The sequence below is a fragment of the Salipiger sp. D13 genome, from assembly GCF_003703915.1.
Lineage (GTDB): Bacteria > Pseudomonadota > Alphaproteobacteria > Rhodobacterales > Rhodobacteraceae > Salipiger > Salipiger profundus.
The window spans coordinates 168,907-217,568 of the sequence record NZ_ML112594.1; the positions used below are offsets into that span (position 1 = coordinate 168,907).

The window sequence follows — 48,662 nt, forward strand, 5'->3', positions numbered from 1 at the left end:
GGCATAGAGGACGGTGGCCCCTGCCGTGGCAAGACAGGCGGCCTGCCGGTCGGGGCGCATCCCCTCGACGCAGTGCAGGTCGGCGCCGAGATGCGCGGCCTCGACGATGCCGTAGAGTGCCAGCGAGTGGGCGGGCGCGCCGAGGATGGCGTAGACGTCCCCTTGCCCAAGGCCGAGGGCCGCGCGGTTGACCTCGAAGCTGGCGATCCACGAGCCATGGCTGCGGCGGATGGTCTTGGCCGCGCCGGTGGTGCCGGAGGAGCGGCTGCGGAACCACCCCGGCGCGCCGCCGGGCACGCGGCCGATGCCCTCGGGGCCGACGGTGAATTCTGCCTCCGCACGGATGGCGACGCGCAGCGCGTGCAGGTCGCGGGCCGTGGCGCCGTCCTGCGCCGGGTCGTCAAGCGGCCGTCCGCGCAGCAGCAGCCGGGTCGTGTCGGACCATTGGAAACAGGCAGCGGGCGGGGCCATCGGGATCACCTACGCGGCAGGGCGATGCCGCGACCGCGCGCGGCGGGCATCGAGGAATGCCGAGGCGGGTAGCATGAAGACGCCCGCAGTGCCATCCGGACAGGCGTTCCAAGCCCTGCAAACGTCAGGAGAGCGCGGGCGGTCGCCGGGGCGGCCAGTCGGTCGCGCGGTGATAGGCGTCGCCCATGGCGAGGATCGCGGCATCGCTGCCGGTCGGGCCGAACAGCTGCATCCCCATCGGCAGGCCTGCGTCGGAGAACCCGGCGGGCAGGCCGAGGCAGGGAAGGCCGGCAAGGCTCACCGGCACGACGACCTCCATCCAGCGATGATAGGTGTCCATCTCGCGGCTGCCGATGCGGGTGGGGTGGCGCCAGTCGACCGGGAAGGGCCAGACCTGTGCCGAGGGCAGCGCCAGCGCGTCGAAGCGCTCGAAGAGCTGGGCGGCCTCGCGATACCACAGCGACCGGATGCGGCTGGCCTCGTAGAAGGCCGCGGCGCTCAGCGCCTGGCCCTGGTCGATCTCCCACAGCGATTCCGGCTTGGTGAGCGCGCGCTTTTCGGGGTCCGAGGCCAGCGCCTGCTTGGAACCTGCGTTGAGCCCGGCGCGCAGGGTCGTCCAGGACGACCACAGGTCTTCGGCGGGAAAGGGCGGGTCGAGCGGCTCGACGATGGCGCCCAGATCCTCGAACACCGCCAGTGCCGCTTCGCAGGTCTCGCGGATGCCCGGCTCGAGCGGGTAGGCGCCGCCCCAGTCCGCGAGCCAGCCGATGCGCTTGCCCGAGAGGGTCTCGCAGCCGATGTCCGAAAGATCAGGGGGAGGGCGGCCGAAGGGCGCCTCGGGGTTCGGCCCCGCGAGCACCGAGAGCAGCAGGGCGAGGTCGCGCGGGCTGCGCGCCATCGGGCCCTCGGTCGAGAGCGTCGACAGGAAGGTGTCGCCGCCCGAGTCCTGCGGCACCAGCCCCCAGCTCGGCCGGAAGCCGTAGACGTTGCAGAAGGCCGCCGGGTTGCGCAGCGAACCCATCATGTCCGAGCCGTCGGCAAGCGGCAGCATCCGCGCGGCGAGCGCGGCGGCCGCCCCGCCCGACGAGCCCCCGGCGCTGCACGCGGGGTCGTAGGGGTTGCGGGTGGGGCCGAACACCGGGTTGAACGTGTGCGAGCCGTGGCCCCATTCCGGCGTGTTGGTCTTGCCGATGACGATGGCGCCCGCCGCCTTCAGCCGCGCGGCGACGAGGTCGTCTGCCTCGGGGATGTTGTCGGCGAAGACCGGCGAGCCGAAGGTGGTGCGCAGGCCCTTCGTCGCCACGAGATCCTTGATCGCGACAGGAAGCCCGTGCAGCGGCCCGGCCAGCGCCCTGTTGTCCCGGTCCCGTGCCTCGGCCAGCAGCTCGGCGCGCGGGCGCAGGCTGACGATGGCGTTGATCCCGGGGTTGAGCCGGTCGATGCGGTCGAGCACCGCCTCCATCAGCGCCCGGGACGACAGCTTGCCGTCCCGCATCGCCTCGACGATCTGCGTGGCGCCGAGCTGCGTCGGGTCGGCGATCTCTGTTCCGCTCATGCGCGCGGTCTCCTTCGGCGGTCTTTGCGGGCAGACCCTAGCCCCGCGATCACTCCGCCGCCAGCTGCGAGCCCTCGGTGATGAGCGGGGTGTAGTGATGCGGCAGTCGCATGGTGATGAGATCCTTCCGCCGCGTGACGTTGGTCGGGTAGGGCCCGCCGAGGTTGGTCAGGTCGATGTCGAGCGTCGCCAGTCCCGGCGTGTCGAGGATGGCGCTTTCGTCGCGCGGGAAGGCAAAGGTGTCTGCACCGAAGATGCCGCTGTGACCGGGGGTGTCCTTGCAGGCGTTGGCAAAGGCGAGATGCAGGTTGTTCTCGCCGCTGCGGGTGCGGAAGGCGTGCCAGTGGTAGGGATCGGCGCCCTTGGGGATGGGGTAGTTGTGAGGGATCGCGGTGCCCTCGTGAGCGCCGGTGAAGCCTTCGGGCAGATCGGCGGGGCAGGCGATGATGTCACAGCCCTCGAGCGCGAGGATGCGGCCCGCCTCGGGCAGCAGCGCATCGGTGCCGGTCAGCAGGCCGACGCGGCCGAAGGGCAGGTCGAACCAGGCCCAGGCGTTGCCGGCGGTGGCCCACGCCCGGTCGGCAAGGGACAGGTGGATCTTGCGGTAGCTCCCGACGCGGCCCTCGGGACCGGAGAGAACCACCGTGTTGTAGGCCTGCGCCCCGTCGCTCTCGGCGAAGCCCGCGACCATGTGCAGTCGGTGGCGCATGGCGATACGGGTGAATGCGGAGATCGTCTCTCCGGTGATCGGCTCGGGCGTCCTGGTCAGGCAGAGCTCGGGCAGCACCAGCAGCGCGGCGCCCTTCGCGGCGGCCTCGGCGGCGTAGGCCTCGACCGTCGCAAGGTTCTCGGAGGCATCGTCCGACGGCGCGAACTGCGCCACCGCCAGCGTCGAGGCGGTGCCTTCGGGCAGCGGCTGGTAGCCGTAGAGCCTGTGGTAGTCGAGCGGGTTCCAGGTGAAGCTGTTGGTCATCAGCGTCTTGTAGAGCTCGGGCCGGCGCATCTCGAAGACCGGCTCGCCCAGCACCTCGCGGGTGCGGGCGCGGGCCGGGTCGATCATGCCGGTGACGATGGCATCGCCGCCGTCGACGCTGGCCTCGACCGTGCCGTCCGGTCCGATGATGCAGCTGCCGCCCGAGAACTGCACCGTGCGTTCGAGCCCCCAGCGGTTCGATTCCACCACGTAGCAGCCGTTCTCGAAGGCGCGGGTGATCCAGTAGGGCGCGGGAGTCCGCTCGGCCAGCCAGTTGGAGATGTGGCAGATCACGTCGGCGCCCTCGAGCGTCTCGAGCCGCACCGTCTCGAAGAAATGCAGATCCATGCAGATGACGATGGCGATGCGCCCGAGTTCGGTGTCGAAGACCGCGTGGGCGATGTCGCCCGATGCGGCCCACTTGGGCTCGGCGATGTAGGGGTGCGACTTGCGGTGCTTGCCGACGATGCCGTCGGGGCCGATCAGCGCGGCGGAGTTGTAGTAGAGCCCTGTCGCCTCGTCGACCTCGGGCATGCCCACGACGATGTAGCAACCGTGCTGCGCCGCGATCTCGTGGAACCGCGCCGTGGTGGGGCCGGGGATCGGCTCGACCTGACCGGAGACCTCGGCACGGTCGTACCAGCAGTAGCCCGTGGTGCCCATCTCGGGGGTCACGATCAGCTTCGCGCCGTCCGCGGCGGCCTCCTCGCACATGCGCAGAAGGGTCGCGATGTTGCGGTCCTTCTCGAACATCGTGGGTTCGAACTGGATCGTGGCGGTCTTGAAGGGCGCGGGGGTGGTCATGCGAATCTCCTGTCCTGGGGCGGAACGACGTCCCGGGGATGCAATGGCTTTCCATATTATTGAAATATCAAATATCGACAATCAAGAGGATTTGCGGATGTCCTGGGCGACGCCACGGTGCCAACCAGAAATGACACGTGGATCGCCAGTATACGACTGTATATTGGCACTTCTCGCACAATCAGTGAGCAACATCCCCGTCATTTCGCCCAAGGTTTACGCGTTTTCATGTATCAAGAATGAATTTCTCAGAATGTATATTTGCATTTTCAAGCATTATGGCGAGCTTCGAGAAGGTCCAAACACCAACAGGGAACCGACATGACCAAGCTCAGCAGACGGAAGTTTCTTCACACGACCAGCATGGCGGGCCTCGCCACGCTGGCCTCCCCGCTCGTGGCGCGCGCGCAATCCGACACCATCAAGATCGGCGGCCTGCACGACCTCTCCGGCGCGCTCGATTCCACCGGCGTTCCGATGAACCAGGTGTTCCAGCTTGCGATCAAGGAGATCAACGAGGCCGGCGGCCTTCTCGGCAAGCAGGTCGAGCCGGTGATCTACGACCCGCAGTCGAACATGTCGCTCTATTCCCAGTACGCGACCCAGCTGGCGCTGCGCGACCAGGTCGACGTGGTCATGGGCGGCATCACCTCCGCCTCGCGCGAGACGATCCGCCCGATCTTCCACCGCTACGACACCTTCTACTTCTACAACACCCAGTACGAAGGCGGCGTCTGCGACCGCAACGAGATCACGCTCGGCACGACGCCCGCGCAGACCGTGGCCCGCCTGATCCCCTACGGCATGAACCTCTACGGCAAGAAGGTCTACACGATCGCGGCCGACTACAACTACGGCCACATCACCGCGGCCTGGGTGAAGCGCTACGTCGAGGAAAACGGCGGCGAAGTCATCGAGACCGAGTTCTTCCCGCTCGACGTGTCGCAGTTCGGCTCGACGATCTCGAAGATCCAGGGCGCGGCTCCGGACTTCGTCCTGTCGGCGCTCGTGGGCACCTCGCACCTCGGCTTCTACCGCCAGTGGGCGGCGGCCGGCATGAAGTCGGAGATCCCGGTCCTGTCGACCGTCTTCGGCGCCGGCGGCACCGAGCAGGTCATCATGACCCCCGAGGAAGGCAACGGCATCATCTCGTCCTTCGGCTACTTCGAGGCCATCGACAACCCGACCAACAAGGCGTTCCTCGAGAAGGTCGAGGCGGAATACCCGGACAAGGACTGGGTGATGTCCGAGATCTCGGAGGTCACCTACGAGGGCGTGAAGATGTGGGCCGACGCGGTCGCCGAAGCAGGCACCACCGAGCGCGACGCGCTGCTCGAAGTGCTGACCTCGGGCAAAACCTACGACATGCCCGCCGGCAAGGTGAAGATCGATCCCAAGACCCAGCACGCCATCCGCGACGTCTACATCGCCGAGCTGCAGGACCAGGTCTTCGAGATCAAGGAAAGCTATCCCGACAGCCCGCCGACCGACACGCAGATGGTCTGCGACCTGATCGAGAACCCGGATTCGAACGAGCACTTCGAGATCAGCCTCTGATCTGAAACGCAGGAGACGAGCATGGACTATACACTCGTAATCGCGCTGGAGATGGTGCGGGCCGTGGCCTGGCTGGTGCTGCTGGCCTCGGGCCTCGCCATCATCTTCGGCATGATGAAGATCATCAACTTCGCCCATGGGGAATTCCTCATGCTGGGCGGCTACACGGTGGTGATCTCGACAGGCAACGGCGTCAACGAGTGGTTCGCCATGCTCGTCCTCGCCCCCATCGTGGTGGGGATATTCGGGGTGATCGTGGAGCGGCTGGTGATCCAGCGGCTCTACGGACGGATCCTCGACAGCCTCCTGGCGACATGGGGGCTGTCGATGCTGATGATCGGCGGCGTGACGATGATCTTCGGCAACTCGGTCACCGGGGTCGCCACGCCGCTCGGCGGCATGAGCATCGGCGACTACCAGGTGCCGCGCTACAACTTCGTGCTGATCTTCGCAGCGATCTTCCTGCTGCTGGCGATCTGGGCGGTGCTGAAATTCACCAAGGCCGGGCTCATCGCCCGCGCCACGATGCAGAACCCCGACATGTCCGAGGCGCTCGGCATCCCGACGCGCTGGGTCTACATGGCGACCTTCGGCATCGGCTCGGCGGTCACCGGCTTCGCCGGCGCGCTGCTGGCCCCGATGACCGGTGTGGTGCCGACCATGGGCGTGAACTTCATCGCGCAGAGCTTCATCACGGTCATCACCGGCGGGGCCTCGGTCATCACCGGCACGCTCAGCGCCGCCGGGCTGCTCGGCTCGATCAGCCAGGGCATGACCTTCCTCACCGGTCCGGTCTACGGCGACGCCGCGCTGCTGCTGGCAGCCCTCGTGCTGCTGCGCCTGCTGCCGCAGGGCATCACCGGCCGCATCTTCAAGAAATCTCTCTGAGGGACTGGGACACATGGAAAAACCCGTTACCCGAGATCCCGGCTTCTACGTCATGGTGGCGATCGGCCTGGCCGTGATGTTCGCGGCGCCCGTGATGCTGGATCTCTTCACCATCATGCAGATCACCCAGTACGTGGTGCTCTCGGTCTTTGCCCTGTCGCTGGGGTATATCTGGGGCTTCGGCGGCATCCTGAGCTTCGGCCAGGCCGCGTTCTTCGGGCTCGGCGCCTATACCTTCGCGGTGGCCTCGATCAACATGGGGTCGACCACGATCCCCATGGTGCTCGCCTTCGTCATCCCGACGATCTTCGGCGCGGCGCTCGGCTACTTCATGTTCTACGGTCGGCTCTCCGATGTCTATCTCGGCGTGGTGACGCTGGTGGTGGCGCTGATCTTCTGGAAGCTCATCAACCACACCGCCGGGCCCGAGTATTCCATCGGCGAGGCGCGCCTCGGCGGCTTCAACGGCATCCCGTCGATCCCGACGCTGCACGTGCCCGGTGACCCCGGCGCGTGGCTCGACCCGGGCCAGATGTTCCAGGTCTTCATGGCCTTCCTCATCATCATCTACATCGCGCTGCGCTTCCTGATCGCCTCGGACTTCGGCCGCGTCTCGATCGGCATCCGCGAGAACGAGACCCGCGCCAGCCTGCTCGGCTACGACGTGCGCAAGCAGAAGGTGGTCGTCTTCGCCATCGGTGGCGGCATCGCCGGCATCGCGGGCGCCATGTGGGCCACCTACCAGGCCTTCATCGACCCCAACTCGGTCTCGATGGAGATGTCCGCGAAAGCCCTCGTCTGGGTCATGGCCGGCGGCGTCGGTACCCTCGTTGGCCCGATCATCGGCTGCATCCTGCTGCAATGGCTGACGCTGCAACTGGGCACGGTCGACGTGGTGAACTCGATCGCCGTGCTGGGCGCGATCATGATGATCCTCGTGCTGGCGCTGCCCAAGGGCATCGTGCCGACGGCGCGGTCGCTGATGCTCGGCGGCTACGTGCTGTGGAAGCGCAACCACGGGCAGGGGCAGGCGATGCCCGGAAAGGCGGTGAAGGAATGAGCGAGCACATTCTCACGACCAGCGGCCTCACCATGCGCTTCGGCGGTGTGACGGCGGTCGACAACGTGGACTTCAACCTCAAGGACGGGGAGCTGCGTTGCCTGCTGGGCCCGAACGGGGCGGGGAAGTCGACCTTCTTCAAATGCCTCACCGGCCAGCTGACGCCCACCGAAGGCACCGTGACCTTTGCCGGTCAGGACATCACCGGCGCGCATACGCACCAGATCGTCAACCTCGGCGTCGGCATCAAGACGCAGGTGCCCAATGTCTTCGACGGCATCACCGCCTATGAGAACGTGCGCCTGAGCGCCCGTCGCAAGCACCTCAAGCCGATGGCGAAGGAGCTTACGATGCACACGCTCGAGCGCTGCGGCATCACCCATCTGGCCAAGCGCGAGGTCGGGCTGCTGTCGCACGGCCAGCGTCAGCTCGTGGAGCTGGCGATGGTGCTGGCGGGCGAGCCGAAGCTCATCCTGCTCGACGAGCCCGCCGCCGGCATGACCGGCGACGAGCGCGACCGGCTGGCGCAGCTGGTGCTTGAATCGGCGCGCTCGGCGGCGGTGGTGGTGGTCGAGCACGACATGGCCTTCATCCGCCAGATCGCCAAGTTCGTCACCGTCTTCAACCGGGGCGCCATCTTCCGCGAGGCGATGATCGACGACATCATGCAGGACCGCGAAGTCCAGGAAATCTATCTGGGGAAACAGGCCAATGCTGCTTGACGTAAAGGGCCTCTCGGCCGCCTACGGGCTCGTTCCGGCGCTGCACCGCGTCGATTTCCATGCCATGCCGGGCGAAGTGGTGGGTATCCTCGGCCACAACGGCATGGGCAAGACCACCCTGATGCGCTCGATCATGGGCTACGTGAAGGTGACGGGGGGCGAGATCAACTTCGACGGCAAGTCGATCCTCGGCACCCCGGTCAACGCGCGGGCCAAGATGGGCATCGGTCTCGTGCCGCAGGGCCGGCAGATCTTCCCCAACCTCAGCGTGGAAGAGAACCTGCACGTGGCGATCCCGGGCAACAAGACCGAGGTCGCCCGCACCACCGACGAGATGCTCGAGCTTTTCCCGCGCCTCAAGCGGCTGCTCGACCGGCGCGGCGGCGCGCTCTCGGGCGGCGAACAGCAGCTTCTGGCGCTCGCACGCTGCCTTGCGCGGCACCCGCGGCTGATGCTGCTCGACGAGCCGACCGAGGGCATCCAGCCGTCGATCATCGACGAGATCTCGGAGACGCTGGCAAGCCTCACGAAGAAGATCGACATCACCATCGTGCTGGTCGAGCAGAACCTCGACTTCATCACCGGCCTGTCGGACCGGGTCTACGCCATCTCGAACGGCGTGCTCGACCGCGAGATCCCGAAGGCGGAGCTGACCGATGCGGGTGCCGTGAGCGCCTTCATGGGCTTCACCGCCTGACCTCTTCGGGCGTCCCCGTGGGGACGTCCTTTCCATAGCGACAAAAGGACTGAACGGATGTCTGTGACACTTCCGAACGAGGAACAATTGGCCGACGTGGCCGACCGGCTTGGCTTCAATCTTTCGCCCGAGGACGTGAAGAGCTTCCAGGGGCTGATGCAGGGCTACGTCGACGCCTACAACGCCGTCGACCTGATGATCGACCCCATCCCCGAGATCACCTATCCGCGCACCGTTGGCGTCCGGCCGCCGGTGGAAGAGAACGAGCTCAACGCGTGGTATGTCAAATCCACCGTCGAGGGCGCCCCCGAGGGCAAGCTCAAGGGCAAGACCGTGGTGCTCAAGGACAACGTCATGCTCGGCGGCGTGCCGATGATGAACGGCTCTTCCACGCTCGAGGGCTACGTGCCCAACGTCGACGCCACCATCGTGACGCGGATGCTCGACGCGGGTGCCACCATTGTCGGCAAGGCGCATTGCGAGTGCTTCTGCATGTCGGGCGGCTCGCACACCTCGGCGCAGGGGCCGGTCTGCAACCCGCACGATCCGACCCGGTCGGCCGGCGGCTCGTCCTCGGGCTCGGCGGCGCTGGTGTCGAAGGGCGAGGTCGACATGGCCATCGGCGGCGACCAGGGCGGCTCGATCCGGATGCCCTCGGCCTTCTGCGGCACCGTCGGCATGAAGCCCACGCATGGCCTCGTGCCCTACACCGGCATCGTGCCCATCGAGATCACAATCGACCACGCCGGCCCGATCACCTCGACCGTCGCCGACAATGCACTGCTTCTCGAGGTGCTCGCGGGCTCCGACGGCTACGACAGCCGCCAGATCGACATCTCGGTCTCCGAGTATACCGAGGGCCTCGACAAGCCGGTGAAGGGCATGAAGGTCGCGATCCTCAAGGAAGGCTTCGGCCACGCGACCAGCCAGCCCGAGTCCGACGAGAAGGTCCGCGAGGCGGCGAAGAAGCTGGAAGCGCTCGGCGTCACGGTCGAGGAAGTCTCGATCCCGATGCACCTGCTTGCCCCGGCGATCTGGGCACCGATCGGCCTGCAGGGTCTGACCCAGACCATGATGCTGGGCGATGGCTACGGCACCTCGCGCCCCGATCTGTATGTCACCAGCTTCATGGACTTCCACCGCGGCTGGCGCGAGCGCGCCGACGAGCTGTCGGAGACGCTGAAGCTCGCGATGCTCTTCGCGCAGTATTGCGACGACGAATACGGCAAGCGCTTCTTCGGCAAGGCGTTCAACCTCACGAAGCCGCTCAAGGCCGCCTATGACGCGGTGCTGGCCGATTACGACGCGATCCTGATGCCGACCGTGCCGATGACCGCCACCCCGCTGCCCGGCCCCGACGCCAGCCGCGAGGAAATCGTCGAGCGCGCCTTCGAGATGCTCAACAACACCTCGGCCTTCGACATCACCCATCATCCCGCGCTTTCGGTGCCCTGCGGCAAGGTCGACGGCCTGCCGGTCGGCATGATGCTCGTGGGCAAGATGTGGGACGAAAAGACCCTCTACACGCTGGGCGACGCCTTCGAGAAATCGGGCGACTGGACCAGCTGGTAACGCTCCCTCCCCGGAGACCTTCCCGTCCCCTGATGACCCGGGGGCGGGCTTTTCCCCTTCGCAAGGACGGACAGATGAAAGACCAGATCCCGGACGGGCCGCTGATGCTCGAAGCGGTGCTGGGGCGCGCGGCCGACGCCGAATGGCACGACCGGCTGCATGCGCTGGAACACGAGGGCGCGCTCGAGACCGTCTCGATCCCCGAGGCCGACGCCGCGCGCAAGCGGATGCGGGTGACGACCGACCGCGGTCGCGATTGCGCCATCGCGCTGCCGCGAGAGCAGGGACTGTCGGACGGCGCGGTGCTGTTCCACGACGGACGGCTCGCCATCATCGCCCGCATCGACGGCGCGGCCCGGATGCGCCTGAAGCCCGCCACCGTCGACGATGCCCTGCGGCTCGGTCACTGGTGCGGCAACCTGCACTGGAAGGTGGTGTTCGGCGCGGGCGTGATGGACGTGGTGCTCGACGGCCCGCGCGACCGCTACGAGGCGCGGCTCACGGACCTGCGCGGCCTTGCCGATTTCGAGATCATGGACGCGGAATGACGCTTTCGACCATCCGCGCGATGCAGCTTGCCGACAGCGCCTTCCCCTCGGGCGTCTTCGCCTATTCCTGGGGGCTGGAAAGCGCACTGGCCGAGGGCCAGGTCTGCAAGCGCTCGCTCGCCGCATGGGTGGCGATGGAGCTGCGCACGCGCTGGTTCCGCTTCGACCGGGTGGCGCTGGCGCGGGGCTTCGACCTGTCCGGAGACGCGCTCACCGCGTGGTTCGAGACCGTCGACACGCTGATGCCGGTGGAACGCCTGCGCCGCGACAGTGCCGAGGCCGGCGACGCACTCTTCGCCTCGGCCCGCGCGCTGCGGGTGACGATGGACCCCGGCGCGCTCGACGCGCAGGCGCGGGGCATCGGCCACTTCGCGGTGGCGCATGGCGTCTTCCTCCGCGCCTGCGGGCTGAACCTGACGGAGGCGCTGGAAACCTCGGCGCTCGGCATGGCGCGGGGCGCCTTCTCGGCGGCGGTCCGGCTGGGCCAATCTGGCGCGATCACCACCCAGCGGGAACTTCTCGACCTCGCGCCGCTCATCGCGGACCTCGCGACGGAGCCCGCCCCCGACGATCTGCCCTCGGGCTTCATGCCGCTGTCGGACGTGGCGCTGATGCGTCCGCGCGACGGGCGGCTCTTCATCAACTAGAAAGGCGCGCAGATGCACCTGACACCCACCGAAATGGAGCGGCTGACGATCTTCACCGCCGCGGAACTCGCCCGCCGCTACGTGGCGCAGGGCATCCGGCTCGCACACCCCGAGGCGGTGGCGCTGCTCGCCGACGAGCTGCTGACCTTTGCCCGCCACGGCCACACGCACAGCGAAATCGTCTCGCATGCCTCGACGCTGCTCACGCATGAGCAGGTCGAGCCCGGCGTGGCGCATATGCTCAAGACCTTCTCGGTCGAGGTATCGATGGCCGAGGGCACCAAGCTCATCACCGTGTTCGACCCCATCGCCCCCGCGCCGGGCGATCCGATCCCCGGCGAGGTCATCCCCGCGAGCGGAGAGATCGAGATCAACGCGGGTCGCGAGGCGCGCACGGTCACCGTGCTCAACACCGGCGACCGCACCATCCAGGTCCGCTCCCACGCGCATTTCTTCGAGGTGAACCCGGCGCTGCAATTCGACCGCGAAGCCGCCTTCGGGATGCGCCTCGACCGGCCCTCGGGCGGGGGTGAACGCTTCGATCCCGGGATCGAGAAAGAGGTCGTGCTGGTGCCCTACGGCGGCAAGCGGGTGGTGCACGGGTTCGCCGGGCTGACCGAGGGTCCGGTGGAAAGCGGCCTCGAGACGGCGCTGGAGCGCGCAAGGCAGAAGGGATACGTCAAATGAAACTTGCACGAGATGCCTATGCCCGGCTCTACGGTCCGACCACGGGCGACATGGTCCGCCTTGGCGATACCTCGCTGATCGCCGAGATCGAGCACGACCACACCCACCCGGGCGACGAGCTGACCGCCGGCGCCGGCAAGATCATGCGCGACGGCGAGGGGTTCTGCACCACCGGCACGGCGGCGAACGGCGCGCTCGACATGGTCATCATGAACGCGATCATCATCGACGCGGAGCTCGGCATCGTGAAGGGCGATATCGGCATCCGCGACGGGCGCATCGTCGGTGTGGGCAAGGCGGGCAACCCCGACATCATGGAAGGCGTGACGCCCGGCATGACGACTGGCCCCAACACCACCACCGTGCATGGCGACAACCATTTCGTCACCGCCGGGGCCATCGAGGCGCACGCCCACTTCCTGTCGCCGCAGCAGTGCCACCATGCGCTGGCCGGCGGCTGCACCACGATGATCGGCATGTCGCCGGGCCCGAACTTCGACGTGTCGTGCTCGGGGCCGAACGTGCTGGGCAAGCTGATCCAGGCTGCCGATGAATACCCGATCAACTTCGGTTTCCTCGGTCGGGGAAACTCCAACCCCGAGGCGGTGGCGGAAAGCGTCAGCGGCGGCGCCCTCGGCGTGAAGATCCACGAGGATTTCGGTGCTTCCCCGGCGGTGCTCGACGGCACGCTGACAGCTGCCGACGACGCGGATTTCTCGGTGCACCTGCACACCGACACGATCAACGAGTTCGGCTTCTACGAAACCACGATGGACGCCATCGCGGGCCGTTCGATCCACATGTATCACACCGAGGGGGCAGGGGGCGGCCACGCGCCCGACATCCTCGTGGTGAACGGCTACCCCAACGTGCTGCCGTCATCGACGAACCCCACCAACCCCTACACGCTGCCCGCGCTCGAAGAGGGCGTGCCGATGACCATGCTCGCCCACATGATGAGCTTCGACCTGCTCGAGGACGTCGCCTTTGCCGAGGCGCGCATCCGCCCGCAGTCGATGGCGGCGGAGGATCTGCTGCACGACAGCGGTGCGATCTCGATCTTCGCCACCGACACGCAGGGCATGGGGCGGCTCGCCGAGAACCTTGCGAAATGCTGGCAGCTGGCCTCGGTGATGAAGGACCGGGTGGGGCGTCTGCCCGAGGAGACGACGGCGCAGGCGGACAACGAGCGCATCCTGCGCTACATCGCGAAATACACCATCAACCCGGCGATCGCGGCGGGCATCGACCACGAGGTCGGCTCCATCGCGCCCGGCAAGATGGCGGACATCGTGCTCTGGCCCTTTGCCTTCTTCGGCGCCAAGCCCCGCACGGTCATCAAGTCCGGCACCATCGTCTGGGCCACCATGGGCGACGGCAACGCCAGCTTCCCCGGCGCCGAGCCGATGATTCACCGCCCGATGTGGGGCTCGCTGGGCACGGCCAAGCACAAGCTCGGCGTGACCTTCGTGTCGAAGCTGGCCATCGAGGCCGGCACCGAGGCCAAGCTGGGCGTGCAGAAGCCGTTCGTGCAGATCAAGAATGTGCGCAAGCTCGGCAAGTCCGACATGATCCGAAACACCGCGCTGCCGAAGATCACCGTCGATCCGCAGACCTTCGAGGTCGAGGCGGACGGCGTGCCTCTCGTGGCCGAACCGGCCCGCAGCGTTCCCCTGGCAAGAAGGTATTTCCTGAGATGACAGCCGCACGTGTCGGCATCGGAGGCCCCGTGGGCTCCGGCAAGACCGCCCTGATCGAGGCCATGCTGGCCGAACTGAAAGAAGCGGGCATAGAGACCGCCGTGATCACCAACGATCTCGTCACCGACGAGGACGCCGAGCGCCTGCGCAAGGGCGGCAAGCTCGACCCCGACCGGGTGCGCGCGGTGCAGGCAGGGGCCTGCCCGCACACGGTGATCCGCGAGGACCCGACGCTCAACATGGCCGCCGCCGACCGGCTCGAGGCAGATTACCCCGGCCTCGATCTCATCCTGCTGGAGTCGGGCGGCGACAACCTCGCCTCGACGTTCTCGCCGGATCTCGTGGATTACTGGATGTTCGTGATCGACGTGGCGGGCGGCGACGACATCCCGCGCAAGAAGGGGCCGGGCATCCTGCAAGCCAACCTGCTGGTCATCAACAAGGCCGATCTCGCGCCGCATGTGGGCGTCGATTTTCCGAAGATGCTGACCGAGGCGACCGAGGTCCGCGGTGGTGGCGCGGTGCTGCCCACGGTCTGCCGCAAGGGCGAGGGCGTGGCCGAGGTGGTCGGGCACCTGCGCCGCGAGGTGCTCTTCAAGTGAAGGATTTCGGCGCAGCGCCGCCGCAGGTCGCGCTCACCTGCGGGCTGGCACCGGACGGCGGCACGGCGATCCTCGACCGCCACGTCGAATGGCCCTGGTCGCTGCCGCGCGGATACCGGCGCGAGGGCTTGCAGGGGCCGCTCACCATCCTGCCGCAATGCGCCGGCGCGGCGCTGCTTCCAGGCGATCACTGGCGGCACGAGGTGCGCGTTCAGGCCGGTGCCTCGGTCGACATGGTGAGCGCGGGCGCGCTGATGATCCACGCCGACGCGCGGCGCGGACGGGCCTGCCGTTCCGACTGGAGCTTTTTCGCCGAGGACGGTTCAATCGTGCGCCATCTCGCCGATCCGAACGTGCTGATGACCGGGGCGAAAATGCACCAGCGCATCGGTGTGACACTGGCCCCCGGAGCGCGGGCGGTCCTCTTCGACGGATTCTGTCGCCGGGAGCCGGAAGCCGGGGCAAGGGGCGGCTTCTGGGATTCCGACCTCGTCATCGAGGACACCGAAGGCCGCACGATCCTGCGCGAACGGCAGCATGTGACCGAGGCGGATCTGATCGGATTTGCGGCCCTGCGTGGGGGTGTGGCGGCCTTCGGCACCGTGACCTTCATCGGCGCGCGCCCCTTCGACGAAGGCCCGCTGGAGCTGCCCGACTGCTACGCCGCCGCCGGGGCTGCGCGCGGCGACGCGGGACAGATCGTCCGCATCGCCGCACGGACCGGAGGCGCGCTCGACCGCGCCTTCCGGCAGATCCGTTCGCTTACATGAACCGCGTGAGGTCCGGCCGCTTCGTATGAAGGTCGGTCACCCGCTGGAACGCCGCGCCGAGCTTGAAGAGCTTGTCCTCGGTCAGCGCGTGACCCATCAGCTGGAAGCCGATCGGCCCGCCACGGCTGTCGAAGCCGCCGGGCAGCGTCAGCGACGGATAGCCGGTGAAATCGGCCGGTGCGGTGAACTTCAGCATGTCGCCGAGGTTCTCGCCCTTGCCCGCCGACGGCGCGGCGTAGGGATTATCCAGCTCCGCCATCGGCGCGCCGGTGATCGGGAACAGCACCGCGTCGAGCCCGTGCATCGCCCGCGCCACGCTGCCGTTGTAGACCAGCCGCCATTGCATCGCCGCGCCGACGTCTTTCGCGGACAGGCTCAGGCCGTAGTCCAGCAGCTCGGTCAGATGCGGCGCGTAGCCGTCGCGCTGCTCGGGGAAGCGGCCCTCGTGGGCAAGCGCGACCTCGATGGCGCAGAGCACCGTCCACTGGTCGACCGCGTCCGAGGGCCAGGGGAAGGAGACCGGCACGATCTCGGCGCCGAGGCTCTCGTAGACCGCGATGGCTTCCTCGATGACGGCGGCGGTTTCGGGCGCGCTCTCGTCGATCACCGCGGCGCGGTCGACGCCGATGCGCATTCCCCGGACCGGGCCGGCGCAGGCAGCGAGGTAGTCAGGCACCGGCGCCAGAAGCGCGGTCGGGTCGTTGGCGTCGGCCCCCGCGATGGCGGTCATGATCGCGGCGCAGTCCTCGGCGGTGCGGGCCATCGGGCCGACGTGGTCGAGGCTGTCGGCCAGTGCGAACACGCCATGACGGCTGACCCGGCCCCAGGTGCCTTTCATCCCGGTGATGCCGCAGGCTCCCGAAGGGAAGCGGATCGAGCCGCCGGTGTCCGAGCCGGTCGAGCCGAAGGCCATGCCGGCAGCGACCGATACCCCCGAGCCCGAGGACGAGGAGCCCGGCCACAGCTTGGGGTTCCACGGGTTCTTCGGCACCGCCATCTTGTCGTTGTGACCGGAATAGGCACCCTCGGTCATGCCGAGCTTGCCGATCGTGATGCAGCCCGCCTGTTCGAGCCGCTCGGTCACCGTGGCGTTGCGCCCGGTCTGGTTGTCCTTGAGCAGGGCCAGCCCCGCCGAGGTCGGCGCGAAATCGGTTTCGCACAGGTCCTTGAGCGCGAAGGGAATGCCATGCAGCGGGCCCCGATCGAGGCCGGCGGCGCGTTCCTTCGTGGCGATCTCGGCCTTTTCGAGCGCGCGGTCGCGCGTGAGGGCGATGAAGGCGGTGAGCTTGTCCTCGACCGCGTCGATACGCGACAGGACAGCCTCGGTCACCTCGAGCGGCGTCGCCTGGCCGCTGGCGATCAGCGCGCTGGTCTCGGTGAGGGAAAGGTCCGGGATATCGCGCGAGGACAGGTTGGCCACCTTGCTGTGGGCGTTCATGGGGGGTCTCCTAGGTCTTGTCGGAAAGATGTCTCCTGCAAATACTAGAAAACGATAATATCCGAGAATCCACAATATAATCCCGACGATCCTGCTCCGGCGCATTCTTGGCAGTCGCGGCCGGAATCCTGCGTAGAGAATAGGCACTCGCTGCGTGGCGGCGGATGTGAAGTTCCACAGTCTTTGTGGAGAGGTCCAACACGCGTTACCGATTCCGTATGAAAATCGGTTTGATCCTCTCTCACGACGGGCTTGCTGGTATCTGGACCCTCGGAGCCCAGGGCGCGGCGCTGCTCGCCGCGGCCGAGCTGAACGCTGCCGGGGGTGTCCTCGGGCAGGAAATCGAACTCGTGCAGATCGACTCGGGCGACACGCAGGCGAGCGCCTACAAGGCCGCGCAGAAGCTTGCCCTGACCGAGAACGTCGACGCGGTGATCGGCCTGCAGTCGAGCGACCTGCGCCCCGCGGTGCGGCGCGGTCTCGGCGGGCTCGCGCCCTACATCTACACCCCGCATTACGAGGGTGGCTTCTGCGGCCCGGGCACTGCGCAGCTCGGCATCACCGACAGCGAGGTGCTGAATCCGAGCCTCGAGTGGATGGCGACCAACCGCCATGCCAAGCGCTTCTTCTTCGTCGGCAACGACTACATCTGGCCGCGCGTCGCGCATGGCACCACCGAGGAGGCGGTGCAGCACGCGGGCGGACAGTTCGTGGGCGAGATGCTGCTGCCGTTCGGCCAGCGCGACTACGGCGAGGTGCTGGACCGCATCCGCAAGGCGCAGCCCGACGTGGTGGTGATCGCCATGCTGGGTGAGGACTCGGTCTGCTTCAACCGCGCCTTCGCCGACGACGGGCTGAGCGGCCGGATCACGCGACTGAACCTCGCCTTCGACGAGACCCAGCTCATGGCGCTGGCGGATGGCGGCACCGAGAACCTCTTTGCCGCGCAGGCCTATTTCGACACCAGCCGGGGCCACGGGCGCGATGCGCTCGCCGAGAAATACGACGCGTGCTTCTCAGGGCAGCGGCCGACGATGACGGCGAATTCGGTGCAATGCTACGACGCGATCTACCTCGTGGCGGCGCTGGCGCGGCAGGTCGGCCGGGTCGACGGTTGCCGCATGGCGCATTTCCTGCGGCCTCGGCTGCAGCGTGACCACGCCTACCGGCTGATCGGGCGCAGCGACAAGGACGCGAGCGTGCGTCTGGCCGAGGCCGACGGGGTGGAATTCAGGGTGCAGCGCGCTTTCGCCTGATCCCGGTCGGTCCGCGCGGTCGGGGACGTATTGCAACAGTCCGGCAGGCAATTGTCTGCCGGTAATTATTCTCATTTTCAAATATTGTGGATTTACTCAACCACCGATACTATATCTTCATTCGATTTCAGGTTGTTCGAGGAAACCCCATGGCCGATCCCAAGTTCACCGAGCAGCTCGGATATCTCATTGCCCGCGCCAACCGCCTCATCGAGGAAGACCTGACCAAGCGTCTCCAGTCGAACGGCATCGCGGTCGAGCAGTATCGTGTCCTGAAATCGCTCGAGGAAGAGGGGCCGCTGCCCATGGGCCGGCTGGCCGAGAAGGTGCTGGTCGAGCCCGCGACGCTGACCAAGATCATCGATCGCATGGTGCGCGAGGGGCTCGTGTTCCGGGTGCCCGACGAGAAGGACCGCCGCAAGGTGCGCGTGGCGCTGTCCGCGAGCGGTGTCGCCATGTGCCGGCAACTCGGCGATATCGGCGAGGATCACGAGCGCCACATCGCCGAGGCCTTCGGCACCACCGAGCTTGGCGACGTGCGGCGCATCCTGACCGACCTCGGCGCCTGAGGCGCTTCGCCGGACCGGGGCGCGATGCCGCGCCCCCGGAGCTTCAAACGCTTCTCATGAAAGCCAGATGTCAGGCGGGCGCGATCTCGTCGAGCCGGTCGATCACCTCATGCAGAGGGTCGTCCGGACGGGCGACCTGGTGCGGGTTCGTGGTGATGCGAAAGCCCCGGACGCCGGCGGCCTCGGCCGCGCGGATGTCTGTCGAGACCTGGTCCCCGATCATCACCGTCTCGTGGGCAGCGGCCCCGAGCCGCGCCATCGCCGCGCGCAGCAGCGCCGGCTGGGGTTTGCCGAGCACGATGGTCTCGAGCCCCGGCACCGCCGCCTTGAACAGGGCCACGAGCGAGCCCACGCAGGGCTCGAAGCCGTCGGCCACCGGCGACAGCGTGTCGGGGTTGGTGGCTACGAGGACGGCGCCGCCGAGCAGCGCGTTGGTGGCGATGCGGAGTTTCTCGAAGCTCAGCCCGTAGTCGGTGCCGAGAACCACGACATCGGCCTCGGGCCCGGTCACGACCGTCGCCCCGGCCGCGCGCACCGCGTCCGACAGGGCCTCGGCGCCGATGACGTAGACCCGCGCGCCGGCGTGGCGATCGCGCAAGAGCGCGTCGAGCGCCTCGATCGGCGTGATGACGTGGCCGGGGTCCACGGCGATCCCGAGGCCCTGCAGGCGTGTGGCGAACTCCTGTGCCGAGCAGGCGGAGTTGTTGGTGACGAAGGCCAGCGGCACGCCGCGCGCCGACCAGCCGGACAGGGTCGCGACGGCCTCGGGGATGGGCGCCTCGCCACGCCAGACGACGCCATCGAGATCGGAAATCACGGCACGGATCGGGGACGTCATTCGGCGGGTCTCGAAAGTGTGGCGGCGCCGGCACGGATGTCGCGGGGCGTCGCGTGGAAATGGCGGGTGAAGCTGCGCGAGAAATGCGAGGGGCTGCGGAAGCCGGTGCGGTAGGCGACCTCGGAGATCGCGACGCTGCCGCGGGGATCGCCGATCAGCATTTCGTAGGCGGCCTGAAGGCGCCTGCTGCGGATGAAGCCCGACACCGTCTCGTTGCCCTCGGCGAGCAGCTCGTAGAGGTAGCTGCGCGAGATCCGGACCGCGCGGGAGATGGTGTCTGGACCGAGGTCCGGGTCGCCCAGGTGCGCCTCGATGTGATCCATGATGCGCTGCCGCGTCCGGCTCCGGCCGACGTTCGAGAGGTTCTCGTCGCAGCCGTCCTCGGCCCCGATCATCAGCGCGGTGAGCGCGACGATTTCCGCGGCCAGCGCCTCGGGCCGGGGCGGCAGCCTGTTGTCTTGAAAGATATGCGCCGTGGACGAGATCGTCCGCAGGACGAAGGCGGCCATCTCCGGGTTGGCGCGGAACCGCCCGGCGACATGCGCATCGACCGCGACGAGCCGGTCGCGAAGCGCGCGGGCCGGGATGGTGACCACCCACCGCGCGAGGTCAGAGGGCGACGAGAGGTCGTAGAACCGGTCGCCGCGCAACAGGACGTATCCGCCGGCGCGGACCTCTCCGGTCTGCCCGGCCTGGCAGAAGCGGGTCGGGGCGTTCAGCGGAAAGACGAGATGGTAGCAGGCCGCGCCCGACGGGTCGGTCGGGTTGAGATGCTGCGTTTCGCCCTCGCCGCAGCGCAGGATGCCGAGGCTGCCGAGCGTCAGCGCTCGGGGGTCGGGACGGTCGAGCAGGTTGGTGTGGATGGTCATGGTCTTGATCCTTCGGGAACGGCTCAGGCGGCGCAGGGCAGGCGGATATCGACGCCGTGGCCCGCGAGTGTCGCAGCGAGGGGGCCATCGGGCGGCGCGTCGCAGATCACCGTGTCGACCTCGGACCAGCCGGCGATCCGGGCGAGCGCCGCCTGTCCGAACTTCGAGCGGTCGGCGAGGATCGCGACGCGGCGGGACTGGCGGATCATCCGGCGCAGCACGCCTGCGGCATGGTCGTCGATGTCATGCGCGCCCAGACCGTCGATGCCCGAGGTGCCGAGGATCGCCCAGTCGGCGCGGTAGCGGGTGAGCTCTTCCACCGCCTGCGGCCCCCAGGCGTAGCGCTCGCCCGGGTGCAACCGGCCGCCGAGCATGATGATCTGGATCGTGTCGTTGCCGCAGAGCGCCTCGGCGACCGCGTGGTCGTTGGTGATCGCGGTGACCGCGCGGCAGTCGGTGGCGATGCGGCGCGCCGCGTGCCAGCAGGTCGAGCCGCTGCCGATCATTACCACCTGCCCGGGCCGGGCCAGCGCCGCGGCTTCGGCGCCGATGCGTTCGCGGGCATCGACATGCATGAAGCGCCGCTCGCCGACGGGCGCCTCGAACCGCAGGGACCGCTGCGCGCCGCCGTAGGTGCGCCGCAGCAGGCCGCGCCGGTCGAGGTCGATCAGGTCGCGGCGGATGGTCTCGTGCGAGACCTCGAGCATCTGGGACAGCTCCGAGGCCCGGAGCGCGGGCTGGGCGTGAAGCTCTGCAAGGATCCGGTCCTGCCGGCACGCGCGGCGCAACCGCGGGGGGGCGTGAGTGGTGGTCTGTTCGGCCATGCGGACCCTGACATTTCCTGTAACGGCACTGGGCCGCCTCCTCCTCACTGTCCTCAGATAATATTGAAAATTCAACTAAACGAGCGTGAAAAAACAGGCGCGGTGTCGCGCCTGCTGAAATTCAGGGCATCAGGTGTGGCGCAGCCAGCTGTCGAAGCGCGGGTCCATCATCATCGCGCGGCCGCGCATGTATTTCCACAGCCCGTATTTCTGGAAGTCGAAGTCCCAGTCGGTGAGCTTGCGGTTGACCACCGCCCAGCTTCCCCACTTCAGGTCGGCAAGGATGCGGCAGAGGTTCACCCGCGCCTGCATCTGGGGCGTGACGGAGCCGAAGTAGGTCTCGATCAGCGCGTCGGTCTCGTCTTCCTCGAGAAACATCTCGCAGGCGAAGACGCCGATGTCGTAGCTGCGCTCGTTGGCCGAGGCGAACTCGTAGTCGATCAGCTTCAGCTCTCCGGTCGGCGAGAACAGGAAGTTGCCCGGCATGGGGTCGTTGTAGCAGGTCACGATATCCATGCCCGACGCCGTGAAGGCGGCGCGGATCTTCTCGTAGTGGTGCAGCAGCCAGGGCAGGTCCTCGGGCATCGAGGAGCCCAGCTCGGCGGCCTGTTCCAGGTGCTCGTCGATCAGGTCGAAGATGGTCTTCACCTGGCTCAGAACCGGGCCGGAATGCAGGGTGCGGAAGAGACGGATGACCTTTTCGCGCACGTCCGGGCGCATGAAGTCGGCGGTGGTGCAGGTGGTGTGGCCCTCGAGGAACTCGTGCACCTCGGTGCCGGTGTTCGCGTCGTGAAAGATGACCTCGGGCGCGATGCCGACCCCGTGGGCATGGCTGGCCGCCTCGTAGGAGGTGGCGCGGTTGATGAAGATCTCGGTGCCGTCACCGGGGATCTTGAGGAAATAGGACCGGTCGTCGCCCGCCACCTCGATATGCCAATTGCGGTTGTTGAGACCACCGACCATCATCCGGTAGGCGATATCGCTTTCAGAGCCGGCCCAGGCGGGGACCATGCGGATGGCGGCTTCGGCGTTCTGCTCGTCGGGGGTGCGGGCCTCGCCCATGCGGCGTTGCGGGGTGCTCATGCGGCGCTCCTCAGTCTTTCGCCGAAGCGGGGGTCGCGCAGCGCCGCGCGCAGGCGCACCAGCCGCCACAGGCCGAACTTGTAGAATTCCTCGTGCTTGCGGGGGCTCAGGTGTCCCATCAGCATGCCGATCAGCGTCCAGCGCAGGTCGTCTGCGATCCCGTAGAGGCGAACCCGGTCGAAGACCTCGTCGGTGTCCGGCAGCCCGAAGGCCGCCGCCGCGCGCGAGAACGCCGCGCGGGCAGGCGGCTCGAAGGCACACATCTCGACCAGCGCGCTGCCCAGCTCCTCACAGGGGCTGCCCATGCCGGCCCGGTCGTAGTCGACGAGCCGGATCTCGCCCGAGACGTGGAATAGCACGTTCGACAGGTTGCCGTCTCCGTGGATCGGCACCGGGATGTCGCGGCCCGCGCGCTCGGCGGCCAGCATCACGAGGTCAAAGGCGAAGTCCACGTCGGGGGCCGTGGTCGCGCCGGTCTCGGCCACGAGCGCGTGAAGACGGTTCAACTCGGCGAAGACATCCACACGGGCGGGCAGCGCCGGGCCCTCGGCGAGCTGCGCCCGCGCGGCGAGCACGCGGTCGACGAAACCTGCGTCGGCGGCATGTTCGAGTCCGGCGGTGCGCCAGCCTTCGCCAAGGTATTCCGTCACCAGCACCCGGGCCTGCGCATCCGCGACCAGCACGCGCGGTCCGACGCCGGTCTCGCCGGCGATGCGGGCGGCCTCGAAGGCATGGTCCGGCTCGATGTAGAAGCCGGTGTCCTCGTGCAGGTGCTTGACGAAGAGCGTGGCGCCGGTCTCGGTGTCGCGGGCCACGAGCGGTGCGCCGTCCACCCCGCGCCATGACGGGGAGGCCAGCACCGGGATGGCGGCCTCGACCACGACGGGGCGGTCTTCCCAGCCCGGCACGCGGCGGATGATCGAGCGGATGTCCGGTCCTTGATCCATGGGGTCCTCGCTGTTTCCGGCCGATGGTGGCACGGCCCCGATGGGTTGTCGCGGGCCGATCGCTGGCGCACTTGTCCCTGCGTCCGCCGTGTCGTGCCTCCCGCGCGAGGAAGTGGCCCGGCCCCTGTTCTGGCGGTGCGGGGCGGCGCAGGGTGCGCGGCGTCATCCCAGCCCCGAGGACACCCGATGCCCGACGACCTGATCGCCCTGCTCGACCGTTTTGCCGAAATCGGCGCCACGCCCGGTGGCGGGGTGCGCCGTCTGACCGGCAGCGCCGAGGACGGTGCCGCCCGTCGTCTCTTCGCCGAGATCGCGACCGCGCGCGGGGCCCGCGTCACGGTCGACCCGGTGGGCAACATGTTCGCCACCTTCCCGACGGCGCCCGATGCTGACACGACGGTGCTCTGCGGCTCCCATCTCGACAGCCAGCCGACGGGCGGCCGGTTCGACGGCTCGCTCGGCGTGCTGTCGGCGCTGGCGGCGGCCTCGAAGATTCACGCCGAGGGTGGCGCGGCGCGGCACAACATCACCGTGGTGAACTGGACCAACGAGGAGGGGGCCCGGTTCCAGCCCAGCCTGACCGGCAGCTCGGTGTTCACCGGCAAGTATACCGCCGATTTCGCGCTCGGCCTGACCGACCGGCTGGGCGTGAGCATGGGCGAGGCCCTCGAAGAGATCGGGTTTCTCGGAGAAGACCCGCTCGACCTGACGCCCGTGCGCAACCTCGAGCTGCACGTCGAGCAGGGCGGGCACCTCGAGGAGACCGGCCTGCAGATCGGTGCAGTCACGGCCTCGTGGGGCGTGCGCAAGCTGACGCTGAGTTTCACCGGCGCCCCCTCGCACACGGGGCCCACGGCGATGGGCAAGCGGCGCGACGCAATGCGCGCGGCGGCGCTGGCGATCACCCGGTTTCATGCGCAGATGGAGGCGGAAGAGGCGCTGCTGCACTGGTCCGCCGCCAAGATCGTGGCCGAGCCCGACAGCCCGAACGTCGTGGCCTCGCGGGTCACGGTCTACTTCGAGATCCGCAACCCCGAGCAGCAGGTCTGCACCGAGGTCGGCGACCGCTTCATGCAGGCCATCGGGCCCGAGGTCTCCGCGCTCGGCTGCGGCATCGAGGTCTTCACCGACGAGGCCCGCCCGGGCACGGCGCTCGACCCCGAGGGGGTGGGCGATACGCTGGCGGTGGCGGACGAGCTGGGTCTCAGGGCGACCGGGATGCTGACCATCACCGGCCACGACGCGCTGGCACTGGCGGCGGCGATGCCGAGCACGCTGGTCTTCGTGCCGAGTGTCGACGGGCTCAGCCACAACGAGGCCGAGCTCACGCTACCGGACGACCTGCGCAACGGCGGCGCGGTGATCGAGGCGCTGCTGCGCCGCTGGATCAGCTCCGACAGCGCCGGCTGAAGTCACGGCCCGGGCGGGGCTTCGATCCGCGTTCGAGTTGCACCGCCGCGCGGGCGCTTCGCGCCTCTCTGACGTCGCTCCGATGCGATCCCCGAGGAGGCCGATGCCATCACGCGGGTGCATCGGCGCCGCATCCTTGCACGTCCCGACAGGCATGCATTCGACCACGCCTGCCCCGCATCGGGGCGGCGCGGCCGCTCGCTCTTGCCGCCGGCTAAGGTCTTTGCGCGGCAAGAGAAACGCGTCCCTCTCCGACATGCACACACGTCAGATCGGGGATGATGGAACCGCCATTGTGTGAGCGATCACATTCGATATGTCGCGGGTTCGCTGCAACGGCAGCATCCACCACCACACACAGAGCGGGAGGCCCGCAATGTACACACACGCCCGCGTCCGCTGGACCATCGTGTCGCTCGCCCTTGGCGCATTTGCCATCGGTGTCTCGGAGTTCGCCGCGATGGGACTCCTGCCGTTCTATGCGGCCGACTTCGGCATTTCCGAGGCCGAGGCCGGCCACGCGGTGAGCGGCTATGCTCTTGGCGTCGTCATCGGCGCCCCGGTGCTCGCGCTGATCGGCGCGAAGTTCCCCAAGAAATACATGCTCGCCGGGCTGATCGCGGCCTTCGGCGCGTCGAACCTGCTGACCGCCATGGCGCCGGGGATGTCGGTGCTCAACGGCACGCGGATGCTGTCGGGGCTGCCGCATGGCGCCTACCTCGGGATCGCCACGCTGCTCGCGTCGGACATGCTGCCGGTGGGCCGTCGCGCCGCCGGTGTCGCTCAGGTGATGCTCGGGCTGACGCTCGCCAACGTGATCGGCGTGCCGGCGGCCGGCTACATCGGCGAGGCGTTCGGCTGGAGAGCCTGCTTCGTTCTGGTGACCGTGATCGCGCTGTTCGCCGCCGCCCTGCTGCTCTGGGTCGCGCCCTACGAGGCCCCCGACCGCGAGACCAACCCGATGGACGCGCTGCGGGCACTGAAGAACCGCGCGATCTGGCTGACGCTCGGCATCGGGGCGGTGGGCTTCGGCGGCATCTTCGCCGTCTATTCCTACCTCTCGTCGGCGCTGATGGACGCGACGACCGCGCCGAGCTGGGGCATCGCGATGGCGCTGTCGGCCTTTGGCATCGGCGCCTCCTTCGGCAACGCGGTGGCAGGGCGGCTGGCGTCCTGGTCGCGGTTCGGCGGCATGCTCGTGCTGCTCACAGGGATGGCCGTGGTGCCGCTGCTCTACACGCAGGTGATCGGCAACTGGCAGCTGATGGGCACCACGATCCTGATGCTCGGCACCACCGCCGGGCTGGTGATCCCGCTGCAGATGCGGCTGATCGACGTGGCAGGCGAGGCGCAGGAGCTGTCGGCGGCGCTCAACCACGCAGCCTTCAACCTGGCCAACGCGCTGGGGCCGTTCCTTGCCGGCATGACGCTTCAGGCCGGTCACGGCTGGGAGGCGACCGGCCTCGTCGGCTCGGCGCTCGCCGCCGGTGGCATCCTCGTACTGGGCATTGCCTTCGCCGACGCGCAGCGCGGCGACCGGCCGGCCCTCGCCGCCTGATCCGGCGCCCGCCGATCCCGAATCCGACCAGCTCGCCCGAGGCGCGCGGTGGCCAAGAGCCGCCGCGCGCCTTTTCTTTCGGGGCATGTGCACCCCTGCCGACGCAGCCGGGATTGCGGTGCAAGGCTATGAAAAAAGGCGGAAAAGACAGCCCTGAAGTCACTCCCTTGACAGGGGTATATGAATAAGAGCTAATAATACTACAAATGGGAGGAGAACATCGTGCGGATCACCGGGATCAGCGCCGTCACCTGCAACGCGCAGATGCGAAACTGGGTCTTCGTCCGGGTCGACACCGACGTTCCCGGCCTGATCGGCTGGGGCGAGGCGACGCTCGAATGGAAGACGCGCTCGGTCATCGGGGCCATCGCGGACCTCGAGCCGCTGCTCGTCGGGATGGACCCCCGCGACATCGAGCAATGTTTTCAGGTGATGACCCGTCACGGCTTCTGGCGCATGGGCGTGATCGGCATGTCCGCGATCAGCGGCATCGAGATCGCGCTGTGGGACATCCTCGGGAAATCGCTCGACACGCCGGTCTGGCGCCTGCTGGGCGGCAAGTGCCGCGACCACCTGCGCACCTACACGCATCTCGGGATGGGCAACATGAGCTCGGTCTACGAGACCGACGGTGCCGAGGAACTGGCCGAGCGCGGCCGGCAGGTGGTCGATGCGGGCTATGACGCGGTCAAGGTCGTCTCGATCCCCTACGCCCATTACATCGCGCCCAACCGGGCCATCGACAGCGTCGGCATGGCGATGGATTCGCTGCGGCAGGCGGTGGGCCCCGACGTCGACATCATGGTCGATTTCCACGGCCGCCCGGCCTCGGCGGCGCTGGCGCGGGATTTCCTGCGCGCACTCGAGCCGGCCCGACCGCTGTTCGCCGAAGAGCCGGTGCCGCCAGAGCAGATCGACAACTGCGTCGAGCTGACCCGGACGTCGCGCATCAGCATCGCGGCCGGCGAGCGTCTCATCGGCCGGGCCGCGTTCGAGGACGCCATTCGCCGGCGGGCCTTCCACATCGCGCAGCCCGACATCGTGCATGTCGGCGGCATCTCCGAGGCCAAGAAGATCGCGGCGATCTGCGAAACCGCGGGCATCGGCGTCGCGCCGCACAACCCGCTGGGCCCCATCGCCGGGATCGCGGCGCTGCATTTCGGCGTCTCGACGCCCAACCACATCATTCAGGAAGAGATGGTCGGCGCGGTGCCGTGGTACGACGACGTCGTGCAATGGCCCATCGACCGGACACCCGGCCGCTGGGACCTGCCCGAGAAGCCGGGCCTCGGGCTCGAGGTGAACGAGGCCGAGATCGCCCGTCATCCCTTCGAGCAGGAAGTGCTGCACACCCGCAACGCGGTGATGCCCGACGGCACCGTGGTGGACTGGTGATGGCGGGGCGGCTCACGGACAAGGTGGCCATCGTCACCGGCGCGGGGCAGGGGATCGGCGCCGCCATCGCCCGCAGCTTTGCCGCCGAGGGCGCGCGCGTCGTCGTCGCCGAGCGCAACAGCGAGACCGGCCAGGCGGTGGCCGACGAGATCGGCGGGCACTTCGTGCAGACCGACGTGACGGTGCAGGCGCAGGTCGAGGCCGTGGCGCGCGAGACGCTCGAGCGGTTCGGGCGGATCGACGTGCTGATCAACAACGCCGGTGCCAACGTCTTTCACCGCCCGCACGAGATGCCGCGCAGCGAGTGGGCGAAATGCATGTCGCTCGACCTCGAGGCCTGCTGGGCCATGGCCGAGGCGGTGCTGCCCGCGATGCGCGAACAGGGCGCGGGGGCGGTGGTCAACATCGCCAGCACTCACGGCTTCCAGATCATCCCGCATACCTTTCCCTACCCGGTCGCCAAGCACGGGCTCATCGGGCTGACGCGCGCGCTCGGCATCGAGTACGCGGCCGAGGGCATCCGGGTGAACGCCATCGCGCCGGGCTACATCGACACCGAGATCGCCCGGACCTACTGGGCCGGTTTCGACGATCCCGCCGCCGAGCGCGGTCGGGCCGAGGCGTTGCATCCGCCGCGCCGCATCGGCCGACCCGAGGAGGTCGCGATGACCGCGGTCTTTCTCGCGTCCGACGAGGCGCCCTTCATCAACGCCGAGACCATCATGATCGACGGAGGACGATCGGCGCTGTTCCACGACTGACTTCAAACGAGTGAATGGGAGGAGAACCATGAAACTTAATCACCTCACGACGGCCTGCCTGGCCGCGCTGATCGTGCCGCTTGCCGCGCAGGCGCAGGACGATCTCAAGATCGGCTACATCAACAAGATGGGGGACCACCCCTGGTTCGTGGCCGAGGTCGCGGGCGCGGCCGAGGCGGCACGCGAGGGTGGCGCCGAGTTCGTCAGCCAGGACGTGCAGTTCAACGCCGACCTGGCGATCACCACGCTCGACACGATGATCGGCGACGGCGTCGACGGCATCGCCATCGTGGTGCCCGACCGGGCGCTGGGGCCGGTCGTCGCCGCCCGCGCCGCCGAGGCCGGCGTGCCGCTCGTCGCGGTCGACGACGACATCAGGAACGAGGCCGGCGAGCCCGTGCCCTACGTCGGGCTCAACGCCTTCGCCATCGGCGAGCGGGTCGGCGAGGAGCTGGCGACCTTCTACGAGGAGAGCGGCTGGAGCAAGGACTCGGTCGGCGTCGTCTCGATCGAGGACCGCAAGGCCGACACCTGCATGCAGCGCAACGGCGGGGCCGAGAAGGCGCTGCTCGAGAATTCGGACCTGACCGAGGACCAGATCGTGCGTGCGGCCTATGACAACACGATGGTCAACTCCATCGACGTCATGACCACCACGCTGACCGCGAACCCGCAATACGATCACTGGATCTTCTACGCCTGCAACGACGACGGTGTGCTGGGCGCGGCGCGGGCGATGGAGAACTCGGGCTACCCGGCGGACGCGGGCATCGGCATCGGGATCGACGGAAGCCGCGCCTGCGACGCCTTCGGCAACGGGCGGGAGTCGGCCTTCAAGGGCACTATGTGGCTCAACTCGGCCAACCACGGCCGCGACGCGGTCGAGCTGCTGCTCGCCGCGATCAAGGACGGCACGGAGCTGCCGCAGGCGACCTATTCCGATCCCGAGTTCATCACGATGGAGAACTTCGGCGACTACTCGGACCAGCTCTGCAACTGAGTCGGGCCGGTCGGGCGGCGCGGTCCGCCGCCCGACCAACGTGACCCGGACGCAACGGAGGAGGGCCAATCATGACGACACCATTCCTGCGCACCAGGGGGCTGACACGACATTTCGGCCCGGTGCGCGCGCTCACCGACATCTCGCTGGACGTGCGCGGCGGAGAGGTTCTGGCCCTCGTGGGCGAGAACGGCGCCGGCAAGTCCACGATGATGCGGCTGCTCGAGGGGGTCTTTCCGCCGACGCGCGGCAGCATCGAGATCGAGGGCTGCGAGGTCCGTTTCGCGCAGCCCCGCGAGGCGCATGCGGCGGGCATCCGGGTGATCCACCAGGAGCCCGAGATCGTGCCCGACCTCACGGTGGCCGAGAACATCTTCACCGGCGACCTGCCGCGCACGGGGCGGTTCTTTCTCGACTGGTCGAAGCTCTACGCCGACACCGCCGCGCTGCTCGAGACCTTCGGTATGGCGGGCGAGCTGCGGCCGCGCCAGCAGTGCGCCGGGCTGGGGCCCGCGCAGCGGCAGATGATCGAGATCATGCGCGCGGTGCAGGCGGGCGGACGGATGATCGCCTTCGACGAGCCGACCTCGTCGCTGACCGACGAGGAGACCGGGCGGCTGTTCGACATCATCCGCCGCCTGCGCGCCGAGGGCGTGGCGGTCATCTACATCTCGCACCGGCTGGCCGAGATCACCGAACTTGCCGACCGCGTGGCGGTGCTGCGCGACGGTGAGCTGGTGGACGATCTGCCGGCCGAGGGCATCACCGAGGAGAAGATCACCCGCCTGATGGTGGGCCGGCCGCTGTCGGACATGTTCCCCGACCGCGATCCCGCCACCGGCGATGTGGTGCTCGAGGTCGATGGCATGACCACCGAGCATGTCACCGACGTTTCGCTCAGCCTGCGGGCGGGCGAGGTGCTGGGCATCGGCGGGCTGATCGGCGCGGGGCGCTCGGAGCTGGCCAAGGGCATCTTCGGCTTCCACCGCCGCAGCGCCGGACGGGTGCTGATCGACGGGGTCGAGCTGCCCTCGGGCGACACTGCCGCCGCCATCGCGGCGGGCATCGGCTTTGCTCCCGAGGACCGCAAGGACGAGGCGCTGCTGCTGATGCAGACGATCCTCGAGAACGCGGTGCTCTGCGTGCCGCAGAAGGTGTCGAGCGGCGGCTTCTTCAGCCGGTCCAAGGCACTGGAGCTGATTACGGGCATCTCGAAGCAGATGCGGCTCAAGGCCTCGTCGCTGGACGCGCCGGTCACCTCGCTGTCGGGCGGCAACCAGCAGAAGGTCGTGCTGACCCGGTGGCTGGCCTCGGACCTGAAGGTGCTGATCCTCGATGAGCCGACGCGCGGCATCGACGTGGGTGCGCGGTCCGAGATCTACGACCTGATCCGTAACCTCACCGACACCCAGGGCCTGGGCGTCATCGTCATCTCGTCCGAGCTGCCAGAGCTGCTCGGACTCTCCGACCGGGTGCTGGTCATGGCCGAGGGCCGGATCCGCGCCGAGTTCGACCGCAACGAGGCCAGCGAGGAAGCCGTCATGGCCGCGGCCATTCCGCATGGGCAGAGCGAGGCCCCGGCACAACTTGAAGGAGCAGGTCAATGACCGATCAGACCGCAAGCGCAGGGCGCGGAGGGTTCAGCATGCACCGTGTCATCGAGCGTATCGGAATTCACAACATCAGCCTGCTGGTGGCACTGGTGGGGCTGCTCGTCATCTTCGGAGTGCTGCGCGGCGACGTCTTCTTCTCGACGCGCAACCTGCTGAACATCGGCATGGGCGTGGCGATCCTCGGGGTTCTCGCGATCTCGCAGACCGGGGTGATCGTCTCGGGCGGGCTCGACATCTCGGTGGGCTCCATCGTGGGGCTGACGACCGTGGCAACCGCCATGGCGATCCAGGCCACCGACATGGCGGGCGCGGGCCTGCTGGCGGGTATCGTCGTGGGCGGTCTTGCCGGGCTGGTCAACGGGCTGCTGATCACCTACGGGCGGATCAACGCGGTGATCGTGACGCTGGGCACCATGGCGATCTTCCGCGGCATCGCCTTCATCCTGTCGAACGGGCAGTCGATCTCGATCTTCAACGACGCCTTCCGCTGGATCGGCACCGGCCGCATCCTGGGCCTGCCGGCGCCGATCTGGATCCTCATCGCCGTAGCGATCGGCTTCTATATCTTCATGCACAAGAGCATCGTCGGCCGGAATTACTATGCCATCGGCGGCAACCCCATCGTGGCGCGGCTGTCGGGGCTCAACATCCCCAGCTACCGGGTGGCGATCTACATCGTGTCGGGCATCATGGCCGGTGTGGGCGGCATCCTGCTGGCGGCGCGGACCGGCTCGGGGCAGCCGATCTCGGGCTCGGACGGGCTGGAACTCGAGGCGATCACGGCGGCCTTCCTTGGCGGTTGCGCGATGCAGGGCGGCCGGGGCACGGTGGTCGGCGCGCTGCTGGGCGTGGCGATCATCGGGGTGCTCAACAACGGGATGATCCTGACGGCGGTGCCGACGTTCTACCAGATGCTCGCCAAGGGGACGCTTCTGATCCTTGCCGTTTTCCTGGCAGAATACCGACTGAACAAGAGCTGAGGCGCGCATGGCAGAACCGAAACAGAGAGGACAGGGCGGGGCACGGGAAATCGTGACCTCGACCCTCGCCCGGATGATCCTGTCGGGCGAGATCGCACCGGGCCACCGCCTGCCCACCGAAGAGGCGCTGCAGGAGCGGATGGAGGTGAGCCGCACCGCCCTGCGCGAATCCGTGCGGATGCTCGCGGGCAAGGGGCTCATCGAAAGCCGCCCCCGGGTCGGCACCATCGTGTTGCCGCCGACCCGCTGGAACCACCTCGACGGCGACATCCTCGCGTGGCGCGAGAGCCTGCCGCCGGACCTGGTTTTCATCCGCTCGCTGACCGAGGCGCGGCAGGTCATCGAGCCCGCCGCCGCCGAGATGGCCGCCGCGCGCGCCGACGGGTCGGACCTCGGGCGGATGCAGGAGGCCTATCACCGCATGTGTACCGCGCGCGGCGACGACATCGACGCGACGGTCTCCGCGGACGAGGCCTTTCACTTCGCGATCCTCATGGCCTCGAAGAACGAGATCTTCGCCAACTTCGGCGCGGTCATCGGCTCTGCGCTGCGCATGAGCTTCCGGATGACCGCCGAGGCGTCCGAGAACTTCGCGGATTCGCTCGACACCCATGGCGAGGTGCTCGAAGCGATCCGGATGCGACAGGGCGACACCGCGCGGACGCTCATGGCACAGCTCATAGACGTGGCCGCGCGCGATCTCGCGCGGGTGGCCGCCAAGACCGGGACAGACACAGCGGGGGCCGCATGACCGCAACGATCGAGGTTCTCAGCCATCAGGGCGACCTTCTCGGCGAGGGCCCGCTCTGGCTCGAGGCCGAGAATGCCTTTGGCTGGGTCGATATCGGCCAAGCGCTGTGGCACCGGCTCGACCTGAGTTCCGGAAAACTGCGCACGGTGGCGTTCGACAGCGCCCTGACCGCCTTTGCCCCGGCGGCTGGCGGTGGCTACATCGGCGCCTTCGCGGATGGGCTTGCACGCTTCGACGCCACCGGGACCCGTGCGCCGCTGCTGCACGCGCCCGAGGCCGAACTCGCCGACAACCGCTTCAACGACGGCGGAACCGATCCGGCCGGCCGGTTCCTTGCCGGCAGCATGAACATGGCCGGCACCGGCGCGACGGGCAGTCTGTACGCGCTCGACACCGACGCGGCGCTGCGCCACCTGAAGGGCGGCATCGGCATCGCCAACACGATCGCCTTCAGTCCCGACGGCACGGTGTTCTACACGGCGGATTCCTCCGACGGGCGCCTCATGGCCTTCGACTACGACCCCGGGACCGGCACGCTCGGCCCGCAGCGGTCGGAGTTCCGGCCTCCGGAGGATCTGCCCGGCGGACCGGACGGATCGGCGGTCGACGCCGAGGGATTCCTCTGGAATGCCCGATGGGACGGCGGCTGCATCCTGCGGCTGGCGCCCGACGGGCGCCTCGACCGGATCATCGAGCTGCCGGTGTCGCGTCCGACCTCCTGCGCCTTCGTGGGGCAGGACCTCGTGGTGACCACCTCGACCTGGGATTACTCCGACGCGCAGCGCGAGGCCGAGCCACTGGCCGGGGCGCTCCTGCGCGTCCCTGTCGGCATCGAAGGGCTGCCGCGACCGATCTTCGCGGGCTGACCGATGATCGCGCTCGGAAACGACCGCGTCCGGCTGACTGTCGACCCGGATCGCGGGGCCTCGGTCCTGCGGTTCGAGGCGCTCATGGGGGCGGGCGCGGTGCCCGTGCTGGCCCCCGCCGACCCTCCGGGTGATGGCCCGGCCGAAGCCGCGATGTTCCTCATGGCGCCCTTCGCCAACCGCGCGCGGGGCAACCGGCTGCGCCATGGCAACCACGTGATTCCGGTGCAGCCCAACACCGACGAGCCACTGGCGCTGCACGGGATCGCCTGGCAGCGCACCTGGACGGTGGCGGCACAGAGCTCCGACCGCCTGCGGCTGCGCCTCGATCCGGCAGACCGCGACCCGATGCGCCTGCGCATGACCTTTGACATCGCGCTGACCGCGACCGGTGCCGCCTTCGGGCTCACGCTCGAGACCACCGGGGATGGCGTGCTTCCGGTCGGGCTGGGTTTCCATCCCTTCTTTCCGCGCCTGCCGGAGACGACCGTTGCCTTTGCCGCGCAGCACCTCTGGCCCGAGGGCGAGGGGCACCTGCCGCGCGGCCGCGAGCCTGTTCCGGGGGGCGAGGACTACCGCGCCCCGCGCCGCCTGCCCGAGGCATGGCGCAACCAGTGCTATTCGGGCTGGTCGGGCCGCGCGGACATCGACCAGCCCTCACTCGGCTATACCTTGCGGATGGAGGCGCGGGGGCTCGGGGCGCTGATGCTCTTCGCGACCCCCGACATGCCACGCTTCGCGCTCGAGCCGCAAAGTCACGTCAGCGGCGAGACGGCGACCGGGCCGGACGGCCTGCGGTCGCTCGCCCCGGGCGCCTCGGTCTCGGGGGCGATGGCGCTCGACGTGTCTCAGGCGGCCGGCCCCGGCTGATCGTGATCCGGCGATCGGGGATGGTCGCGCTGCCCATGCGGTCTACCCTTTGCGGCAATCGCTCCACTGTGGGCGCGACACCCAGAAGACGGAAAGACATCCGAATGAGACAGATCAGCATCAAGGCCCCCGGCGGGCTCGACAACCTCGTGCTCTCCGACGCCCCCGAGGCCGAGGCGCCGAAGGCCGGCGAGATCACCGTGCGGCTGCACGCCACCTCGCTGAATTTCCACGACTACATGGTCGCCTCCCGTGAAAACGCCGCCGCCGACGGGCGGATACCCATGGCCGACGGTGCCGGCGAGGTCACGGCGGTCGGCGACGGCGTAACCGACGTTGGCGTCGGCGACCGCGTGGTGTCGTGCTTCTTCCCCGACTGGCAGGACGGCGCCTTCCGGCCCTCGGATTTCTCGCGCGTGCCCGGTGACGGGCTCGACGGTTACGCCCGCGAGAGCGTGACGCTGCCCGCAAGCTGGGTCACCCACGCGCCCGAAGGCTGGAGCCATGCCGAGGCCGCCACCATCACCACCGCCGGGCTCACCGCGTGGCGGGCGCTGGTGGTCGACGGCGGCCTGAAGCCGGGCGACACCGTGGCGGTGCTCGGCACTGGCGGCGTTTCGATCTACGCGCTGCAGATTGCCAAGGCGATGGGCGCGCGGGTCATCGCGACCTCGTCGTCGGACGCGAAGCTCGAGCGGCTGCGCGAGCTGGGCGCCGATCACGTCATCAACTACCGTGACACGCCGGAGTGGGGCGCAGAGATGCAGCGGCTCACAGGCGGGCGGGGCGTCGACATCGTGGTCGAGGTCGGCGGCCCGGCCACGCTGGAGCAGTCGATCACCGCGGGCCGTCCCGGCGCGCACCTCGCGCTGATCGGTATCCTGACGGGCATCAGCGGCGAGATTCCCACCGCCAACCTGATGCGCAAGCAGCAGCGGCTGCAGGGTCTGATCGTCGGGTCGCGCAAGCACCAGCAGGATTTCGTCGCCGCGCTCGAGACGCTCGCCATCCGTCCGGTGGTGGACCGGACCTTCGATCTGGCGGATCTCGCAGACGCCTTCCGTCTGCAGGAAAGCGGCGATCATTTCGGCAAGATCTGCGTCACGATGTGAAGTCGTGACGCACGGTGCCCGGTCCGATGAGGCCGGGCGCCGTCTCAGTCGCGCGAGGCGTCGAGCCGTTCGTCGAGCGCGTAGCGTGCCGGCGCCTTGCCGGTCGCCGAACTGCGCGACCAGCGCCGGAGCCCGGCCCAGATCAGTGCCACGGTCGCGATCGAGACATAGCCATCGACCGCATAGTGGTAGCCGCTCCAGACCGACAGCAGCAGCACCATGCCGCAGAACAGCCCGCTCGGGACGGCGAGCAGCGGCGAGCGCTCACCGCAGTATAGCGCGATCACGGTGGCGACCGAAACGTGAACCGAGGCAAAGGCCGAGATGCCTGTGCCGAAGCCCTCGCGACCGGCGGCGAACATGCTCCACAGGTAGTCCTGCAGCATCCCCATCGTGGTGTGTGCGAGCCCCGCCTCGTCCAGTGTCCGGGTCAGCCCTTCGAAGCGGGCGCTACCGTAGAACCTGTCGTAGAACACCGGCCCCACCGACATGCCGCCAAGCGCGATGATATTGCCGATCACGATCCAGCTGCAGCAGTAGAGCACGAGGTAGCGCTTCACCCGCTCGGGGTTGTCGTCCGAGGCCACGAGGATCACCGGGAACAGGAAGGCGGCGACCAGCCACGGCCCCTGGTAGAGCGGCGTGAGCTGGATCATCCGGGCCGAGCCGATCAGCCGGTCGATCACCGACCAGGGGTCGGACTGCCCGTGCAGCCAGGCATCCACCGCCGCGAGGTAGGGGTCGGCGTAATGGGGCACGATCTCTGGCATCGTCGTCTTGAACAGCGTGAAGCCGAAGTGAAGCGCGAAGGTCGCGGCGTAGATGGCGGCGACATTGCCGACCGCCACCCGCAGCGGCGCGCCGCGCTTGATGCCCGATCGCACCGCCCAGGCGGTGATGACCAGCGCCATGGCCCAGAAGTAGCGCAGCGAAATGTCCAGTCCGCCGGAGACCGAGCTCAGGATCTCGCCGAGCACGCCGTCGCGGAAGATGATCGCGAAGACCAGTGACACCAGCGCGTAAGCGACACCGAAGATGAGAAAGGCCAGCGACGGAAAGGCGATCATGCGACAGCGCCTCCGGCGTTGCCCGGGAAGGCGGGCATCGACGCGCCTGTCATGCACGAAGGGTGGCAGCGGGCCGCCGATGCCGGGCAGTCTGCGCCCGGAGCCCATCTCGCGAAATGTGACAGCACGTCGAAATCTGCTCCAAATCCGGAAACCTTGCGGAATGCACATAGTGCAGGGGCGGCGGCCTGCCAGCGGGCCGCGACAGGATGATCCCGCCGGCCTGGCGATGAGCGGAAATTCGCGACTCCGTCACCGGACGGACCAGACCGGCGCGCGGTCGCGGCGGGACAGGGGGCGGACGATGGGCAGTTGTATCGCCGCGCCCATCCGGTTAACGTCGTGGTGAATCCGTTGGGGTGCCCCGTCAGGGGCTGAGAGGCGACAGCCGACCCATAGAACCTGATCCGGCTAATACCGGCGTAGGGAACGGAGCTCGACCGAACAGGGGGAGTCTCTCCGCGTCCGGTCGTCCTCCATCCTTGCGTCGATGGAGGACCTTGCATGAGCCGTCACCCATCCGACCGCCTGAACACCGCGCCCGCCTTGCGCGGCAGCGCTCGCCCCGCCGTCCGTAGGCGAGGCCGCCCATGACCCGCGCCACGGTCATCGGTGCCGGCGTCGCCGGTCTCTGCGTCGCGACCGAGCTGGTCGCGCGTGGCCATGACGTGACGGTCTGCGATCCGTCGCCCCGTCCCGGCCCGCATGGCTGCTCTTGGTGGGCGGGGGGCATGCTCGCGCCGTTCTGCGAGGGCGAAAGCGCCGAGGAGCCCGTCATCCGCCTCGGGCAGGAGGCCGCGGACTGGTGGGCTGCGCAGGGTGTCGAGGTGCAGCGGCGCGGCACGCTTGTGCTGACGCTGGGCCGCGACCGGCGCGAGCTCGACCGTTTCGCACGCCGGACCGCCGAGCACGTGACACAGGATGCCAACGGCATTGCCGAACTCGAGCCCGACCTCGACGGTCGCTTCGAGCGGGCGCTGCTCTTCCCCGGCGAGGCGCATCTCGACCCGCGTGCGGCGCTCACCTGCCTGCGCGACCGTCTCGAGGCGGCGGGCGTCCGTTTCCGCGCCGAGCGCGGAACGCCGGAGGGGCTGACCTTCGACTGCCGGGGTCTTTCGGCGCGCGACCGACTGAGCGACCTGCGCGGGGTCAAGGGCGAGATGGCGGTGCTTCGCAGCCATGACATCCGCCTGTCGCGCCCGGTGCGTCTGCTGCACCCGCGTTATCCGCTCTACATCGTTCCCCGCGCCGACGGGCTCTTCATGCTTGGCGCCACGCAGATCGAAAGCGAGGACCGGCGGCGCAGCGTGCGCTCGGTGCTCGAACTGCTCTCGGCGGCCTACGCGCTGCACCCGGCCTTCGGCGAGGCCGAGCTGGTCGAGATCGGCGCCGATGCGCGCCCGGCCTTTCCCGACAACCTGCCCCGCGTCCGGCGCAGGGGCGACACCTTTCATGTCAACGGCTTGTTCCGTCACGGTTTTCTGCTTGCGCCGGCGCTTGCGAAAATGGCGGTGGCGGCGGCCTGCGACGGAACGACAGCGGAGTTCATGGATGAAGATCACGATTAACGGAACCGCGACCGAGGTCCGCGCCACGACGCTGGCAGGCGCGCTCGAGGAACTGGGCTACGGCGATTCAAAGGTCGCCACCGCGCTCAACGAGGACTTCGTGCCGAGCGCCGCCCGGGCCGGCACCGCGCTCTCGCCGGGCGACCGGGTCGAGATCGTCACCCCGCGGCAAGGAGGCTGAGATGAAGCTCTACGATACCGACATCGTATCGCGCCTGATGCTGGGCACGGCGCAATATCCCTCGCCCGGAGTGCTCGCGGACGCCTTTCGGCGTTCCGGCGCCGGCATCGCCACCGTTTCGGTCCGCCGCGAGGCCGGTCACGAGAAGGCGGGCGCGGCGTTCTGGGATCTCGTCCGAGACCTTGGTGTCGCGGTCCTGCCCAACACCGCCGGTTGCCACTCGGTGCGCGAGGCGGTGACCACGGCGCAGATGGCGCGCGAGCTGTTCGAGACCGACTGGATCAAGCTCGAGGTCATCGGCCACGCGGACACGCTGCAACCCGATCCCTTCGGGCTGGTCGAGGCCGCGCGCATCCTCGTGGACGACGGCTTCAAGGTCTTTCCCTACACCACCGAGGACATCGTGCTGGCCGACCGGCTGCTGTCGGTCGGTTGCGAGGTGCTGATGCCGTGGGGCGCACCCATCGGCACCGGGTTGGGGCTGACCAACATCTACGGGCTGCGCACGCTCCGCGCCCAGTTCCCCGACGTGCCGATGGTGGTCGATGCGGGGCTCGGCCTGCCGAGCCAGGCGGCGGCGGCGATGGAGATGGGCTTCGATGCCGTCCTGCTGAACACCGCCGTCGCCAAGGCCGGTGATCCGCCCGCCATGGCGCAGGGTTTCGCCCGCGCGGTCGAGGCCGGTCGGCTGGCCTTCGAGGCCGACCCGATGGAGGCGCGCGACATGGCCGCGCCTTCCACCCCTTTGATCGGAAAGGCGTTTCTCGCATGAGGCTCGACAGGTTCTACCCGATCTTCGACAGCGTGGCGTGGCTGGAACGGATGCTGCCGCTCGGCGTGAAACTGGTGCAGCTGCGCATCAAGGACACGCCCGAGGTCGAGCTTCTTCCCATCATCAGCCGCGCGCAGGCGCTCTGCCGGCAGCATGGCGCGGTGCTGGTGGTCAACGATCACTGGCGCGTGGCGATCGAGGCGGGCTGCGACTGGCTGCACCTCGGGCAGGAGGACCTCGACGAGGCCGACCTGCCCGCGATCCGGCGTGCCGGGCTGCGGCTCGGCATCAGCACGCACGACCACGATGAACTCGACCGGGCGCTGCTGCTCGGGCCCGACTACGTGGCGCTCGGGCCGGTCTATCCGACGATCCTCAAGAAGATGAAATGGGAGCAGCAGGGGCTCGAGCGCGTCACCGAGTGGAAGCGCCTTGTCGGAGAGCTGCCGCTTGTCGCCATCGGCGGGATGCGGGTCGAGCGCGCGGCCGGGGCCTTCGCGGCGGGCGCCGACATTGTCTCGGTGGTGACCGACATCACCCTGCACGACGACCCCGAGGCACGTGCGCGCGACTGGATCGAGGTGACACGATGACCCGCTACGCCCGACAGGTGGCGGTGCCGGAGTTCGGTGCGGCGGGGCAGGCCGCGCTGGCCGCCGCCCATGTGCTGGTGGTGGGCGCGGGCGGTCTTGCGGCGCCGGTTCTGCAATATCTCGGCGGCGCCGGGGTGGGGCGGATCACGCTGGTCGATCCCGACCGGGTCGAGGCGAGCAACCTGCACCGCCAGACCCTGTTCCGCGAGACCGATGCCGGGTCGCCCAAGGCCGAGGTCGCGGCGGCGGCGATCCGGGCCCTGAACGCCGACGTGCACATCGACGCGGTCGTGGACGCGCTCGGCCCGGACAACGCCGCGGCGCTCTGCGCAGGCGCCGACCTCGTGCTCGACTGCGCCGACAGTTTCGCGGTGAGCTATATCCTCTCGGACAGCTGCCACGCGACGGGGCAGCCGCTGGTCAGTGCCTCGGTGATCGGCACCGGCGGACACGTCGGCGCCTTCTGCGGCGGCGCGCCCAGCCTGCGGGCGGTGTTTCCCGACCTGCCGCAGCGCGCCGGCTCCTGCGCCGAGGACGGCGTGCTGGGACCGGTCGTTGGGACCATCGGAGCGCTGCAGGCGCAGATGGCGCTGGCGCTGCTCGCCGGAGTCGCGCCGTCGCCCCTCGGCCAGCTCGTCACCTTCGAGGCGCAGGGGTTCCGCTTCGGCGGCTTCCGCTTCACCGGCGCGCCGGAACCCGACCACGCCCCGCGCTTTCTCGATCCCGCCGGCATCGCCGCCGGCGATTTCGTCGTCGATCTGCGCGCCGAGACCGAGGCGCCGCTGGTGCGCCCCGATGCGCATCGGCTGCCGGTGACCGCCTTCGGTCCCGGCGGGCCGCTGCCGGACCCCGGTCAGCGCGCCGTCCTGTGTTGCCGCTCCGGCCTGCGCTCGTGGCAGGCGGCGGACCGGCTGGCCCAAGTCTGGGCCGGAGACATCAAGCTCGTCGCTCTTGGCGACCAACCCGGAGATACCGAATGAAACCCATGCTCACCGCGCTTGCGCTTTTCGCGGCCACGCCCGCCCTCGCGCAGGACAAGCTCACCATCGTGCTCGACTGGTTCGTCAATCCCGACCACGGCCCCATCGTCATCGCGCAGGAAGAGGGCTATTTCGCCGACGCCGGTCTCGAGGTCGAGGTGATCGCGCCCGCCGACCCCTCGGACCCGCCGAAGATGGCCGCAGCCGGTCGCGCCGATCTTGCCATCTCGTACCAGCCGCAGCTGCACCTGCAGGTGGCCGAGGGGATGCCGCTGGTGCGGGTCGGCACACTGGTCTCGACCCCGCTGAACTGCCTGCTGGTGCTCGACGACGGCCCCATCGAAGAGATTGCCGACCTGAAGGACCGCAAGGTGGGCTTCTCGGTCTCGGGTGTCGAGGGCGCGGTGCTCTCGGCGATGCTGGGGCAGGCGGGCCTTTCGCCGGACGATGTCGAGATGGTCAACGTCAACTGGTCGCTGTCGCCCGCGCTCATGTCGGGGCAGGTCGATGCGGTGATCGGGGCCTTCCGCAACTTCGAGCTGAACCAGATGGAGATCGAGGGCGTCGCGGGCCGTTGCTTCTACCCCGAGGAGGAGGGCGTGCCGCCCTATGACGAGCTGATCTACGTCGCCAACCCCGAGACCATGGACCGGGACCTGGTCCGGCGCTTCCTGTCGGCCACCGAGCGCGCGACGCAATACATCGTCAACCATCCGCAGGAGAGCTGGGAGACCTTCGCCGCGACCTCGACCGAGCTTCAGGACGCGTTGAACGAACGCGCCTGGGCCGACACCATCCCGCGTTTCGCGCTGCGCCCCGAGGCGCTGGACGCGGGCCGCTACGCCCGCTTCGAGACCTTCCTGCAAGAGGCCGGGCTGACCGCGGCGACGCGCCCCGTCGCAGAGCTCGCCATCGACATGGGGGCCGTGGAATGAGCTACGGACGGACCTTCCCGCTCTGGCGCGCGGCCGCCGGCGACACGTGGCACGACTACACCCGGCACGCCTTTGTCGAGGGGATGCGCGACGGCAGCCTGCCGCGCGACGCGTTCCTGCACTACCTCGTGCAGGACTACGTCTTTCTCGTGCATTTCTCGCGGGCCTGGGCGCTCGCGGTGACCAAGGCGGAAACGCTGGACGAGATGCGTGCCTGCGCGGCGACCGTGCACGCGCTCCTTGACGAGGAGATGCGCCTGCACGTCCAGACCTGCGCCGCCGAGGGCATCTCCGAGGAGGCGCTTTTCTCGGCCGAGGAAGCGCCGCAGAACCTGGCCTACACGCGATACGTGCTGGACGCCGGGCATTCGGGCGATTTCCTCGATCTGCTGGCAGCGCTGGCGCCCTGCGTGCTTGGCTACGGCGAGATCGGCGCGCGGCTGGGGCAGGAGGCGGGCGATACGCCCTACCGCGACTGGATCGCGACCTATGCCGATGCCGACTACCAGCAGACCTGCGCGGCGGTCGGCGCGCTGATCGACGCGGCGGCGGCGCGCCGGCTGGGCGATGCGCCCGAGCAGAGCCCCCGCTGGCCACGGGTTTGCGCGCGCTTCGCCAAGGCGACCCGGCTCGAGGTGGACTTCTGGGAGATGGGTCTTTCGGCATGACCGCTCCGGCGCTGCATCTGTCCGGGCGGGCGACGATCGGGGACGCGCCCATCTTCGGTCCGATCGAGGTCACGGTCCCCGCGGGGACATGGACCTGCCTCCTGGGTCCGTCGGGCGTAGGCAAGTCCACGGTGCTGCGGCTGCTCGCCGGGCTCGGCGAGGAGGTTTCCTTTGACGGCACCTATGGTGCCGGGGACGGGCAGCCATTGGCGGGGCGCGTGGGCCTGATGGCGCAGAGCGACCTGCTGATGCCCTGGCGCGATATCGTCTCGAACGTCGCGCTCGGGGCCCCGCTGCGCGGGCAGCGCCCGGATCGCGACAGGGCGCGCGCGCTGCTCGCCCGCGTCGGGCTGGCCGATCATGCCGACAAGCGACCGCACGCGCTCTCGGGTGGCCAGCGCCAGCGCGCCGCGCTCGCCCGGACACTCATGGAGGACCGCCCCGTCGTGCTGCTCGACGAACCGTTCTCGGCGCTCGATGCCCGCTCGCGCGCGCTCATGCAGGAGCTGTCCGCCGAGCTGCTCTCGGGGCGCACGGTGCTGCACGTCACCCATGACACCGCCGAGGCCGCGCGGCTCGGGCAGCGCGTGCTGCTGATGACGGGGGACGGAATCACCGAAATGCCGGTGCCTCAGGACCAACCGCCGCGCGCCTATGATGCGCCGGAAACGCTGACCTTCCAAGGGCGGCTGCATCGTCACCTCATGGAGGCCGCATGAGACAGACCCTGCGCCTTGCCGCCATCGCCTGTCTCTGCCTTGTGGCGTGGCAGGCCGTCGTGACGCTGGCAGAGCTGCCGCGCTTCATCCTGCCGGGGCCGTTGCTCGTGGCCGAAACCCTCTGGACCAGCCGCGCCCTGATCGCCGAACACGCGCTGGTGACGGCGGCCGAGGTGGGGCTCGGGCTCTTGCTGGGTGCGGCGGCTGGCTTTGCGACGGCGATCCTGCTCGCGGCCTCGCCGGCGGCACGGGCGGTGCTGCGCCCGGTGCTGGTCTTCAGCCAGGCGGTGCCGGTCTTCGCGCTGGCGCCGATCCTGACGCTGTGGCTGGGCTACGGGCTCTGGTCAAAGGTCGCGATGGCGCTGCTCATCATCTATTTCCCGGTGACCTCGGCGTTCTTCGATGCGCTGATGCGCACGCCCAAGGGCTGGCTCGAGCTTGGCCGGGTGATGGGCGCGCGTCCCGCGCGGCTGCTCTGGCACATCCGGGTGCCCGCCGCGATGCCGGGCTTCGCCTCGGGGCTGCGGCTCGCCGCGGTCTACGCGCCGATCGGGGCGATCATCGGGGAATGGGTGGGGGCCTCGCAGGGGCTCGGCTACCTGATGCTGCTGGCGAACGGGCGGGCGAAGATCGACCTGATGTTCGCGGCGCTCATCGTGCTGGCGGTCCTCACCCTGGCGCTGCACGCCTGCGTCGACGCGGCGTGCCGGCGGGTGTGGGAGAGCTGACGCCCGGATGCCCGTCAAACGAAAACGGCGGCGCGGGATGGTCCCGCGCCGCCGCCGCTTGTCGTCACGCCCCTGCGCTTACTCGGCGCAGCCGCGAATCTTCTCGATGTCCGGGCCGTCGGGGTTCCGGCCGAGGTTGAACGGGGCCGAAGCCGAACGCCATGCCGAGTAGTCCTGCAGGTACTCGAGCTGGCTCAGGTAGACCTTCGCCGAGGACGGGTTCTCGCAGGCGACTTCCTCGATCACCGCGTTCGCGGTTTCCTGGATCGTGGCCAGCGCCTCGTCATCCATGCGGGTGATCTCGTTCGCCTCGTCGAACTTCTTGTAGGCGTCGTTGGCGCGGCGCTCGGTGAAGGCGAGCGACCACAGCATCGTTGCGTCAGCCGCGATCTCGAGCTTCTCCTGCGCCTCGGCGCTCAGCGAATCCCAGGCGCTCTTGTTGATCATCACGCCGAAGACCGACGCGGACTGGTGCCAGCCCGGGGTCGCCCAGTAGTCGGTGACCTGCTGGAAGCCGCCGGACCAGTCGACGTTGGGGGTCGAGAACTCGGCCCCGTCGATCACGCCGCGCTCGAGCGACTGGTAGATCTCGCCGCCGGCCATGGAGACCTGGCTGCCGCCGAGCTGGTTGAGCAGCCGGCCCTGCTCGAGGCCGGACACCCGCAGGCGCTTGCCCTGCAGGTCGTCGATCGAGCGGATCGCTTCCTTGGTGTGGAAGCCGGACTCGTTGTTGGTCACGGCGTAGGGCAGGTAGACCATGCCGAACTTGCCGTAGGTCTCGTTGTAGATTTCCTTGCCGCCCCACTGCTGGATCCAGTTCACGTAGTCGACGGCGTTGAACAGGCTCGAGGTGGTGGCGAGCGGCGAGAACGCCGGGTCACGGCCGGCCCAGTAGCCGGGCCAGTCGGCGCCGGCCTGGATCGTGCCGCTCTCGACGGCGCCGAAGACCTCGCCCGAGGGAACGAGGCTGCCGCCCTCGAAGAACTCGATGTTCACCTCGTCGCCGGCCAGCTTGTTGGCGAGGTCCACGAAATGCTTGTCGAATTCGATCAGTTCGAGCGACGACGGCCAGGTGGTGGTCATCTGCCAGCTCTGCTGGGCCGACGCGGCGCCTGCCACGAGGGTCAGCGCGAAGGTGGCCGAAGCCAGGGTCTTTCCGAGAGTCATTGAGATCTCCTCCTGTCTCATTTGGGTCCGTAAAGGGTTGCCGGAAGCCATGTCACGAGCTGCGGGAACAGCGCGATGGCCATGGCCATCATCAGGATCAGTCCGATGAACGGCAGCACGCCGATGATGATGTCGGACGTGCGCACCTCCTTCGGGGCGAGCGCGCGCAGGTAGAACAGCGCGTATCCGAAGGGTGGCGAAAGGAACGAGGTCTGCAGCACCACGGCGGTCAGCACAACGAACCAGAGCTCGTTGACGCCCATCTCCTGCACGATCGGCAGGAAGATCGGGAACGACAGCAGCACGATGCCGGTCCAGTCGAGGAACATGCCGAGAAGGAAGACGATGAACATCATCACCGCGATCAGCATCCAGGGGGCCATGTCGAGCGAGCGCATGAGTTCCTGCGCGGCACGCAGGCCGCCGGTGATGTTGAAGACGCCGGTAAAGGCGGTCGCGCCGACCACGATGAACAGGATCATCGCCGAGGTGCGCGCGGTCTCGTAGACCGCCGAGCGGAAGGTGGCCCACTCGAAGCGGCCGCGGAAGATGACGATGCCGAGCGCCAGCGCGGCGCCGATTGCCGAGGCCTCGGTGGCGGTGGCAATGCCCGCCAGCATGGTGCCGAGGATACCGAAGATAAGCACGAGCGGCGGCAGCGCTTCCATCACCAGCATCCGCAGCAGCGTTCCCCGCGAGACCTTGTCGTCGGTCGGAACCGGCGGCGCGAGGTCGGGGCGGATGATCGCTACGAGCGCGACGTAGCCGGCGTAGAGCAGGCCGAGAATGATGCCCGGTCCCATCGAGCCCGCGAACAGTTCACCCACCGACAGCGACGAGTTCGACGCCATCAGGATCAGCATGATCGACGGCGGGATCAGGATGCCGAGGCAGCCCGACGCGGCGATGACGCCGGTGGTGAGCCGCTTGGAATAGCCGTATTGCAGCATCGGTTTCAGGGCCATGACGCCCATCACGGTGATCGAAGCGCCGATGATGCCGGTGGTGGCCGCGAGCAGGATCGAGATGAACACCACCGCGAGCCCGAGCCCGCCGGTGACCTTGGCCATCAGCAGCCGCAGGGTCTCGAACATCCGGTCCGTCACGCCCGAGTCGGACAGGAACCGCGCCATCAGCACGAACAGCGGAATGGCGATCAGGATGTAGTTGTCGAGCACCTCGCCGAAGATACGGTTGATGACGATGCCCAGCACCATCGGCTTGCCGGCGATGACCGCGCCGAGCACGGCGGTGCCGCCGAGGACGAAGGCCAGCGGGTGGCCCATGAAGAGGCCGATCAGCAGCAGACCGGCCATGATGAGACCGATCGTTTCACCCGACATGATGGGACTCCGGCTTCTTGAGGATGAGTTTCAGGACCTCCGAGATGCCCTGCAGCGCGAGCAGGCAAGCGGCCACGGCCATGGCGATCTTCACGGGGTAGACCGGAAGCTGCACGGCGCCGTAGGTCGTCTCGCCCTGCGCGTAGGAGCGCATCGCGAATTCCCAGCTCTTGGTCACGAAGACCCAGGCAAACGGGAAGAAGAAGATCAGGTAGCCCAGGATCTCGATGATGCGGCGTGCCATGGGGGCAAGGTTGTCGGTGACCAGGTCGACCCGCACGTGGGCACCGTGGCGCAGCGCGTAACCGCCCAGCATCACGAAGTAGAACCCGTAGAGCATCTTGGTGAGGTCGAACGCCCAGGTGGTGGGCGCGTTGAACCCGTAGCGCATGATCACGTCGTAGATGATCATGCCGGCGAATATGACGGCGATGAAGGAGACCGCCTTGCCGACGACCTCGTTGATCCCGTCGATGAGACGGATCAGTGACATAGAAATTCCCTCCCTGCCAAAGGCTCCTGCGAACAGGCCTCGGACCTTTGGCGGTAGGGTATTCAGCACATTCGGGTTTGACATGGACAAATTTGCAGACCATTTCTGCAAAAATGCGGGACGGCTTCGACTGGAACGACCTCAGGGTCTTTATCGCGCTTCACCGGATGAAGCGCATGACCGACGCGGGCAAGGTGCTCGGCGTCGATCAGACGACTATCGCGCGCCGGATCAAGGCGCTCGAGCGGGCCATCGGCACGCACCTCTTCGTGCGCCGGGCCGACGGCTTCGAACTGACGAAAGCGGGTGAGCGGATCCTGCCCTTCGCGCTTGAGATCGAGCATTCCGGCGAGAAGCTGCTCGAGGAAATATCGGGGCAGAACAAACGCTTGTCCGGCCGTGTTCGCGTGGGGGCGCCGGACGGTCTGGGCACCTTCTTCCTGCCGGCGATCCTGACCCGCTTCCAGCAGGACAATCCCGATGTCGACGTCGAGGTCGTCGCCAGCTCGCGCGAGTTCCGCGTCGCCGAGCAGGAGGTGCATCTCGCGCTCTGCCTGTCGCTGCCCGAGAGCGGCCGGCTGCTGGCCCGCAAGCTCGCCGATTACCACCTGCATTTCTTCGCCTCGTCGGAATACATCCAGCAGAAGGGTGCCCCCAAGGCACTTGGTGAACTGCAGGATCACCGGCTGGTCGGTTACATCTCCGACATGCTGTTCTCGCGCGAGGTGCGCTTTCTCGAGGAACTGGGGCTGCGCCGGATGGTGCGTTTCGCGTCAAGCTCGATGGCCGCGCAGCGCGAGGCGATCCGTTCGGGGGCGGGGCTCGGAATCCTGCCGCGTTTCATGGCGCTGAACGATCCCGGCCTCGTGCCGGTGCTGACCGACCGCTACCTGCTGAAGCGCACGGTCTGGATCGTCAGCCACCAGAGCACCGAGGATCTCGCGCGGGTCCGGTCGGTGTCGGAATACCTGCAGCGGGCGGCCCGGTCCCGGCGCGGCGCGCTACTGCTGTCCGAGGTCTGAAGCCGTCCTGCGGGTCAGTAGTGGAACAGCGCCCCGGCGGCACGTACCTCCTCGGTGAGGAAGTCGGCGCAGGCGCGGATGCGGGACAGGCCGCGCAACTCGCTGTGCACCACCAGCCAGAACGAGCGCACCAGCCGCACCTCCTCGGGCAGGACGTGCACGAGGTCGGCATGCCCGTGCGCAAGGAAACGCGGCAGCACGCAGAGCCCCCCGCCCGCCAGCGTCATGTTGAGTTGCGCAGGCAGGCTGGAGCTCGTCAACCGGGGCGAGATATCCCGCGAAATCTGAGGGATGTAGTCCAGCTCGCGGGCGTAGATGAGATCCTGGATGTAGCCGAGGATGCCGTGGTGGCGCAGGTCGGCGAGGGTCTCGGGCCGCCCTGCTTCGGCAAGATAGGCCTTCGAGCCGTAGAGCCCCAACTCGTAGTTGGTCAGCTTGTGCGCGTGCAGTCGGCCCTTGCTGGGCCGGGCGAGGCTCACGGCCATGTCGGCCTCGCGCTTGGTCAGGCTGAACTGGCGCGGCAGCGACACGAGCTCGAGCTTCAGTCCGGGCTGGGCGCGTCCCAGCCTCACCAATGCCGGCGCGACAAAGCTGCTGCCGAATCCCTCGGGCGCGCCGACCCGCACGGTCCCGTCGATTCGCGAGGTGGCGCCCGAGATGTCGCTGGCCGCCTGCAGTGCGATGGTTTCCACCCGCTGCGCCGCCGCGAGGAAACGCTCGCCCTGCGGCGTGAGGCTGTAGCCCGATACGGTCCGGTCGAAGAGCCGCGCGCCGAGTGCCTCCTCGAGCGCCTTCACCCGGCGGCTGAGGGTGGTGTGGTCGATTCCCAGCTTCTGCGCGGCGAGCGTCAGCCGCCCGGTCCGCGCGATCGCGAGAAACCATTCCATCGTGCCCCAGTCGAAATCCTGTCTCATATGTGAATCCATGCAACCCGGTGGTGACTAATTCACAATTTACGTGCGTTTTCCATCATGCTTTCGTCGCGCGGCATTTCGTTCGGGGAGGAGAAGACATGAAGATCGCATTCATCGGG

The 48,662-nt window shown here is 68.4% G+C and carries 49 protein-coding genes and 1 riboswitch (1 of these 50 running past the window's edge); of the genes, 35 read left to right on the forward strand and 14 right to left on the reverse strand.

The window, feature by feature from the left end; translation table 11 throughout:
* The 3 genes from D6860_RS10475 to D6860_RS10485 all read right to left on the reverse strand — a co-directional run.
* Nucleotides 1-471: the beginning of an AMP-binding protein gene (locus D6860_RS10475; RefSeq protein WP_076624263.1), read on the reverse strand. The gene continues 720 nt to the left of window position 1, outside the view; 471 of the gene's 1,191 nt are visible here — the first part of the coding sequence; it begins with the start codon at nucleotides 469-471; the stop codon falls past the left edge of the window.
* 124 nt (nucleotides 472-595) lie between these two features.
* Nucleotides 596-2,026, reverse strand: coding sequence for an amidase (locus tag D6860_RS10480; protein WP_076624262.1), 1,431 nt, complete (start codon nucleotides 2,024-2,026; stop codon nucleotides 596-598).
* A 49-nt stretch (nucleotides 2,027-2,075) separates the two neighbouring features.
* Nucleotides 2,076-3,803 (reverse strand): nitrilase-related carbon-nitrogen hydrolase, encoded by a 1,728-nt coding sequence (locus D6860_RS10485; RefSeq protein WP_076624261.1) that lies wholly within the window; start codon nucleotides 3,801-3,803, stop codon nucleotides 2,076-2,078.
* Between the two features lie 321 nt (nucleotides 3,804-4,124).
* Here D6860_RS10485 and D6860_RS10490 point away from each other — a divergent pair, with 321 nt between their 5' ends.
* The 12 genes from D6860_RS10490 (at nucleotide 4,125) to D6860_RS10545 (ending at nucleotide 15,253) form a co-directional block, all read left to right on the forward strand.
* A complete protein-coding gene (locus tag D6860_RS10490; protein WP_076624260.1) occupies nucleotides 4,125-5,360 on the forward strand; it encodes an urea ABC transporter substrate-binding protein in 1,236 nt (411 codons plus the stop codon).
* A gap of 21 nt (nucleotides 5,361-5,381) precedes the next feature.
* Entirely contained in the window at nucleotides 5,382-6,248 is an 867-nt protein-coding gene (locus tag D6860_RS10495) for a branched-chain amino acid ABC transporter permease (protein ID WP_076624259.1), read from the forward strand.
* Nucleotides 6,249-6,261: 13 nt separating this feature from the next.
* On the forward strand, nucleotides 6,262-7,308 hold the full coding sequence (locus D6860_RS10500; protein WP_017467400.1) for an ABC transporter permease subunit: 1,047 nt from the start codon (nucleotides 6,262-6,264) through the stop codon (nucleotides 7,306-7,308).
* Nucleotides 7,305-8,030: an ABC transporter ATP-binding protein gene (locus tag D6860_RS10505; protein WP_017467401.1), complete on the forward strand. Its 726-nt coding sequence runs from the start codon at nucleotides 7,305-7,307 to the stop codon at nucleotides 8,028-8,030. Before D6860_RS10500 ends, D6860_RS10505 begins: the two co-directional genes overlap by 4 nt.
* Nucleotides 8,020-8,727 (forward strand): ABC transporter ATP-binding protein, encoded by a 708-nt coding sequence (locus D6860_RS10510; protein ID WP_017467402.1) that lies wholly within the window; start codon nucleotides 8,020-8,022, stop codon nucleotides 8,725-8,727. Before D6860_RS10505 ends, D6860_RS10510 begins: the two co-directional genes overlap by 11 nt.
* Nucleotides 8,728-8,784: 57 nt before the next feature.
* Nucleotides 8,785-10,299, forward strand: coding sequence for an amidase (locus D6860_RS10515; RefSeq protein ID WP_076624258.1), 1,515 nt, complete (start codon nucleotides 8,785-8,787; stop codon nucleotides 10,297-10,299).
* 74 nt (nucleotides 10,300-10,373) lie between these two features.
* Nucleotides 10,374-10,847 carry an urease accessory protein UreE gene (locus D6860_RS10520; RefSeq protein WP_076624257.1) on the forward strand — a complete coding sequence of 158 codons (474 nt, stop codon included), beginning with the start codon at nucleotides 10,374-10,376 and terminating at the stop codon, nucleotides 10,845-10,847.
* Entirely contained in the window at nucleotides 10,844-11,494 is a 651-nt protein-coding gene (locus tag D6860_RS10525; protein ID WP_017470157.1) for an urease accessory protein UreF, read from the forward strand. Before D6860_RS10520 ends, D6860_RS10525 begins: the two co-directional genes overlap by 4 nt.
* 12 nt (nucleotides 11,495-11,506) lie before the next feature.
* Complete coding sequence (locus D6860_RS10530) at nucleotides 11,507-12,181, forward strand: urease subunit beta (protein ID WP_076624256.1); 675 nt, start codon at nucleotides 11,507-11,509, stop codon at nucleotides 12,179-12,181.
* Nucleotides 12,178-13,881 (forward strand): urease subunit alpha, encoded by a 1,704-nt coding sequence (gene ureC / locus D6860_RS10535; RefSeq protein ID WP_076624255.1) that lies wholly within the window; start codon nucleotides 12,178-12,180, stop codon nucleotides 13,879-13,881. The genes D6860_RS10530 and ureC overlap by 4 nt, the downstream gene beginning before the upstream one ends.
* Nucleotides 13,878-14,483 (forward strand): urease accessory protein UreG, encoded by a 606-nt coding sequence (ureG, locus tag D6860_RS10540; protein ID WP_076624254.1) that lies wholly within the window; start codon nucleotides 13,878-13,880, stop codon nucleotides 14,481-14,483. Before ureC ends, ureG begins: the two co-directional genes overlap by 4 nt.
* The gene (locus D6860_RS10545; protein WP_017469463.1) at nucleotides 14,480-15,253 is read left to right on the forward strand and encodes an urease accessory protein UreD; all 774 of its coding nucleotides are present in this window, start codon (nucleotides 14,480-14,482) and stop codon (nucleotides 15,251-15,253) included. The genes ureG and D6860_RS10545 overlap by 4 nt, the downstream gene beginning before the upstream one ends.
* Here D6860_RS10545 and D6860_RS10550 read toward each other — a convergent pair.
* Entirely contained in the window at nucleotides 15,246-16,691 is a 1,446-nt protein-coding gene (locus tag D6860_RS10550; RefSeq protein WP_076624253.1) for an amidase, read from the reverse strand. The genes D6860_RS10545 and D6860_RS10550 overlap by 8 nt on opposite strands.
* Before the next feature lie 218 nt (nucleotides 16,692-16,909).
* On the opposite strand from D6860_RS10550, the gene D6860_RS10555 reads away from it, so the two are divergent.
* Both D6860_RS10555 and D6860_RS10560 read left to right on the forward strand, forming a co-directional pair.
* Complete coding sequence (locus D6860_RS10555; RefSeq protein WP_254681408.1) at nucleotides 16,910-17,947, forward strand: substrate-binding domain-containing protein; 1,038 nt, start codon at nucleotides 16,910-16,912, stop codon at nucleotides 17,945-17,947.
* 149 nt (nucleotides 17,948-18,096) lie between these two features.
* Nucleotides 18,097-18,516 (forward strand): MarR family winged helix-turn-helix transcriptional regulator, encoded by a 420-nt coding sequence (locus tag D6860_RS10560; RefSeq protein ID WP_017468521.1) that lies wholly within the window; start codon nucleotides 18,097-18,099, stop codon nucleotides 18,514-18,516.
* Between the two features lie 70 nt (nucleotides 18,517-18,586).
* Here D6860_RS10560 and D6860_RS10565 read toward each other — a convergent pair whose 3' ends face one another.
* The 5 genes from D6860_RS10565 to D6860_RS10585 all read right to left on the reverse strand — a co-directional run bounded on the left by D6860_RS10565 (nucleotide 18,587) and on the right by D6860_RS10585 (nucleotide 23,077).
* Complete coding sequence (locus D6860_RS10565; protein ID WP_076624252.1) at nucleotides 18,587-19,354, reverse strand: HAD-IIA family hydrolase; 768 nt, start codon at nucleotides 19,352-19,354, stop codon at nucleotides 18,587-18,589.
* Nucleotides 19,351-20,223: a helix-turn-helix domain-containing protein gene (locus tag D6860_RS10570; RefSeq protein WP_076624251.1), complete on the reverse strand. Its 873-nt coding sequence runs from the start codon at nucleotides 20,221-20,223 to the stop codon at nucleotides 19,351-19,353. The genes D6860_RS10565 and D6860_RS10570 overlap by 4 nt, the downstream gene beginning before the upstream one ends.
* A 23-nt stretch (nucleotides 20,224-20,246) precedes the next feature.
* Nucleotides 20,247-21,047: a DeoR/GlpR family DNA-binding transcription regulator gene (locus D6860_RS10575; protein WP_076624250.1), complete on the reverse strand. Its 801-nt coding sequence runs from the start codon at nucleotides 21,045-21,047 to the stop codon at nucleotides 20,247-20,249.
* A 129-nt stretch (nucleotides 21,048-21,176) separates the two neighbouring features.
* A complete protein-coding gene (locus D6860_RS10580; RefSeq protein WP_076624249.1) occupies nucleotides 21,177-22,130 on the reverse strand; it encodes a choline/ethanolamine kinase family protein in 954 nt (317 codons plus the stop codon).
* A complete protein-coding gene (locus tag D6860_RS10585; RefSeq protein WP_076624248.1) occupies nucleotides 22,127-23,077 on the reverse strand; it encodes a phosphotransferase family protein in 951 nt (316 codons plus the stop codon). Before D6860_RS10585 ends, D6860_RS10580 begins: the two co-directional genes overlap by 4 nt.
* Nucleotides 23,078-23,263: 186 nt before the next feature.
* On the opposite strand from D6860_RS10585, the gene D6860_RS10590 reads away from it, so the two are divergent.
* From D6860_RS10590 to D6860_RS10640, 11 genes are all read left to right on the forward strand, one after another.
* Nucleotides 23,264-24,487, forward strand: coding sequence for a M20 family metallo-hydrolase (locus D6860_RS10590; RefSeq protein WP_083697839.1), 1,224 nt, complete (start codon nucleotides 23,264-23,266; stop codon nucleotides 24,485-24,487).
* Nucleotides 24,488-24,863: 376 nt separating this feature from the next.
* Nucleotides 24,864-26,045, forward strand: coding sequence for an MFS transporter (locus tag D6860_RS10595; RefSeq protein WP_076624247.1), 1,182 nt, complete (start codon nucleotides 24,864-24,866; stop codon nucleotides 26,043-26,045).
* A gap of 222 nt (nucleotides 26,046-26,267) precedes the next feature.
* Nucleotides 26,268-27,440 carry a galactonate dehydratase gene (gene dgoD / locus D6860_RS10600; protein ID WP_076624246.1) on the forward strand — a complete coding sequence of 391 codons (1,173 nt, stop codon included), beginning with the start codon at nucleotides 26,268-26,270 and terminating at the stop codon, nucleotides 27,438-27,440.
* Nucleotides 27,440-28,201: an SDR family oxidoreductase gene (locus D6860_RS10605; protein WP_076624245.1), complete on the forward strand. Its 762-nt coding sequence runs from the start codon at nucleotides 27,440-27,442 to the stop codon at nucleotides 28,199-28,201. Before dgoD ends, D6860_RS10605 begins: the two co-directional genes overlap by 1 nt.
* Before the next feature lie 28 nt (nucleotides 28,202-28,229).
* A complete protein-coding gene (locus D6860_RS10610; protein ID WP_076624244.1) occupies nucleotides 28,230-29,201 on the forward strand; it encodes a substrate-binding domain-containing protein in 972 nt (323 codons plus the stop codon).
* 71 nt (nucleotides 29,202-29,272) lie between these two features.
* The gene (locus D6860_RS10615; RefSeq protein WP_076624243.1) at nucleotides 29,273-30,808 is read left to right on the forward strand and encodes a sugar ABC transporter ATP-binding protein; all 1,536 of its coding nucleotides are present in this window, start codon (nucleotides 29,273-29,275) and stop codon (nucleotides 30,806-30,808) included.
* Entirely contained in the window at nucleotides 30,805-31,794 is a 990-nt protein-coding gene (locus tag D6860_RS10620) for an ABC transporter permease (RefSeq protein WP_076624242.1), read from the forward strand. The genes D6860_RS10615 and D6860_RS10620 overlap by 4 nt, the downstream gene beginning before the upstream one ends.
* A gap of 7 nt (nucleotides 31,795-31,801) precedes the next feature.
* Nucleotides 31,802-32,545: a FadR/GntR family transcriptional regulator gene (locus D6860_RS10625; protein ID WP_076624241.1), complete on the forward strand. Its 744-nt coding sequence runs from the start codon at nucleotides 31,802-31,804 to the stop codon at nucleotides 32,543-32,545.
* Nucleotides 32,542-33,411, forward strand: coding sequence for an SMP-30/gluconolactonase/LRE family protein (locus tag D6860_RS10630; RefSeq protein WP_017469464.1), 870 nt, complete (start codon nucleotides 32,542-32,544; stop codon nucleotides 33,409-33,411). The genes D6860_RS10625 and D6860_RS10630 overlap by 4 nt, the downstream gene beginning before the upstream one ends.
* A gap of 3 nt (nucleotides 33,412-33,414) precedes the next feature.
* Nucleotides 33,415-34,281: an aldose 1-epimerase gene (locus tag D6860_RS10635; RefSeq protein WP_076624240.1), complete on the forward strand. Its 867-nt coding sequence runs from the start codon at nucleotides 33,415-33,417 to the stop codon at nucleotides 34,279-34,281.
* A 104-nt stretch (nucleotides 34,282-34,385) separates the two neighbouring features.
* On the forward strand, nucleotides 34,386-35,393 hold the full coding sequence (locus D6860_RS10640; protein WP_076624239.1) for a zinc-dependent alcohol dehydrogenase family protein: 1,008 nt from the start codon (nucleotides 34,386-34,388) through the stop codon (nucleotides 35,391-35,393).
* A 44-nt stretch (nucleotides 35,394-35,437) separates the two neighbouring features.
* Here the strand turns inward: D6860_RS10640 and D6860_RS10645 are convergent, their stop codons facing one another.
* Entirely contained in the window at nucleotides 35,438-36,460 is a 1,023-nt protein-coding gene (locus tag D6860_RS10645; RefSeq protein ID WP_076624238.1) for a phosphatase PAP2 family protein, read from the reverse strand.
* Between the two features lie 345 nt (nucleotides 36,461-36,805).
* Nucleotides 36,806-36,906: riboswitch (TPP riboswitch) on the forward strand.
* 144 nt (nucleotides 36,907-37,050) lie between these two features.
* On the opposite strand from D6860_RS10645, the gene D6860_RS10650 reads away from it, so the two are divergent.
* Genes D6860_RS10650 through D6860_RS10690 form a run of 9 tightly spaced genes read left to right on the forward strand, consistent with a single transcriptional unit; the run spans nucleotide 37,051 to nucleotide 43,604 of the window.
* On the forward strand, nucleotides 37,051-38,028 hold the full coding sequence (locus tag D6860_RS10650) for an FAD-dependent oxidoreductase (protein WP_076624237.1): 978 nt from the start codon (nucleotides 37,051-37,053) through the stop codon (nucleotides 38,026-38,028).
* On the forward strand, nucleotides 38,012-38,209 hold the full coding sequence (gene thiS / locus D6860_RS10655; protein ID WP_076624236.1) for a sulfur carrier protein ThiS: 198 nt from the start codon (nucleotides 38,012-38,014) through the stop codon (nucleotides 38,207-38,209). Before D6860_RS10650 ends, thiS begins: the two co-directional genes overlap by 17 nt.
* A 1-nt stretch (nucleotide 38,210) precedes the next feature.
* Entirely contained in the window at nucleotides 38,211-38,981 is a 771-nt protein-coding gene (locus tag D6860_RS10660; protein ID WP_076624235.1) for a thiazole synthase, read from the forward strand.
* On the forward strand, nucleotides 38,978-39,574 hold the full coding sequence (locus D6860_RS10665) for a thiamine phosphate synthase (protein WP_076624234.1): 597 nt from the start codon (nucleotides 38,978-38,980) through the stop codon (nucleotides 39,572-39,574). Before D6860_RS10660 ends, D6860_RS10665 begins: the two co-directional genes overlap by 4 nt.
* A complete protein-coding gene (locus D6860_RS10670) occupies nucleotides 39,571-40,554 on the forward strand; it encodes a ThiF family adenylyltransferase (RefSeq protein ID WP_076624233.1) in 984 nt (327 codons plus the stop codon). Before D6860_RS10665 ends, D6860_RS10670 begins: the two co-directional genes overlap by 4 nt.
* A complete protein-coding gene (locus D6860_RS10675; protein ID WP_076624232.1) occupies nucleotides 40,551-41,489 on the forward strand; it encodes an ABC transporter substrate-binding protein in 939 nt (312 codons plus the stop codon). The genes D6860_RS10670 and D6860_RS10675 overlap by 4 nt, the downstream gene beginning before the upstream one ends.
* Complete coding sequence (gene tenA, locus D6860_RS10680) at nucleotides 41,486-42,157, forward strand: thiaminase II (RefSeq protein WP_076624231.1); 672 nt, start codon at nucleotides 41,486-41,488, stop codon at nucleotides 42,155-42,157. The genes D6860_RS10675 and tenA overlap by 4 nt, the downstream gene beginning before the upstream one ends.
* A complete protein-coding gene (locus D6860_RS10685; protein WP_076624230.1) occupies nucleotides 42,154-42,876 on the forward strand; it encodes an ABC transporter ATP-binding protein in 723 nt (240 codons plus the stop codon). The genes tenA and D6860_RS10685 overlap by 4 nt, the downstream gene beginning before the upstream one ends.
* Nucleotides 42,873-43,604, forward strand: a complete 732-nt coding sequence (locus D6860_RS10690; RefSeq protein ID WP_076624229.1) for an ABC transporter permease — start codon at nucleotides 42,873-42,875, stop codon at nucleotides 43,602-43,604. The genes D6860_RS10685 and D6860_RS10690 overlap by 4 nt, the downstream gene beginning before the upstream one ends.
* Before the next feature lie 78 nt (nucleotides 43,605-43,682).
* Here the strand turns inward: D6860_RS10690 and dctP are convergent, their stop codons facing one another.
* Genes dctP through D6860_RS10705 form a run of 3 tightly spaced genes read right to left on the reverse strand, consistent with a single transcriptional unit; the run spans nucleotide 43,683 to nucleotide 46,607 of the window.
* Nucleotides 43,683-44,771 carry a TRAP transporter substrate-binding protein DctP gene (gene dctP / locus D6860_RS10695; RefSeq protein WP_076624228.1) on the reverse strand — a complete coding sequence of 363 codons (1,089 nt, stop codon included), beginning with the start codon at nucleotides 44,769-44,771 and terminating at the stop codon, nucleotides 43,683-43,685.
* Nucleotides 44,772-44,788: 17 nt separating this feature from the next.
* On the reverse strand, nucleotides 44,789-46,114 hold the full coding sequence (locus D6860_RS10700; RefSeq protein ID WP_076624227.1) for a TRAP transporter large permease: 1,326 nt from the start codon (nucleotides 46,112-46,114) through the stop codon (nucleotides 44,789-44,791).
* Nucleotides 46,104-46,607: a TRAP transporter small permease subunit gene (locus tag D6860_RS10705; protein ID WP_017468734.1), complete on the reverse strand. Its 504-nt coding sequence runs from the start codon at nucleotides 46,605-46,607 to the stop codon at nucleotides 46,104-46,106. The genes D6860_RS10700 and D6860_RS10705 overlap by 11 nt, the downstream gene beginning before the upstream one ends.
* A 92-nt stretch (nucleotides 46,608-46,699) precedes the next feature.
* Here D6860_RS10705 and D6860_RS10710 point away from each other — a divergent pair, with 92 nt between their 5' ends.
* Nucleotides 46,700-47,629 carry a LysR family transcriptional regulator gene (locus D6860_RS10710; protein WP_083697838.1) on the forward strand — a complete coding sequence of 310 codons (930 nt, stop codon included), beginning with the start codon at nucleotides 46,700-46,702 and terminating at the stop codon, nucleotides 47,627-47,629.
* Nucleotides 47,630-47,643: 14 nt separating this feature from the next.
* Here D6860_RS10710 and D6860_RS10715 read toward each other — a convergent pair whose 3' ends face one another.
* Nucleotides 47,644-48,543, reverse strand: coding sequence for a LysR family transcriptional regulator (locus tag D6860_RS10715; RefSeq protein WP_076624225.1), 900 nt, complete (start codon nucleotides 48,541-48,543; stop codon nucleotides 47,644-47,646).
* Nucleotides 48,544-48,662 lie beyond the last annotated feature (119 nt).

Bases quoted from the DNA above. Each gene is read 5' to 3' on its own strand.
- D6860_RS10480 (WP_076624262.1), bottom strand. From the start codon at position 2,026: ATGAGCGGAACAGAGATCGCCGACCCGACGCAGCTCGGCGCCACGCAG.
- D6860_RS10485 (WP_076624261.1), bottom strand. From the start codon at position 3,803: ATGACCACCCCCGCGCCCTTCAAGACCGCCACGATCCAGTTCGAACCC.
- D6860_RS10490 (WP_076624260.1), top strand. From the start codon at position 4,125: ATGACCAAGCTCAGCAGACGGAAGTTTCTTCACACGACCAGCATGGCG.
- D6860_RS10495 (WP_076624259.1), top strand. From the start codon at position 5,382: ATGGACTATACACTCGTAATCGCGCTGGAGATGGTGCGGGCCGTGGCC.
- D6860_RS10500 (WP_017467400.1), top strand. From the start codon at position 6,262: ATGGAAAAACCCGTTACCCGAGATCCCGGCTTCTACGTCATGGTGGCG.
- D6860_RS10505 (WP_017467401.1), top strand. From the start codon at position 7,305: ATGAGCGAGCACATTCTCACGACCAGCGGCCTCACCATGCGCTTCGGC.
- D6860_RS10510 (WP_017467402.1), top strand. From the start codon at position 8,020: ATGCTGCTTGACGTAAAGGGCCTCTCGGCCGCCTACGGGCTCGTTCCG.
- D6860_RS10515 (WP_076624258.1), top strand. From the start codon at position 8,785: ATGTCTGTGACACTTCCGAACGAGGAACAATTGGCCGACGTGGCCGAC.
- D6860_RS10520 (WP_076624257.1), top strand. From the start codon at position 10,374: ATGAAAGACCAGATCCCGGACGGGCCGCTGATGCTCGAAGCGGTGCTG.
- D6860_RS10525 (WP_017470157.1), top strand. From the start codon at position 10,844: ATGACGCTTTCGACCATCCGCGCGATGCAGCTTGCCGACAGCGCCTTC.
- D6860_RS10530 (WP_076624256.1), top strand. From the start codon at position 11,507: ATGCACCTGACACCCACCGAAATGGAGCGGCTGACGATCTTCACCGCC.
- ureC (WP_076624255.1), top strand. From the start codon at position 12,178: ATGAAACTTGCACGAGATGCCTATGCCCGGCTCTACGGTCCGACCACG.
- ureG (WP_076624254.1), top strand. From the start codon at position 13,878: ATGACAGCCGCACGTGTCGGCATCGGAGGCCCCGTGGGCTCCGGCAAG.
- D6860_RS10550 (WP_076624253.1), bottom strand. From the start codon at position 16,691: ATGAACGCCCACAGCAAGGTGGCCAACCTGTCCTCGCGCGATATCCCG.
- D6860_RS10555 (WP_254681408.1), top strand. From the start codon at position 16,910: ATGAAAATCGGTTTGATCCTCTCTCACGACGGGCTTGCTGGTATCTGG.
- D6860_RS10560 (WP_017468521.1), top strand. From the start codon at position 18,097: ATGGCCGATCCCAAGTTCACCGAGCAGCTCGGATATCTCATTGCCCGC.
- D6860_RS10565 (WP_076624252.1), bottom strand. From the start codon at position 19,354: ATGACGTCCCCGATCCGTGCCGTGATTTCCGATCTCGATGGCGTCGTC.
- D6860_RS10570 (WP_076624251.1), bottom strand. From the start codon at position 20,223: ATGACCATCCACACCAACCTGCTCGACCGTCCCGACCCCCGAGCGCTG.
- D6860_RS10575 (WP_076624250.1), bottom strand. From the start codon at position 21,047: ATGGCCGAACAGACCACCACTCACGCCCCCCCGCGGTTGCGCCGCGCG.
- D6860_RS10580 (WP_076624249.1), bottom strand. From the start codon at position 22,130: ATGAGCACCCCGCAACGCCGCATGGGCGAGGCCCGCACCCCCGACGAG.
- D6860_RS10585 (WP_076624248.1), bottom strand. From the start codon at position 23,077: ATGGATCAAGGACCGGACATCCGCTCGATCATCCGCCGCGTGCCGGGC.
- D6860_RS10590 (WP_083697839.1), top strand. From the start codon at position 23,264: ATGCCCGACGACCTGATCGCCCTGCTCGACCGTTTTGCCGAAATCGGC.
- D6860_RS10595 (WP_076624247.1), top strand. From the start codon at position 24,864: ATGTACACACACGCCCGCGTCCGCTGGACCATCGTGTCGCTCGCCCTT.
- D6860_RS10605 (WP_076624245.1), top strand. From the start codon at position 27,440: ATGGCGGGGCGGCTCACGGACAAGGTGGCCATCGTCACCGGCGCGGGG.
- D6860_RS10610 (WP_076624244.1), top strand. From the start codon at position 28,230: ATGAAACTTAATCACCTCACGACGGCCTGCCTGGCCGCGCTGATCGTG.
- D6860_RS10615 (WP_076624243.1), top strand. From the start codon at position 29,273: ATGACGACACCATTCCTGCGCACCAGGGGGCTGACACGACATTTCGGC.
- D6860_RS10620 (WP_076624242.1), top strand. From the start codon at position 30,805: ATGACCGATCAGACCGCAAGCGCAGGGCGCGGAGGGTTCAGCATGCAC.
- D6860_RS10625 (WP_076624241.1), top strand. From the start codon at position 31,802: ATGGCAGAACCGAAACAGAGAGGACAGGGCGGGGCACGGGAAATCGTG.
- D6860_RS10630 (WP_017469464.1), top strand. From the start codon at position 32,542: ATGACCGCAACGATCGAGGTTCTCAGCCATCAGGGCGACCTTCTCGGC.
- D6860_RS10635 (WP_076624240.1), top strand. From the start codon at position 33,415: ATGATCGCGCTCGGAAACGACCGCGTCCGGCTGACTGTCGACCCGGAT.
- D6860_RS10640 (WP_076624239.1), top strand. From the start codon at position 34,386: ATGAGACAGATCAGCATCAAGGCCCCCGGCGGGCTCGACAACCTCGTG.
- D6860_RS10645 (WP_076624238.1), bottom strand. From the start codon at position 36,460: ATGATCGCCTTTCCGTCGCTGGCCTTTCTCATCTTCGGTGTCGCTTAC.
- D6860_RS10650 (WP_076624237.1), top strand. From the start codon at position 37,051: ATGACCCGCGCCACGGTCATCGGTGCCGGCGTCGCCGGTCTCTGCGTC.
- thiS (WP_076624236.1), top strand. From the start codon at position 38,012: ATGAAGATCACGATTAACGGAACCGCGACCGAGGTCCGCGCCACGACG.
- D6860_RS10660 (WP_076624235.1), top strand. From the start codon at position 38,211: ATGAAGCTCTACGATACCGACATCGTATCGCGCCTGATGCTGGGCACG.
- D6860_RS10665 (WP_076624234.1), top strand. From the start codon at position 38,978: ATGAGGCTCGACAGGTTCTACCCGATCTTCGACAGCGTGGCGTGGCTG.
- D6860_RS10670 (WP_076624233.1), top strand. From the start codon at position 39,571: ATGACCCGCTACGCCCGACAGGTGGCGGTGCCGGAGTTCGGTGCGGCG.
- D6860_RS10675 (WP_076624232.1), top strand. From the start codon at position 40,551: ATGAAACCCATGCTCACCGCGCTTGCGCTTTTCGCGGCCACGCCCGCC.
- tenA (WP_076624231.1), top strand. From the start codon at position 41,486: ATGAGCTACGGACGGACCTTCCCGCTCTGGCGCGCGGCCGCCGGCGAC.
- D6860_RS10685 (WP_076624230.1), top strand. From the start codon at position 42,154: ATGACCGCTCCGGCGCTGCATCTGTCCGGGCGGGCGACGATCGGGGAC.
- D6860_RS10690 (WP_076624229.1), top strand. From the start codon at position 42,873: ATGAGACAGACCCTGCGCCTTGCCGCCATCGCCTGTCTCTGCCTTGTG.
- dctP (WP_076624228.1), bottom strand. From the start codon at position 44,771: ATGACTCTCGGAAAGACCCTGGCTTCGGCCACCTTCGCGCTGACCCTC.
- D6860_RS10700 (WP_076624227.1), bottom strand. From the start codon at position 46,114: ATGTCGGGTGAAACGATCGGTCTCATCATGGCCGGTCTGCTGCTGATC.
- D6860_RS10705 (WP_017468734.1), bottom strand. From the start codon at position 46,607: ATGTCACTGATCCGTCTCATCGACGGGATCAACGAGGTCGTCGGCAAG.
- D6860_RS10715 (WP_076624225.1), bottom strand. From the start codon at position 48,543: ATGAGACAGGATTTCGACTGGGGCACGATGGAATGGTTTCTCGCGATC.